Source organism: Teichococcus aerofrigidensis, from assembly GCF_054073225.1.
Map to the genome: position 1 here is coordinate 55,192 of NZ_JBSXMU010000003.1, position 50,508 is coordinate 105,699.

Genomic DNA, 50,508 nt, shown 5'->3' on the forward strand with positions numbered 1-50,508 from the left:
GCGGCGCAGGCCGCGATGGACCGCCGGCTGATCGCGCTGGTCGGCGCGCTGACCGAGGCGGATCTGGCGCGGATCATCACCGTGCACCGCGGCGCGCGGGACCAGCGGGACCGGATGGACCGGCTGCTGCTGCACCTGTTCCAGCATCAGATCCATCATCGCGGGCAGGCGCATGCCATGCTGAGCGGGACGGCGGTGGCGCCGCCCCAGCTCGACGAGTTCTTCGCGGCCGAGGAGGCACCCCTGCGCGCCGCAGACCTCGCCGCGCTGGGCCTCACCGAGGCGGAGGTCTGGCCAAAGGAGGGGCCAGAGGAGGAGGAGCCGCCGCCCCGGCCCTGAGTGCGCGATCCCCGCCGGGGCCTCAGCCGATCGGCAGCCGCACCACGAAGCGCGCGCCGGCCACCTTGCCGGATTCGTCGCGCCGGTTCTCGGCGCTGATCCGCCCGCCCAGGCCCTCGACGATCTGCCGGCTGATCGACAGGCCGAGGCCGGAATGCTGGCCGAACTGCTCGCCATGCGGCCGCTCGCTGTAGAAGCGGTCGAAGATGCCCTCGAGCTTGGCCTCGGGGATGCCCGGCCCCTCGTCCTCGACCATGAACTCCATCATCGCGCCGGTCGGCCGCGCCTTCATCCAGACCTTGCCGCGCGGCGGCGAGAAGGAGATGGCGTTGCCCAGCAGGTTGCGGAACACCTGCACCAGCCGCCCCTCGACGCCGCGCACCACCAGCGGCGGCTTCGCCAGCTCCAGCTCGACCACCGGCCCGTCCTCCTTGCGGGTGCTGTTGTGCAGCTCGGCCAGGGCGGAGAGGAAGGGGGCGACGTCCACCGGCTCGGAGGCGGTGCGGGAGAGCTCGGCATCGACGCGGGAACTGTCGGAGATGTCGGCGATCAGCCGGTCCATCCGCACCGCGTCATCGGCGATGATGTCGAGCAGCCGCTTCTGGTGCTCCGGATTCTCGATCCGCCGCAAGGTCTCCAGCGCCGAGCGCACGCTGGTCAGCGGGTTGCGCAGCTCGTGCGCCACATCGGCGGCGAAGCGCTCGTTCTGGTCGATCCGCGCCCAGAGCGAGGTGGCGGAGGATTGCAGGTCGCGCGCCAGCACGCCGATCTCGTCGGTGCGGGCCAGCAGCGGCGTCGGCACCGAGCCGGCGCGGCCCTTGCCCTGCCGCATGGCGGCGGCGGCGCCGGCCAGCGAGAGGATCGGCGCGGCGATGGTGCGCGAGAGGTAGAGCGAGGCCACCACGGTGAGCAGCAGGGCCAGGACGAAGAGGCCGAGGACGGAGGTGCGGATCTCCAGCAGCCGCTCGTCCACCTGCCGCGCCTCGCGCGTCAGCAGCACGATGCCGACGCTCTGGTTGCCGCGCCGGGCGGGCTCGGCCACGGACACCAGCAGCCGTCCCTCGTTGGTGCGGCGGATATAGGGCCGCACCCCGCCTTCCAGCGCCAGCCGGAGCTCCTCGCGCCGGTCGGGGCCGATGGCGGGCTGCCAGTCGAAGGACGGGGCGCCCGGGGTGACATCGACGAAAACCGCGTCATCGGCGCTGCGCGGGCCGAGGATCGAGCGCGGCAGCAGCGCCAGGATGCGGTCGTAGAGCCCGCCGATGGTGCCGGCCAGCCAGCTGCGGTGCTCGGGCGGCGTCAGCGGCTCGGTGACGATGGCACCGCCCTGGCCCTCGCGCACGCGGCTGTCGGCCACCAGCAGGCCGGTGTTGTCGAACAGCTTGGCCTGGGTGTTGGGGCTGGGCTCGACCAGGCGGCGCAGCAGGGGGCGCGCGGTATCGGGCACCAGCACGGCGCGGTCGTCCTGCACCCGCACGGCGGCCTCGGCGATGCCGGCGGCGTAGATGCGGGCCTGGGTGCGCAGCGCCTCGACCTCGGCCGAGAGCAGGCCGGTCTGGTACTGGTCAAGATAGAGCAGGGAGGCGGCCAGCAGCGCCGGCGCCACCGCGTTGACGAAGAGGATGCGCCGGAGCAGCGGCGACATGCGCCGCCGCCGCTCGCGCGGCAGGCTCACGGCCGGCGGCGGGGCCGGCGCCGGGCGGCCGCTGGCGTCGGGCATCAGGCCTCCTTGTAGCGGTAGCCGCTGCCATACAACGTCTCGATCATCGAGAAGTCGTCATCCACCGCCCGGAACTTCTTGCGCACGCGCTTGACGTGGCTGTCGATGGTGCGGTCGTCCACATAGATCGCCTCGCCATAGGCGGCATCGATCAGCTGGTCGCGGTTCTTCACCATGCCCGGGCGCTGGGCCAGCGTCTTGACCAGCAGGAACTCGGTCACGGTGAGCTGCACCGGCTGGCCCTTCCAGCTGCAGGTGTGCTTGGTCTCGTCCAGCACCAGGTCGCCGCGGGTGATGACGCCGGTGGGCGGCGCGCCGCTGCCCTCGGCGCGGCTGGCCTCGTTGCGGCGCAGCAGGGCGCGGATGCGCTCCAGCAGCAGGCGCTGGCTGAAGGGCTTGGTGATGTAGTCGTCGGCGCCGAGCCGCAGCCCCATGAGCTGGTCCAGCTCCTCATCCTTCGAGGTCAGGAAGATCACCGGCAGGGAGGAGCGCTGGCGCAGCCGTTGCAGCAGTTCCATCCCGTCCATGCGCGGCATCTTGATGTCCAGCACGGCGAGGTCCACGGGCCGGGAGAGCAGGCCCTGCAGCGCGCTCTCGCCGTCGGTGTAGGTCCGCACCTGGAAGCCCTCCTGCTCCAGCGTCATGGAGACGGAGGTCAGGATGTTGCGGTCGTCATCGACCAGGGCGATCGTCGCGGGCATGCGGGGCGGCTCCTCGGGGCTCTTGGTTGAGGCGCGGAACAGATAGGCGGCCCGGAAAGGCTTGTCTCGCGGGCGCGTCTCTCCGGAAAGCCTTTTCTCTCGCCAATGGCGCCGGATTGTGGCGAAGCCGGGCCAGGATGGCGGCGCGCGTCGCGACAGAGGAGCGGTATCACCGATGGACAAGGCCGAAGCGATACGCCAGGCCCGCGCCCTGTTGCGCGGCGCGCGGCAGGGGAGCCTGGCCACCCAGCACCAGGGGCAGCCCTTCGTCAGCCTGGTGACGCCGGCCATGGCGCCGGACCTCGCGCCCCTGCTCTGGCTGTCACGCCTGGCGATTCACACGCGGCAATTGCAGAGCGACGGCCAATGCGCCCTGATGGTGCAGGAGGAGGGTGAGTTCATCAATCCGCAGCGTCGTCCTCGCGCGACTGTGACCGGATTCGCGGCCCCGGTTCCACCGGATGAGACGGTGGTGCTGAAAGCGCGCTGGCTGGCGCTGCACCCTTATGCGGCTCCCTATGCCGGCTTTGCCGATTTCAGCCTGTGGCGCCTTCGCCCCGAGGCGGTGATGCTGGTCGGCGGCTTCGCGGCCGCCGCCCGGCTGCGCGCCTCCGAGGTCGCGCCGCCGCCCGCCACGGCGGCTGCCCTGGCCGCGGCCGAGGCAGGGATTGTCGCGGAGTTTCAAGCGGATGAGCGTCTGTCCAGCGGGCTGGCGCGGTGCTGTCCGGCGCTTCCCGCCGGTCCCTGGCGGCTGGTCGCGCTCGATGTGGATGGCGCGGATTTCACCGCCGGCGAGCGGCGGTGGCGATGGGCCTTTCCGCAGCCGGTGGACGGGCCGGAGATGGCGCGGCGGCAGTTGGCCGAGCTGATCTGTTCCGCAGGGTAACACGATGGGCCGCTGATCGACGCGCAAGCGGCGGATGACCGCGTATTCGTCGTATAATAAGACAACAACACGAACATTGACCGCGACGGGGGAGGCCGCCTAGGATTTCTGCAACCGCGCCCGCAATGCATGTGATACTTTCGTCGTCCGCCGTCCTGCGGCGCGACATCCGTATGGGATGCCTTCTGAGCGCGGGGAATTTCAATGGCTACTGCCCCGGCGGAGTCTGTCCGCCGGAGGAACAGCGCCTTGATTGGAGACTAGAGCCAGATGACAGCGCCGAACGCCGCTTCCGCCGCGGCCCTCGCCGGAACCGGTGTGACCACCGCTTCCGCCGTCCATGCCAACCTGACCGCATCTGGCCTCTACGCCCATGCGCTGCGCCGTGGTGAGGGCCGCCTCTCCGCCGATGGCGCCTTCATGGCGGTGACCGGCGTGCACACCGGCCGCTCCGTCGCCGACAAGTTCGTGGCCGACGACCCCGAGGTCTCGCAGGAGATCTGGTGGGGCAAGGTCAACCAGAAGCTGGACCCGGCCAAGTTCGAGACCTTCGCCGCCGATGTCCGCCAGTGGCTGGGCGGGCGCGAGGAGCTGTTCACCGAGGACCTCTACGCCGGCGCCGACCCGGCCTACCGCATCAAGGTCCGGCTGGTGACGACCAATGCGTGGCACGCGCTGTTCGCCCGCAACATGTTCATCCGCCCGCCCGTCGAGGAGCTGGAAGGCTTCACGCCGGACTTCACCATCCTGCACGCCCCCGAGATGGAGGCGAAGCCGGAGCATGGCGGCCGCGCGAATTCCACCACGCTGATCGCGCTGTCCTTCGCCAGGAAGATCATCGCCATCGCCGGTACCAGCTATGCGGGCGAGATCAAGAAGTCGATCTTCACCGTGATGAACTGGCTGCTGCCGGCCCAGGGCGTGCTGCCGATGCACTGCTCGGCCAATGTCGGCAAGGACGGCGACACCGCGCTGTTCTTCGGCCTGTCCGGCACCGGCAAGACCACCCTCTCCTCCGACCCCGAGCGGGCGCTGATCGGCGATGACGAGCATGGCTGGTCGCCGAAGGGCGTCTTCAACTTCGAGGGCGGCTGCTACGCCAAGGTCATCAAGCTCAGCCGCGAGGCCGAGCCGCAGATCTGGAACGCCTCGCACCGCTTCGGCGCCGTGCTGGAGAACGTCATCGGCGATGAGCGCGGCAATCTCGACCTCGACGACGGCTCGCTGACCGAGAACACCCGCTCCTGCTATCCGATCGAGTTCATCCCCGGCACCGCGCCGGGCGGCATGGCGGGCCTGCCGAAGAACGTGGTGATGCTGACGGCCGACGCCTTCGGCGTGCTGCCGCCGATCGCCAGGCTGACGCCGGCCCAGGCGATGTACCACTTCATGTCCGGCTACACCGCCAAGGTCGCCGGCACCGAGAAGGGTCTGGGCCGCGAGCCGCAGGCCACCTTCTCCACCTGCTTCGGCGCCCCCTTCCTGCCGCGCCACCCCGAGGTCTACGGCAAGATGCTGGCCGAGCTGATCGCCAGGCACGGCGCCCAGGTCTGGCTGGTGAACACCGGCTGGACCGGCGGCGCCTATGGCACCGGCCACCGCATGTCCATCAAGCACACCCGCGCCCTGCTGCGCGCCGCGCTGGATGGCAGCCTGGCCCAGGCCGAGTTCGCGACCGACCCGTTCTTCGGCCTCGCCGTGCCGCAGAACGTGCCGGGCGTGCCCTCCGAGGTGCTGAACCCGCGCGACTCCTGGGCCGACAAGGCGGCCTATGACCGGCAGGCGGCGCATCTGGTCTCGCTGTTCGAGAAGAACTTCGAGAGCTTCGCCGGCACGGTGAGCGACGAGGTGAAGGCCGCGGCGCTGAAGAGCGCGGCCTGAGCCTTCCGGGCTTTTCGGGATGACGGGGGCGGGGCCGCGAGGCTCCGCCCTTTTTTCGGGGAGCGGGGCGGGCCGGACCGGCCCCCGCCCTGGCGGCGGGATATTTTCCCGTGGCATCCCGCGCCCATTCGGTTCATAAGGCGCGCCGGGCCGCCCGGAGGCGGGCGCCCGGACCCGCGGGCATGCGGGCATGACTGAGGCTGCGCCGAGCGCGATCCTGCCGGATGAACGGCCAGGCCGCGTGGCGGCGTTTCCGGCCACATGGTGCGTTCCGCGGGAACCCTCGCGGCCATCCATGCCGCCCGAGACGCCGGAAGCCACCGGGACGCTGTCCCGGGGGCGAGATCGGTCCGGCACTGGCCATCCCGCATCGCCCTTTCGGCATTGCCGCGCCGGCCACCGCGCCGCGCGGCGCGACGCAGGGCCCGCCATCGTGAAGGCGGGCCGCGATGCAAGGACGATCCATGTTCGAAAACTACTTCCGCAAGGACATCGCCTGGGGCGGCAAGACCCTGACGCTGGAGACCGGCAAGGTCGCGCGGCAGGCGGATGGCGCCGTGATGGCGCGCCTCGGCGACACCATCGTGCTGTGCACGGTGGTCGGTGCCCGCAGCGTGAAGCCGGGGCAGGACTTCTTCCCGCTTACCGTGAACTATCAGGAGAAGGCCTTCGCCGCCGGCAAGATCCCCGGCGGCTTCTTCAAGCGCGAGGGGCGCCCGTCGGAGAGCGAGACGCTGATCTCGCGCCTGATCGACCGGCCGATCCGCCCGCTCTTCCCCGAGGGCTTCCGCAACGAGGTGCAGGTCATCGCGACGGTGCTGTCGCATGACATGGAGAACAACCCCGACATCGTCGCCATGGTCGGCTGCTCCGCCGCGCTGACGCTGTCGGGCATCCCGTTCTTCGGCCCCGTCGGCGCCGCCCGCGTCGGGCTGATCGAGGGCGCCTATGTCCTCAACCCGACGCTCGAGCAGATGAAGACCTCCAAGCTCGACCTGGTGCTGGCCGGCACCGCCGAGGGCGTGCTGATGGTCGAGTCCGAGGCGCAGGAGCTGTCCGAGGACGACATGCTGGGCGCCGTGAACTTCGGCCACCAGGGCTTCCAGCCGGTGATCGAGGGCATCATCGAGCTGGCCGAGCGCGCCGCCAAGGAGCCGTGGGACCTGCCGGAGGAGTCCGCCGAGACCGTCGCGCTCAAGGCGAAGCTGGCCGAGCTGGGCCGCGCCTCGATCGCCGAGGCCTACAAGGAGACCCAGAAGCTCGTCCGCTACGGCAAGGTGGGCGAGGCCAAGAAGGCGATCCTGGCGCAGCTCAGCGAGGACGAGGCCGCGCAGGCCAAGGGCCTCCTGAAGGAGCTGGAGGCGGACGTGGTCCGCAACGCCATCCTCGACACCGGCATCCGCATCGACGGCCGCGACACCAGGACCGTGCGCCCGATCGTGGCCGAGGTCGGCGTGCTGCCCCGCGCGCATGGCTCGGCGCTGTTCACCCGTGGCGAGACCCAGGCGCTCTGCGTCGCGACCCTGGGCACCGGGCAGGATGAGCAGATCATCGACCAGCTCGCGGGCGAGTACCGCGAGAACTTCATGCTGCACTACAACTTCCCGCCCTACTCGGTGAACGAGACGGGCCGGATGGGCAGCCCCGGCCGCCGCGAGATCGGCCATGGCAAGCTCGCCTGGCGCGCCATCCGCCCGCTGCTGCCGGAGAAGTCGACCTTCCCCTACACGATGCGCGTCGTGTCGGAGATCACGGAGTCGAACGGCTCCTCCTCGATGGCCACCGTCTGCGGCACCTCGCTGTCGCTGATGGATGCCGGCGTGCCGCTGAAGCGCCCCTGCGCCGGCATCGCCATGGGCCTGATCAAGGAGGAGAAGGGCTTCGCCGTCCTCTCCGACATCCTGGGCGACGAGGACCACCTCGGCGACATGGACTTCAAGGTGGCCGGCACGGAGGAGGGCATCACCTCCCTCCAGATGGACATCAAGATCACCTCGATCACGCCCGAGATCATGCGGATCGCGCTGGAGCAGGCCAAGGGCGGCCGGCTGCACATCCTGGGCGAGATGGCCAAGGGCCTGACCGGCGCCCGCACCGATGTCGCCTCCAACGCGCCCAAGATCACCATCATCAACGTGCCGAAGGACAAGATCCGCGAGGTCATCGGCACCGGCGGCAAGGTGATCCGCGACATCGTCGAGACCACCGGCACCAAGATCGACATCGAGGATGACGGCACGATCAAGATCGCGTCGACCAGCCCCGAGGCGACCCAGGCGGCGATCGACCGCATCCGCGGCATCACCGCCGAGCCCGAGGTGGGCCAGATCTACAACGGCACCGTGGTGAAGACCGCCGATTTCGGCGCCTTCGTGAACTTCCTCGGCGCCAAGGACGGGCTGGTGCACATCTCCGAGCTGGCCAACGAGCGCGTCAGCAAGACCACCGACATCGTCAAGCAGGGCGACAAGGTGAAGGTGAAGGTGCTGGGCTTCGACGACCGCGGCAAGGTGAAGCTGTCCATGCGGGTTGTCGATCAGGCCAGCGGTGCCGATATCACCGAGCAGGTCGGCGCCCGCCGTCCCCGCGAGGGTGGCGAGGGCGGCGACGCCGGCGAGCGCGGCGAGCGCGAGCCCCGTGGCGAGCGGCGCGAGCGGCGCCCCCGCCGCGATCACGCGGCCGACTGAGGCTTCGGTCCGGCTGGACGTGGCGGCGGCCTTCCCTCGGGAAGGGCCGCCACGCTCACATCACATTTCCAAAAATTACCGGGCCGGCCCTCGGAATACGTGCGGCCGGCCTTAAATGACGCTATCGTGAAATTCGTTTCTGGGACGGTAGAACTGCGGTGAAGGCAATCAACGCGATCCGTATGGGCGGTGTGGACGTGCTTCCGCTGGTGGAGGGGGGCAAGGGCGTGGCCGTGTCCACCGGGGCCTCCTGCGGGGAATGGGCGGGCGCCGGCGGCGTCGGCACCTTCTCGGGCGTCAACGCCGACAGCTATGACGCGGACGGCCATGTCATCCGGCAGGTCTATCACGGCCGCACCCGGCGGGACCGTCACGAGGAGCTGGTCGCCTACGGCATCGCCGGCGGCATCGCCCAGGCGCGCGAGGCCCATGAGCGGGCCGGCGGCCAGGGCCGGGTCCATATCAACGTGCTCTGGGAGATGGGCGGCGCCGAGCGGGTGCTGCGCGGTGTCCTGGAAGGCGCGCGCGGCCTGATCAACGGCATCACCTGCGGCGCCGGCATGCCCTATCGCCTGGCCGAGATCGCCCGCGAGTTCAACACCTTCTACTACCCCATCGTCTCCTCCGGCCGGGCCTTCACGGCGCTGTGGAAGCGCAGCTACAGCAAGGTCTCCGAGCTGCTGGGCGGCGTGGTCTACGAGGACCCCTGGCTGGCGGGCGGGCACAACGGCCTGTCCAATTCCGAGGACCCGAACCGCCCCGAGGCGCCCTATGAGCGCGTCCGCAAGCTGCGCGAGCAGATGCGCCAGTTCGGCCTGGGCGATGTGCCGATCATCATGGCCGGCGGCGTCTGGTGGCTGGAGGAGTGGGAGGACTGGATCGACAATCCCGAGCTCGGGCCGGTCGCCTTCCAGTTCGGCACCCGGCCGCTGCTCACCCGCGAATCCCCGATCAGCGAGGCCTGGAAGCAGCGGCTGCTGACCCTGAAGCCCGGCGACGTGCTGCTGCAGCCCTTCTCGCCGACCGGCTTCTATTCCTCGGCGGTGCGCAACGACTTCCTGCGGGATCTCGAGGCCCGCAACGAGCGGCAGGTGGCGATCAGCCCCGAGCCGGTGGGCGAGCACACCGCCGAATACGGCGTCGGGCCGCGCAAGCGGCTGGTCTGGCTGGCGCCGGGCGATCTGGAGCGCGTGCATCACTGGGAGGCCCAGGGCTATACCGAGGCGCTGCGCACGCCCGACAACACGCTGGTCTTCGTCACGCCCGAGAACTCGCGCGAGATCCTGAAGGACCAGACGGACTGCATGGGCTGCCTGTCCCATTGCCGCTTCTCCAACTGGACGCAGCATGGCCCGGACTACAACAACGGCAAGCGCGCCGACCCGCGCAGCTTCTGCATCCAGAAGACGCTGCAGGACATCGCGCATGATGGCGCGGTGGAGCACAACCTGATGTTCGCCGGCCACAATGCCTACCGCTTCGGCCAGGACCCGTTCTACTCCAACGGCTTCATCCCGACGGTGCGGCAGCTGGTCGAGCGGATCATGTCGGGGCGCTGAGGCGGCCCCGGCCGGAGAGCAGAAAGGGGGGAAGGTCCGCCGGGCCTTCCCCCTTTTTCATGCCGGCTCCTTGATGCCGGCTCAGGGGCGCGCCGCGTAATCCGTCAGCCACATGGTGTGGTTGGCCGAGCTGGCCCAGGAATCGAAGTTCCTCACCAGGCGCAGCCGCGGATGGTCGGCCCAGCTGCCGTCCGCCATCTCCTCCAGGAGCGGCATGGCGAGGCCCAGCGGATCCGCGCGCAGCCCCAGGCGCCGCGTCCAGCCGGTGTGGTGCCGGGCGAAGTCCAGCATGCCCTCCTCCAGCTCCCGCGCCATCGCCTGGATGCCGTCGGTGGGCGCGCGGCCGGGATCCTCCACCGCCACCACGCCCCCGGCATCATCCCTGTAGCCGATCACCGGGTCATGCGGCGCCGAGAAGAAGAACTCCGCCGCGACGCGGTTGGCGTGGATGGCCGCCAGCATCCCGGGCGGCACGCTGTCCGGGCCGACCAGGGACTCCATCGGCATGAGGGCACGGCGCCGGCGGGCATCCTCGCTGTCCGCCAGGCAGAAGTAGTAGCCGGTCACATCCAGCGGCATGAGGCCGCGCAGCGCCGCGACGAAGGCCTCCTGCGTGGTGCCGTTCCAGCCGACATCGACCAGCGCGACACGCTGCCCCGGCCGCAGGCCCAGCTCCAGGAGGTGGCGCAGCAGGCCGCGCCGGTTGCGGCGGGCGATCTTCAGGATCTCCCAGCGCCAGGCCTTGAGCAGGCCGCGCATCGGCTCCGGCTGGTCGTGCCGGAACCGCGTCTCCGGCCCCAGGCCGAGATCGCGCAGGACGCTGGCGCCCGGCGCCGGCACGTCGATCCGCGCCAGCAGCTCGGCCGGCGAGAGGCCGTCGGCGCCGGAGAGGAGGAAGGGCAGGTGGCTCTCGAAATTGGCCGGGGTCATGGCCGCCAGGGTGAAGGCGACCCGCGAGCCCAGCAGATAGGAGGACGGCGGCAGCTCCTCTGGCCGCACCTGCTCCGCCATCCGCCGCAGGATGTGACCGTCGCGGGAGACGAAAAGGATGTGCTCGATGCCGTCGCGTCGCGCCGCGCCGGCGATCCAGTCGAGGAAACCGAGCGCGGCGGGCCCGCCCTTCTGGAAGCCCAGCTCCCGGAGGCTGCCGGGAGGCACCTCCTGCTGGTGGTTGCGGATCAGCGCGCGGGCCAGGGAGGCGGCGGGCGAGATGCCCTTGCACCGCGGCGGCAGCCGGGGCTCGCGGTAGTGGAAGGCGACCAGTCCCCGCTCCCGCGCCTTGCCGATATCCGAGGCGGCATTGTCGCCGATGTGCAGGATCCGCTCCTTCGGCACGCCGGTCTCGGCGGAGAGCAGGTCGAACAGGGCGCCGAAGTCGCGCTTGGTGCAGTCGCGGTCGGCGGAGATGAAAAGCGGCACCTCGGGCAGCCCGTGCCGCCGCATCAGGGCGGTGAACCAGGGCGCGCGCAGGTACATGTCGGAGGTGACGACGACCGGCTTGCCCTGCGCCAGCGCCGCGCGGAACACCGCGATCATCTCCGGATTGGGCAGGGTGATCTCCTGCTCCAGCACATATTCCGCGTCGCGGATGGCGGCGGCGTCGGGCAGGCCGTCGAAGCAGCGGTAGATGCCGTCGAGGTCGATCTCGCCGCGCTTCTCCTGCTGCATGACCCGGAAGGCGCCCGCCTGCGCCGCCCGCCGGCGGGCGCGGAACTCGGCGATGCCCCGGCTCTCGCCCAGGATGTCGAAGGCGTCCTCGGCATCGGCCAGGGGCCGGATGAAGAGGGTGTCGAAGAAGTCGAAGGAGACCAGCCCAGCGGCCTCGATCAGCGCCGGCAGATCTCGCAGATGCTCCGGCCAGGCGGCGGGGAGGGGGTCCTGCTGCGCGGGCGGGCGCGCCGCGAGAGGCGCCTCGCTCATGCCGGCACCGCGAAATGCACGTTCTCGGGATGCAGGTTCGGATTGTGGAAGGGGTCGTGCATCAGCATGTCCGGATGGGCGGCATAGAGGCGGTAGCGGTCGGCATCGAGGCGGGCGCGGCGCTCGGGCACCTCGTGGTCCTGCCCGCGGCTCAGCGATTCATGGTGCAGCAGGTGCACCGACGGGCAGACCACGTGATAAAGCCCCTGCTTCAGCAGGCGGAAGCAGAGATCGACATCGTTGTAGGAGACGGGAAACGTCTCGTCGAAGCCGCCGGCCGCCTCGAACTTGCCGCGCTCGATCATCATGCAGGCCCCCGTCACGGCGACCCAGTTGTACTCGAGCAGGTTGCGCATGAAGTTGCCGAAGGCATCGGCGGTCTCGCCATGCAGGGCATGGCAGGGGCCGCAGGCGAGGTTGATCAGGCCGGAATGCTGGACCCGCCGGGTCTCCGGGTAGAGGAGCTTGGCGCCGACCGCGGCGATGTGGCTTTGCTGCGCGTATCCCGCCATCCGCTCCAGACCGTCCGGCGTCAGCAGCTCGGTGTCGTCGTTCAGGAACAGCAGGATCTCGCCCCGCGCCGCGCGCGCGCCGATGTTGTTGAGCTCGGAGTAATTGAAGGGCGCGTCGTGCCGGATCACCCGCGTCCCGTCCCGCTGCTCCAGCGCCTTCAGGATGCCCAGGGTCTCCGCCTGGTCGGAGCCGTTGTCGAGAATGATGAACTCGAAGTTCCGCCAGCTGCTGGTGGCGTCGATGGAATCGACGCAGCGGCGCAGCACCGCGCCATTGTTGCGGCTCGGGATGATGATCGAGATCAGCGGATTGCCGCGGACGTCGTAGCGGGCGCGGAAATAGCCGAACATCTGCTCGACGGGCTCCATCCGGCCCGGCGTGCCGCGGCGCTGCATGGCGGCCTCGCGGCAGCGCTGGCCCGCCAGGACGGCATAGGGCTTGGCGGAGATGTCCGCCGCGACCGAGCTCGGGATGATGCGCCAGTGATAGAGGACCTTGGGGATGTGGGCGATGCGCCGCGCGCGCTCCGTGACCCGCAGGATCAGGTCCCAGTCCTGGCTGCCGTCGAACTCGGAGTTGAGCGGCCCCACCTCGCGCAGCAGGCTGCGGCGCACGCAGCTCACATGGCAGGTGAACATGGTGCTCATCATCGTGTCGGGCGACCAGTCCGGCTTGAAGAAGGGCTGGCAGAAGCGGCCCTGCTCGTCGATCTTGTCCTCGTCGCTGTAGAGGAAATCGGGATCGTCCTGCGCGATGCGGAGCGCCAGCTCCCAGAGGCAGTCCTCGGTCAGCTCGTCGTCATGGTCGAGGAAGACGACATAATCGCCCTTGGCCTGCTCGATCGCCGCGTTGGTGGCGCCGGAGATCCCGCTGTTCTTCTCCAGCAGCATGACGTGATAGCGCGGATCGTCGAGGCCGCGCAGGAAGTCGCGCGTCTCCGCCTTCGGGCTGGCGTCATCGGCCAGGATGAGGGTCCAGTCCGGATACCATTGCGCCTTCACCGAGGCGAGCAGGCGCGAGAGCAGGTCGGTCGTGGTGTTGTAGGTCGGCACCACGATCGAGAAGTGCGGCCGGCGCGGCAGCGCGGCGAGGCGCCGGTCGAGATCCGGCGGCGGGGCCGGCGGCACGTAGATATAGCCGCCATCCTGCGCCTCCAGGGCATAGCGCCCGTTGCGGTCGGCCATGCGGTCGGGGCCGCTGCCCGGCGGCGCGGGATGGAAGGCCAGGTGGGCGGGCGCGGCGGCGGCCGGGGCCAGCGCCATGAGCGGCGCGGGCGCGGCCTCCTGCGTGGTTTCCGGGGGGATCTCCAGCGCCGCCGCCGGCGCCACGGGCGTGGACAGCAGGTTCGCCGCCAGGAGCTCGCGGCGCGCCTTCAGGAAGGCCAGGCGCTGCGGCATGCGGTGCGGCGTCGCCGCCCACCAGGTCGCCTTGGCGAAGCGCCGCAGCGTCAGACGCAGGGGTTGCGGCATCCGCGTCAGCCCCTCCCGCAGCGGGCCGGTCAGGCGCCACAGGGTGCTCTGCCGCAGCTCCGCGAGGCTCTGCTCGGATTGCGAGACCTGCGCCATCACGGCGGCGAAGGCCGATTGCAGGTCGGCTTGCATGGCCTCCCGCTCGGCCAGGGCCTGGCGCAGCTCCTGCAGGGTCCGGTGCTGCTCCTCGGCCTGTTCGCGTAGCTCGGCGGCCTGGCGCTCCAGCCGGGACGCCTCGTCCCGCGCCAGGGCCAGCGCGGCTCCGCTGTCCTGGTTCGCCGCGCGCAGGGCCTCGATCTCGGCCTGGCTGGCGGCCTGCTGCGCCGAGAGATCAGCGGTCCAGCGCTCGGCCTGGGCCTGCGCCGTGGCCGTCCAGTGCTCGGCCTGCGCCCGCAGCGCGGCCTGCTCGGCGGCCAGGCTGTCCCGCAGCCGCTCCGCCTCGCCGCGAAGCTGCTCCGCCTCGGCCTGCTGCGCCGCGAGGCTGCGCCGCAGCTGGTCGGCCTCGGCCTGGGCGGCCAGGCGGTGGGCCTGGTGCGCGGCGGCCTGGGTCGCTTCCGCCGCCTGGGCCTGGCCGAGCTGCCGGCGCGTGACTTCCAGCTGGAACTGATGGGTGGCGCCATGACCCAGATGGGCATAGGCGGCGCGGATGGCGCTCACCTCCTCCGGCGAGGCGCCCAGCAGGGCGCGCAGGCCGTCCGGAACCTCGGGGCCGACCGCCAGCACGCCGAGGCCGTGCCCGTGCAGGAACTCGAAGTTCGGATGCTGCTGCGACAGGTCCTCCCAGAAGCGCCAGACACCGAAGTTGCGCTCGCGCACATTGGTGTCGTGGAACAGCACCACTGCCCGGCGCGACAGTTTCGGCCGCCAGGACTCGAAGTCCTCCCTCACATCCTCGAAGGTGTGGCGGCCGTCGATATGCAGCAGATCGATGCTGCCATCGGCGAAATAGGGCAGCGCCTGATCGAAGCGGCAGCGCAGCAGGCGGGTGAAGCCGGCATAGTGGCGCTCCACCGTGGCGGAAAGCTCGGCATGGACCTCGCCGCCATAGAAGCCGGCATGCTCGTCACCCTCCCAGGTGTCCACCGCGTAGCAGGCGGTGGGCAGGCCGAGCCGTTGCACCGCCTGGCAGAAGGTCAGGAAGGAGTAGCCGTTGTGCGTGCCGAGCTCCACCAGGCTGCGCGGTTGCAGCGCCTCAACGAGCCAGAAGGCGAAAGGGGCATGCTCGAGCCAGGCGGATTCCACCACATGCAGGGGCGACCAGAAGGAGGCGGGGCTGAAGCAGTGCGGCAGGGATGTCGGGGCCGGACCGGCCGGAAAGGCGCCGGGCGCCGGGACGCGTGGCAGAGCAGTGCTCGACATTCCTATCCTCTCACCGGGACGAAACAGGCTCGACGCCCATCATCCGATTGCGGGCATCGCGATGACGACTGACCTGCGGCCGGCCGGACAGGCCCCTGGCCAGCGCGCCGCGCCAGCTCCGCAACAGGGCAGGACGTCCTCTCCAGCCCGTCTGTCATTGGCAGATCGCATAAGGGAAAGCTACCGTCGCGGAGCCTTCCCGCCGCTCACGGCACCGTCAACAGCCCCACCACCGCCCCCGTCATGCAGCAGGCGAGGTTGGCCGCCACCAGCGAGGGCCAGGCCAGCGCCAGGATGTCGCCCCGCCGCTCGGGGCACATCCCGGTCATGCCGGCCAGCATGATGCCGAGGGAGGCGAAGTTGCTGAAGCCGCAGAGCGCGTAGGTCAGGATCAGCCGGCTGCGATCGTCCAGCCCCAGCCCGCCTGAGGTGGCGAGCTGCAGATAGGCGACGAACTCGTTCAGCACGACCTTGAGCCCGAGCGATCCGGCGACGGTCGCCAGATGCTCGCCGGGAATGCCCATCAGCCAGGCCAGCGGCCGGAACAGCAGGCCGAACAGCGCCTGCAGCGACCAGCCGGTCAGCGGCTGCAGGATCATGTCGGCCAGCGTCACCAGCGCGACGAAGACGATTAGGCTGGCCATCACGCCGAGCAGCAGGGAGAGCCCGTCCGCCGTGCCGCGCACCAGGGCCTCCATGGAACTGTCATAGAGGCGGGGCGCATGGGCCTCCTCCGCGACGGGCGGCGGGCCGGAGCCGGAATCGGGGCTGGCCCGGGGCGGGCGCATCAGCGCGCCGGCCAGGACGCTGGCGGGGGCGCTGATCAGGCTCGCCACCAGGAGCTGACCCGCCGCGTCCGGCACCACCGGCGCGAGCAGCGTCGCGTAGACCACCATCATGTTGCCGGCGATGGTCGCGAGCCCCGCGGTCATGACGATCATCATCTCGGCGGTGGAGAGCCGCGCCAGCCAGGGGCGGATCAGCAGCGGTGCCTCGACCATGCCGACGAAGACATTGGCGGCGACCGAGAAGCCGCAGGCGCCGGACAGACCGAAGGCGCGGCGCAGCGCCGCCGAGATGCCCCGCACCAGCAGGGGCAGGATGCGCCAGTGGTAGAGCAGGGCGGAGAGCGCGCCTACCACCAGGATCAGCGGCAGGGCCTGGAAGAACAGGATGAAGCTGGCCCCCGGCCGGATCTCGGCATAGGGCAGGGGGGCGCCGCCCAGATAGCCGAAGACCAGCGCGGTGCCGGCCTGGGTCGCCCGGTTCAGCGCCGTCACCGCCTCGCCCAGCGCGGCGAAGGCGGCGCGCAGCGGCGGCAGGTGCAGAAGCATCGCCGCCAGCGCCACCTGCAGCGCCAGCCCGGCCAGCAGGATGCGCCAGGGGACCGGGCGGCGGAAGCCGCCCAGGGCCCAGGCCAGGGCCGCGAGGCCGAGCAGCCCGAGGCCCGACTGCAGTTGCAGCCCGCTCACGCGCCGAGCGCCGCTTGCGGCAGCGTCTCCCCCCGGGGGGTCTCCTCCTCCACCTCGACGGCCTCGATCCGCGCCCCGGCGCGCAGGATCTTGTCGGTGGTGATGTCGATCTGGCGGATGTCGTCCTGCGCCTGGTTGAAATGCGCCTTCAGACGGCCGACGCGCTCGTTCAGCCGGGTGAGGTCAACCATCAGCTTCGCCACCTCCTCCTGGATGCGCCCCGCCTGGGCCCGCATCCGGACATCCTGCATCAGCGCCCGCATGGCGGAGAGCATGGCCCAGAGCGTGGTGGGCGAGGCGACATAGACCCGGCGCCGCTGCGCCTCGTCCACCAGCGCCGCGAAGCCGGTGTGCAGCTCGGCGAAGACCGCCTCTGAGGGGACGAAGAGGATCGCCGCCTCCGCCGTCTCGCCGGGGATCAGGTACTTGCGGGCGATGTCGTCCACATGGCGGCGCATGTCGGCGTTGAACTGCCGGGCGGCGACGGCGCGGCCCGGGGCGTCCTCCGCCTCGCGCAGCGCGGTCCAGGCCTCCAGCGGAAACTTGCTGTCCACCGCGACCGGGCCGGGCGGGTAGGGCAGGCGGATCAGGCAGTCGCATCGCGCGCCGGTCGAGAGGGTGTGCTGCCAGGAGAAGCCATCCGGCGGCAGGCGGTCCTCGATCAGCTGCCGCAGCTGCATCTCGCCGAAGGCCCCGCGCGACTGCTTGTTGCCCAGGATGGCGGTCAGGCTGTTCACCTGCCCGCCCAGCGCCTCCATGTTCTGCCGCGCCGCGTCGATGACGGCGAGCCGCTCCTGGATCTGCCCGGCCGTCTCCTGCGCCTGACGGGCCTGCTCCGAGAGGTTGCGCGCCAGCTTCTCGTTCTGCGCCGCCAGCGCCGCGTCCATCCGCTCGTTCTGCGCCGCCAGGGCGCGGTGGACGGCCAGGTTGGCGGCGGCGAGCTTCTCGTTCTGCGCCGTCAGCGCCTGGGCCAGGCGGTGCGTGGTCTCCTCCAGCCGCTCGCCCAGCATCCGGTCCTGCTGCGCCAGGCGCTCGGCGGTCATGCCGGCCAGCCGTTCCTGCGTGCCGGCCAGGGCCTCCAGCTTGCCGGCCAGCAGCATGAAGCCCTCCGCGGCCGGGGCCGCCGCGGGGCGCCGCAGCGCCACCGCCAGGAGACCCAGGGTGATCAGCACGGCGAGACAGGCCAGGGGCAGCAACCAATCGGGCATGAGCGACTCCGTGACGCGCCTATCCTAGAGCGCTTTGCCGCGCCGGGGACGGGGGAAACGGGCTATAGCCTTGTTTCGCCCAAGGATTCCTACCCGCGGCCGGACGGGTGGTCCGGCTTGACGATATCTCTCTAATGAGAGATTTTCTCATCCATGAGAGATGTCGAGGCGCCCGATCCTATTGAGGCCCGCATCGCCACCCGGCTGGGGCAGTTGCGCGCGGCACGCGGCCTGTCGCTGGACCAGCTGGCGGAGCGGAGCGGCATCAGCCGCGCCACCCTGTCACGACTGGAGCGGGGCGAGGCCAGCCCGACCGCCGCCATGCTGGGCCGGCTCTGCGCCGCCCATGGCCTGACCCTGTCGCGGCTGATGGCCGAGGTGGAGGAGGCCGCACCTGACCTCCTCCCCGCCGCCGCGCAGCCGCGCTGGACCGATCCCGAGACCGGCTTCCGCCGCCGCGCCGTCTCGCCACCCGGGCCGGGCCTGCGCGGCGAGTTGCTGGAAGGCCTGCTGCCGCCGGGTGCCGCCATCGCCTATGCCGCCCCGCCCCTGGCGGGGCTGGAGCATCACCTCTGGCTGCTGGAGGGTGCGCTGGAGCTGACGATCGGGCCGGTGACGCACCGCCTCTCCCCCGGCGATTGCCTGCGCTACCGCCTGCACGGCCCGAACCGCTTCCACTGCCCGGCCGGAGGCGCCGCCGCGCGCTACGTCCTGGCCATCTGCCAGCCCTGAAGGAGCCGCCGCCATGATCGAGGAACTGACCGCCGGGACCCTGCCCGCGGCCCTGCCCGGCCTCGCCGGGCTGCTGGTCGCCTGCGTCGAGGCCGGGGCCAGCATCGGCTTCCTCCCGCCGATGCGGCCGGCCGAGGCGGCGGCCTACTGGGAGGGGCTCGCCGGCGCCCTCGCCACGGGCGAGCGGCGGATGCTCCTGGCACGGGATGGGCGGGGCGCCGTGACCGGCACCGCCTCGCTGGTCCTGGCCGGCCTGCCGAACGGCCGGCACCGCGCCGAGGTGGCGAAGGTGATGGTGCATCCCGCGGCCCGGCGGCAGGGCGTCGGCCGGGCGCTGATGCTGCGGCTGGAGGCGCTGGCCCGCGAGGAGGGGCGCGACCTGCTGGTGCTGGACACCAAGAGCGGCGAGGCGGCGGAACGGCTCTATCGCGCGCTGGGCTGGATCGCCGTCGGCGAGGTGCCCGGCTATGCGCTGGAGCCCGGGGGGCGGTGCGCCACCACCTTCATGTACCGCGCCCTCGGCGGAGCGCCGCCGGACGTGGGGCTGGTTGGCAAGGGTTAAAAATATGCAACCCGGCCACCGGGGCGACGTTGACCGCCCATAAGAACCTGAAAGGAAACATGGGCTTATGCGCCAGATCATTCTCGCCGCCAGCTTCGCCATGGCCCTGCCCGGGCTGGCCTTCGCGCAGAGCGGCGGCATGCGGATCGAAGAAGGCCAGATCCGCGCCAAGCAGCTGATGGACCGCGACGTCTACAGCACCGACAACAAGGAGATCGGCGAGGTCGAGGACCTGGTGATCGACACCGCGAGCGGGCGCATCGTCACCACCGTGGTGGAGGTCGAGGGCCGGCTCGGCATGACGGACAAGTATGTCTCGGTGCCGCTGAACAGGCTCAGCCTCAAGCCCGGCGAGCGGCGCGTGACGATCGACATGACCGAGGAGCAGGTGAAGAGCCTACCGGGCATCGACTACCGCGACTGAGGGCGCAGCCGGGAGGGGGGGGGACTCCTCTCCCGGCCGACTCGTCCGGTTCCGCCGCTCAGTGGCGGAAGTGGCGCATGCCGGTCAGCACCATGGCGAGGCCGGCCTCGTCCGCCGCCGCGATCACCTCGTTGTCGCGGATCGAGCCGCCCGGCTGGATCACCGCCGTGGCGCCGGCCGCCGCCGCCGCCTGCAGCCCGTCCGCGAAGGGGAAGAAGGCGTCGGAGGCGACCACCGAGCCATGCGCCAGCGGCGCCTCCAGCCCGGCCGCCTTGGCCGCCTCGGCCGATTTCCAGGCGGCGATGCGCGCCGAATCCACCCGGCTCATCTGCCCGGCGCCGACGCCCACCGTGGCGCCGCCGCGGGCATAGACGATGGCGTTCGACTTCACGTGCTTGCAGACGCGGAACGCGAAGATCAGATCGGCCATCTCGTGCTCCGTCGGCGCCCGCTTCGTCACCACCTTCAGCCCTTCGGGCGCCACGCGGCCGGCATCGCGCGACTGCGCCAGGAAGCCGCCCGAGACGGAGCGCAGCAGGCGGCCCGGCGCCGCCGGGTCGGGCAGGCCGCCGGTCAGCAGCAGGCGCAGGTTCTTCTTGCGGGCGAAGATGGCCCGCGCCGCCTCATCCGCGTCCGGCGCCACCACCACCTCGGTGAAGATGGCCGAGATGCGCTCCGCCGCCGCGGCGTCGAGCCTGCGGTTGGCGGCGACGATGCCGCCGAAGGCCGAGACCGGGTCGCAGCGCAGCGCCAGCTCCCAGGCGCCGGCGAGATCGGCGCCCTCGGCCACGCCGCAGGGATTGGCGTGCTTGACGATGACGATGGCCGGCCGCTCGAACTCGGCGACGCATTCGAAGGCGGCGTCCGTGTCGTTCAGGTTGTTGTAGGACAGCTCCTTGCCCTGCACCTGCTCGGCGGTGGCGATGCCGGGGCGGTTCGAGCCGTCGGTGTAGAAGGCGGCACGCTGGTGCGGGTTCTCGCCGTAGCGCAGCGTCTGCCGCAGCACCCCGGCGGCGGCCAGGCGCGGCGGGAACTCCTGGCCGAGCCCCTCGGCGAACCAGGCGGAGATGGCGGCGTCATAGGCCGCCGTGCGGGCGAAGGCGGCGGCGGCGAGGCGGCGGCGGGTGGCCAGGCCGGGGCCGCCCTGCCGCTCGATCTCGGCCTGCACCTCGGCCATCTGCTCCGGCGCCGTGATGACGGTGACATCGGCATGGTTCTTGGCCGCCGCGCGGGTCAGGGCCGGGCCGCCGATGTCGATCTCCTCGACCGTCTCGCCATGGGAGGCGCCCTTCGCGACGGTGGCCTCGAAGGGGTAGAGGTTGGAGACCAGCAGGTCGATCGGCGCGATGCCGTGCTGCGCCATCTGCGCCACATGACCCGCATCGTCGCGGCGGCCGAGCAGGCCGCCATGGATCTGCGGCACCAGGGTCTTGACCCGGCCGTCCAGGATCTCGGGGAAGCCGGTGTGGTCGGAGACGTCCTTCACCGGCAGTCCGGCCTCGCGCAGCAGGCGCGCGGTGCCGCCGGTCGAGAGGATCTCCACGCCCTTGCCGGCGAGGAAGCGGGCGAAATCCAGCAGCCCGGTCTTGTCATGCACCGAGATCAGGGCGCGGCGGATGGTCACGATATCGGCCATGGGGGGCGAACCTTTCCGGCAGTCACAGCATCGGGCGCGGGATAGACCCTTGGCGCGCAAGGCTCAACCGGGAGCGGCGCGGGGCTGGGGTGCGTCAGCGGGGCCGGTGAGGGCGTCGCCCTGCGCCCTTCCTCAATGCGCCACGCCCCAGTTCGGCCCGAACCCGATCTCGGCCTTCAACGGCACGCGCAGCTGGGCGACGCCTTCCATCACCTGCCGCACCACCGCGGAGGTCGCCTCCACCTCCGCCTCCGGCACCTCGAAGAGCAGCTCGTCATGCACCTGCAGCAGCATCCGCGCGGCGAGGCCCGCCTCGCGCAGCGCCAGCGGCATGCGCACCATGGCGCGCTTGATGATCTCGGCCGCGCCCCCCTGGAAGGGAGCGTTGATGGCGGCGCGCTCGGCATTGCCGCGCCGCGCCTGCTCGCGCGCCTGGATGCCGTCGATCCAGAGCCGGCGGCCGAAGGGCGTCTCGACATAGCCGCGCTCGCGCGCCTCGGATTTCAGCCGCTCCATCTCCTCCAGGATGCCGGGGTAGCGGGTGAAATAGGCCTCGATGATGCCGCGCGCCTCGCCCGGCCCGATGCCGAGCCGCGCCGCCAGGCCGAAGGCCGACATGCCGTAGATGATGCCGAAGTTGATCGTCTTGGCCCGGCGCCGCGCCTCCCGGTCCACCTTCGCGGGGTCGAGGTTGAAGATGTCGGCGGCGGTGCGGCTGTGGATGTCCTCGCCGCGCTCGAAGGCCTCGCGCAGCGAGGGCACGTCGGCCAGATGGGCCAGCAGCCGCAGCTCGATCTGCGAATAGTCGGCGGCCAGCAGCACATGCCCCGGCTCGGCGACGAAGGCGCGGCGGATGCGCGCCCCCTCCTCGGTGCGGATCGGGATGTTCTGCAGGTTGGGCTCGGTCGAGGAGAGCCGGCCGGTGGAGGTGACGGCCATGGAGAAATCGGTGTGGACGCGGCCGTCGCGCTTGTCGATCTGCGCCGCCAGCCCCTCGACATAGGTGGATTTCAGCTTGGCGAGCTGGCGCCAGTGCAGCACCCGGCGCGGCAGTTCATGGCCGCGCGCGGCGAGATCCTCCAGCACGGCGGCATCCGTCCCCCAGGCGCCGGCCTTGCCGCGCTTGCCGCCGGGCAGGCCCATCTCGTCGAACAGGATCTCGCCCAGCTGCTTCGGGGAGCCGACATTGAAGGGCTTGCCGGCGAGGCCATGGATCTCCTGCTCCAGCGTCACCATGCGCTGGCCGAAATCCTCGCCGATGCGGGCCAGCTCGGCGCCGTCCACCCGGATGCCGGCGACCTCCATCTCGCGCAGCACGCCGACCATGCGGCGCTCCACCTGCTCATAGAGCGCCAGCGCCCGGTTCGGCAGCAGGCGCGGCCGCAGCGCGTGCCAGAGCCTGAGCGTGACATCGGCATCCTCGGCGGCATAGGCCGTCGCCTTGTCGAGCGCCACCTGGCTGAAGGGAATCCGGGCGCGGCCCGTGCCGGTCACCTCGTCGAAGGACACCGGGCGGTGGCCGAGATGGCGCAGCGACAGCTCGTCCATGCCGTGCCCGTGCCGGCCGGCATCCATGCTGTAGGAGATCAGCATGGTGTCATCGACCGGATCGAGGGTGAGGGCGCCGTGCTCGGGCCGGCCCAGCACCTCCAGATCGTACTTGGCGTTGTGCAGGATCTTGAGGATGGCGGGATCGGCCAGCAGCGGCCGCAGCGCCTCGACCACCGCCTCCTGCGTCATCTGCGCCGGCGCCTCGGGCGCGGCCTGGAGCATGTCCCCGGTGCCCGGCGGCGGGCCGTGGCGCAACGGGATGTAGCAGGCGCGGCCCGGCGCCACAGCCAGCGAGAGGCCCACCAGATTGGCCCGCAGCGCGCCCAGCGCATCGGTCTCGGTGTCGATCGCCAGCAGGCCGCCGGCCCGCGCCGCCTCCAGGTAGGGGGCGAGGCCCGCCGCGTCGGTCACCGTCTCGTAGGGGCCGAAGGGCGCGGCATCGGCGGCGGGGGTGATCTCGGTGGTGGCGCCCGGCGCCGGCTCCGGCAGTTGCGGCACGAAGCGCGGCCGGCTGACCGGCGCGCTCTCCGGCGCCGCGTCGCCGTCCAGCCCCATGCGGTGCAGCAGCGAGCGGAAGCCCTGCTCGCGCAGGAAGCCGGCCAGCCGGCCCGGCTCCGGCGGGCGGGCCAGCAGGTCGTCGATCGGGCGCGGCAGCGGCGCCGCGGCATCGAGCTGCACCAGCCGGCGGCTGATCCGCGCCAGCTCGGCATGCGCGATCAGCGCCTCGCGCCGCTTCGGCTGCCTGATCTGCGGCGCCGCGGCCAGCAGCCCCTCTAGGTCGCCATACTCGGTGATCAGCGCCGCGGCGGTCTTGATGCCGATGCCGGGCACGCCGGGCACGTTGTCGGTGCTGTCGCCGGCCAGCGCCTGCACGTCCACCACCTTCTCCGGCGGGACACCGAACTTCTCCAGCACGTCCGGCTCGCGGATCGGCTTCTGCTTGATCGGGTCCAGCAGCTGCACGCCGGGACGGACGAGCTGCATCAGGTCCTTGTCGGAGGAGACGATCGTCACCTGCCCGCCCAGCGCCTCGAAGCCGCGGGCATAGGCGGCGATGAGGTCATCCGCCTCGTAGTTCTCCAGCTCGATGCAGGCGACGCCATAGGCCGCCGTGGCCTCGCGGATCAGGGCGAACTGCGGCACCAGCTCCGGCGGCGCCTCGGGCCGGTGCGCCTTGTACTGGTCGTAGATCTGGTTGCGGAAGGTGACGCGGGAGGCGTCGAAGACCACCGCGATATGCGTGCTGGCATGGCGGGTCAGGAACTGGCCCAGCATGTTGGTGAAGCCGAAGACGGCGTTCACCGGCACCCCGTCCGGCCGCGTCATCGGCGGCAGGGCGTGGAAGGCGCGGAAGATGTAGCCCGAGCCGTCGACCAGGATCAGGTGCGGCTCGGCCTCCTTCGGGGCCTCGGCCAGGATCCCGGACGGGACGGTTCCTTCCGCGCCGGCCATCAGTGGTGCCCGTCGTCGCCCGCGCCCTCGGCCAGGACATAGGTCCGGGAGCAGTAGGGGCAGGTGACCTGCCGGTCCTCGATGCGGAGATAGACGGTCGGGTGGCCAAGCGCCCCGCCGCCATTGTTGCAGGCGACGACGCGGGACTGCACCTCGGTCAGGTCCTCGGGGGTCACGCCGGGCAGCAGCATCGGGGCATAGCCGGTCAGGTTCGCGTCACGCATGGCAAGGGGGTTCCATCCGGAAGGCTGGCAAGGTGGGCGGACCATAGGGCCTCGGGCGGCGGCATGCCAGCGGGGGCGGGACCGTCCCCTGAAGACCGCTTCCGAGGCCGGCCGGCGGCGGGGGGGGGGCGCATCGCACCCTCGCGGTTGGCGGCGGGACTCGATACGAATAGTCCGGGCCGGACGCGGCGGCATCCCGGCAAGGCGGAGAGGGGCGGAGGGGAAAGATGCAGCAGGATCGCGACGCGGCCTTCATGGGCCTCGCCCTGGCGCAGTCGGAACGGGCCGCCGCGCGCGGCCAGACGCCCTTCGGCGCGGTAGTGGTGGACCCGGAGGGCGCGCCGGGCGGCCTGGTGGTGGGCGAGGGCCACAACCAGGTGCGCGCCGACCGCGATCCCTCGGCGCATAGCGAGGTGATGGCCCTCCGCGCCGCCTGGAGGCGGCTCGGCAGCGCGGCGGCCCTGCGGCGCTGCACGCTCTACACCAATTGCGAGCCCTGCCTGATGTGCAGCACCGTGATCGCCCAGTTCGGCATTCCGCGCGTGGTGGTGGCGGCGCGCGCCAGCGACGTGCCGGGCTCCCGCCCGGTGCTGGGCCTCGGCCTGCCGGGGGTGGCGGCGTGGCAGAACCGGCAGCCGGACTGGCCGGCGGTCGAGGTGGTGCAGGACCTGCGGCGCGAGGAGGCGGTCCGCATCATCCGGGCCTTTCCCTGGGAGGCGCCCTGGGACGCGGCCTGACGCCGGCGGCGCCGGCGCGGCGTGCCGGCCGGTATCGCCCTGCGGGCGGGCGGAGGGCATGGGGGGTCTCCTGGACCGGCGCTTCCGCCCGGTTTCAGGCCGTGCCCGCATCCCGCGGCCCGGGAAAGCGGTGAAACGCGGCGCCCCCGATTGACCCTGCCCCGCGGCTGGGAAAGGCTTCCCTTTCCGCCCAGATGGAGAATGCCCGATGGCCCGCACGCTGATCCGCGCCTCGCACATCATCGCCTACCAGGACGGCGGGCACCGCCATCTGAAGGACGGGGTGGTGGTGGTCGAGGACGACAAGATCCTGCATGTCGGCCGCGACTTCGACGGGACCGTGGACCAGACCATCGACGCCGCCGGCAAGGTGGTGACGCCCGGCTTCATCAACACCCATGCGCATCTGTCGGAGAGCCCGCTCGACAAGAGCTTCGTCGAGGATCGCGGCCCGCGGCAGTTCTACCTCTCTGGCCTGTTCGAGTTCCTCTCGGCGCGCGATGGCGCCATCACCGAGGAGGCGCGCCGCGCCTGCATCGCCTATTCCATGCCCGAGCTGCTGCGCACCGGCACGACGACCATCATGGAGATCGGCCGGCATGGCGACGTGGTGGCCGAGCACGCGGCGCGCTGCGGCATCCGCGCCTATATCGGCCAGGGCTACCGCTCCGGCCGGTGGTACACCAACAACGGCCGCACCGTGGATTACGAGTGGACCGAGGATGACGGCGTCGGCGCCATGGATGCCGCGATCGACTTCATCGAGCGCGTGGACGGGCGCGAGGGCGGCCGCATCAAGGGCTTCCTGACGCCGATGCAGATCGACACCTGCTCCGAGGCGCTGCTGCGCCGCTCGGCCGAGGCGTCGAAGGCCATGGGCGTGCCGCTGGCGCTGCATGTCAGCCAGTCGGTGCCCGAGTTCCACGAGATGACGCGCCGCCATGGCTGCACGCCGATCGAGTGGCTGCAGAGGATCGACTTCCTGTCCGAGCGCTGCATCCTCGGCCATTGCATCATTCCGGGCGAGAGCAGCTGGGCCAACTACCAGGCCGACGATATCGGCATCCTGGCCGACACGGGCGCCAATGTCGCGCATGCGGTGTGGGTGTTCGCGCGGCGCGGCATCGCCATGGAGAGCTTCGCCCGCTACCAGGCGCGCGGCGTCAACATGACCATCGCGACCGACACCTGCCCGCAGAGCATGATCGAGGCGATGCGCTGGACCTCGGTGGTCAGCAAGATCGTCGACCGGCGCACCCAGGTCGCCACGGCAGCGGACGTGTTCAACGCCGCGACCCTGAACGGCGCCAGGGCGCTCGGCCGCGACGACCTCGGCCGCATCGCGCCCGGCGCCAAGGCCGACCTGCTGATCTGGGGCGGCGAGTCGCTGTTCATGACGCCGCTGCGCGACCCGATCCGCAACATCGTCTTCTCGGCCACCGCCGAGGATCTGGAGACCTCCATCATCGACGGCCGCGTGGTGATGCAGGACCAGGTGGTGCCGGGCTACGATCCGGTGGAACTCGGGCGCGCGGTGCAGAAGGGCGCCGAGGCGATGTGGGCGGGCATGAAGTCGCGCGACTGGGCCGGGCGCGACATCGAGCAGCTCTCGCCCTCCTCCTTCCCCGCCTTTAAGGGCTGAGGCGGGGCCGGGGGGGGGGGGGGGGCGGGCGCGGCCCCCGCCCGGGAAGCCTGGCTGTCAGAAGCCCTGGCCGTCAAAGGGTGACCTCGCCCTCCTCCGTGCCGTCCCAGTAGGTGATGCGGGTGGCATGGACCTTGACGATCAGGAGGCCCGGCGTCTCGATACCCTGCTCGAACCAGCGGTCCAGCTCCTTGGTCCAATGGGCCTCGAAGGCGCCCTTGTCCCGGATCAGCTCGGCCTTCCCCTCGACCGCGATGAAGAGCGGCCGCTGCCCGAGCATGCCCTTGCTGCCGGTGAAGGAGAGGGCGACCTTCGGGTCACGCTCGATATCCTCGACCGTGTGCGTCGTCTCCAGGGTGAAGAAGTACGAATCGCCCTCGTATTCGACATCGCCGTTGTTGCTCATCGGCCGGCTGGCGATGTCGCCGCTCGCGGCGTGGGTCGAAAGCATGCAGAAGTCGATGCTGCGCATCGACTTCGACAGCTCGGACAGGGTCATCTGGCGCATCGGCATTCTCCCAGGGGGTATCCGGATGCCGAACGCATGGCCGCCGCTTCCGGTTGACCCGGGATGGCCATCGATGCCGGCCCGCGCCAGCCCTCACTCCGGTGCCACGCGCACCAGCAGCTTGCCGAAGTTCTTCCCCTCCAGCAGGCCGATGAAGGCCTCCGGCGCCGCCTCCAGCCCCTCCACCACATCCTCGCGGTAGCGCACCTTCCCCTCGCGGATCCAGCCGGCCATCTGCTGGCGGAATTCCGGCATCTGCTTCGCGAATTCCCTCTGGATGAAGCCGCGGATGGTGAGGCTGCGGGACAGCACCTGGCGCATCAGCACCGGCAGCCGGTCCGGGCCGGGGAACTCGCCCGTGCTGTTGTACTGCGCGATCAGGCCGCAGACCGGAATGCGGGCGAACTCGTTGAACAGCGGGAAGACCGCGTCCCACACGGCGCCGCCGACATTCTCGAAATAGACATCCACGCCCTCCGGGCAGGCGGCGGCGAGCTGCGCCGGGAAATCGGGCGCGCGATGGTCGATCGCGGCGTCGAAGCCCAGTTCCTCCCGGATGAAGGCGCATTTCGCCGCGCCCCCGGCGATGCCGACGGCGCGCGCGCCCTGGAGGCGGGCGATCTGCCCCACCGCCGAGCCCACCGGCCCGCTGGCCGCCGCCACCACCACCGTCTCCCCGGCCCTGGGCCGGCCGATGTTCAGCAGCCCGGCCCAGGCGGTGAAGCCCGGCATGCCCAGCACGCCGAGCGCGGTGGAGACGGGGGCCTCGGCCGGGTCCAGCCTGCGCAGCCCGCGCCCGTCCGAGAGCGCGTGGCTCTGCCAGCCGGAATGCGACAGCACGACCTCCCCCTCGGTGAAGTCCGGGTTGCGCGAGCGCAGCACGCGGGAGACGGTGCCGCCTTCCATCACGGCGCCGATCTCGACCGGGGCGGCATAGGATTTCGCGGCGCTCATCCGGCCGCGCATATAGGGATCGAGCGAGAGGTAGAGGGTTTCCAGCAGGACCTCGCCCTGGGCGGGCTCCGGGATGGGCTGGGTGTCGAGGCGGAGGTCGGAGGCCTTCGGCCGCCCCTCGGGCCGGCTGGCGAGCAGGTAGCGGCGGTTCATCGGCGCGGTCATGGCGTGTCATCCCTGGCGGTTGCCGGGGAAAGGTAGGGACGCCGCGCCGGCGGCGCACCCCCCTCGGATGGCGGGCGGGAAGGCCGGAGCCCGGCGGCGGCGCCGGGCTCCGCCCGGCTCAACGCGGGGTCGCGTTGAACTTGTCGAAGAGCGTGTTGGCCGCGTTGACGCAGGCCTGCAGCGGCTCCTTGTCCGAGCAGTGGACGCGCACCGCCGTGTCGCCGCGGCGGAAGGAGAAGCTGGAGCCCGGCGGGGGCGGCGGCGGGCGATGCATGCCGTGCATCATGTGCGGGCCGCGCGGCGGGCGCGGGCCTTCCACCCGGTCGCCCGATCCGCCCATGGGGCCACCCATGGGTCCGCCCATCGGGCCGCGATCCGGGCGCTGCGGCGCCTCGGCGGCGGGGCCACCGGCCGGCGGGGCCGGCGGCGCGGGCTGGGCGGCAGCCAGGCCCGAAAGCCCCAGCCCGAGGACGCCCACACCCAGCATCAACAGTCGACGCATCGCCTCTTCCTTTCCTGGCTTCCCGGCAGGCCAAGGGCCTGCCTGCGGTCCGGAGGATAGGGGAGGCGCCATGACCCGTCTCATACGATGGGAAACCAAATGTCTCTCAAAGGCGGCGAAACCAGGGCGGCGGGGGCAGCAGGGCGCTTGCGGCGTCCCCGGCGCCGGCATTAGGTGGTCCGGTCCACCCACTCCACGGAGGCAATACGGATTGGCCCTGAACCTCAGCGCGCGGGCCGGCCTCGACGGGAACGGATGCCTGCCCGCCGGGGCGAAAGCCATGGCGGCGGAACCGGGGAAGGCCCTGTGAGCGGCCCGGGAAAACCCCTGTCCGGCGCCCTCGCGATCCTCGTCGCGGCGGTCCTGTGGGGAACGACGGGCACGGCGGCGACCTTCGCGCCGGGCGTCTCCGCCGCCGCGATCGGGGCGGCGGCCATGGGCATCGGCGGTCTTCTGCAGGCCGCGGTCGCGGGCGCGGGCATCGCCAGGGCGCGGACCCTCCTCGCGCGGCACTGGCGCGACCTCGCCCTGGGCGCCGCCTCCGTGGCGGTCTATCCGCTGGCCTTCTATGCCTCCATGCGCATGGCGGGTGTCACGATCGGTACCGTCATCTCCATCGGCTCGGCGCCGCTTCTCGCCGCCCTGATCGAATACCGGATGGAGGGCCTCAGGCTCACGAGGCGCTGGCTGACCGGCGCGGCCCTCGGGCTCGCGGGCATGCTGCTGATGAGCCTGGCGGAGGCGACCGGGCGCCCGATGCCGGGCGGCGCCTCCCCGGTCGCGGGCATCCTGCTGGGTCTTATCGCGGGGCTGACCTACGCGATGTACTCCTGGACGGCGCGCCGGCTGATGCGGAACGGCGTGCCCTCGATGGCGGCCATGGGCGCGACCTTCGGCGCCGGCAGCCTGCTTCTGCTGCCGGTGCTGCTCGCGACCGGCGCGCCCTTCCTCGCCTCCTGGAGCAACGCCGCGGTCGGCGCCTACATGGCGACGGTGCCGATGTTCCTCGGCTATCTCTGCTTCGGCTACGGGCTCGCGCGGATCGCCGCCAGCACGGCGACGACGATCACGCTGTTCGAGCCGGTGGTGGCCGCCGGGCTCGCCGTGCTCGTCGTCGGCGAACGGATGCCGCCCCTCGGCTGGCTGGGGGTGGGCCTCGTGGTCCTCTGCCTCGTCATCGTGAGCGCGCCGGCCGGGCGGCGGCCGGGCCCGGTGGCCGGCCCGGTGGCCAACCCGGTGGCCGCAGAGCCCCGGTTGCGGCGGGCGGGGCCCTGACGGCGCCGCCTGCCCGCCCTTACTTCTCCACGAAGGCCTTCTCGATCACGTAATGGCCGGGACGGCTGTTGGCGCCTTCCTCGAAGCCCATGCCCTCCAGCAGATCCTTGGTCTCGGCCAGCATCTCCGGGCTGCCGCAGAGCATGATGCGGTCGCTCTCCGGCGTGAAGCGCGGCAGGCCGAGGTCGCTGAACAGCTTGCCGGAGCGGATCAGGTCGGTGACGCGGCCCTGGTTGCGGAAGGGCTCCCGCGTCACGGTCGGGTAGTAGAGCAGCTTGTCCCCGACCAGCTCGCCCAGCATCTCGTCCCGCGGCAGGGCCTCGATCATCGCCGCATAGGCCAGTTCCTTCACCTGCCGCACCCCGTGCAGCAGCACCACCCGCTCGAACCGGTCATAGACCTCCGGCTCCCGGATCAGCGACAGGAAGGGCGCGAGGCCGGTGCCGGTGCCATAGAGCCACAGCGTCCGGCCCGGCAGCAGCGCGTCGGTGACCAGCGTGCCGACCGACTTCCGGCCGACCAGGATCTCGTCGCCCGGGCGGATGTGCTGCAGCCGGCTGGTCAGCGGGCCGTCCTGCACCTTGATCGACAGGAATTCGAGCCCCTCGTCATAGGGCGGCGAGGCCACGGAATAGGCGCGCACCAGCGGCTTGCCGTCGACCACCAGCCCGATCATGACGAACTGCCCGGCGGTGAAGCGCAGGGCCGGGTTGCGCGTGCAGCGGAAGCTGAACAGCCGGTCGGTCCAGTGGTGCACGCTTTCCACCGTCTCGGTGAAATAGGCGGCATGGGCGGATTTGAGGGCGGGTCGGGTTTCGGCGTTCATCGGCGGAGACATGGCCTTTTCGTTGCGCCGGGCAAGTCTCAGGGGAGCCTTGGGCCGGAAGGCGAGGGCAGGGCCAAAGCACGGCTTGCAAGCGGAAGCGGTTGCGGTGAGCCTTCGCCTATCATGAGCACGCCCCCGAACGCCACACCCCGCGACGCAACCCCCCCATCGCCTGCGGTCGGGCCGCCGCCGCTCGGGCCGGCGGTGGACCCCACGCCCCGGCCCCTGCCTGCCCGCGTGCCGCATCGCGGCGCCAGCGTCACGCTGGAGCCGCTCGGCCTGCGCCACGCGGAGGAGCTGTGGGAGGCGGTGCGGGGCGCCGACGACAGCTGGGCCTATCTGGGCTACGGCCCCTTCGCGGATTTCGGCCCCTTCCGGACGTTCCTGGGCGGCTTCTGCACCACGCACGACCCGATCGCCTGGGCGGTGCGGCCGCACCTCTCGGGCCGCGCCCAGGGCTGGCTGACGCTGATGGAGATCCAGCCCGCCCATGCCGCCATCGAGCTGGGCAACATCTGGTTCTCGCCGCGCATGCAGCGGACGCGGGCCGCCACCGAGGCGATGTTCCTGCTGATGCGCCACGCCATGGACGACCTCGGCTACCGCCGCCTGGTCTGGAAATGCAACGCGCTGAACGCTCCCTCGCGCCGCGCCGCCGCGCGCCTCGGCTTCGTGCCCGAGGGCGAGCACCGGGCGCATCTGGTGGTCAAGGGGCGGCGGCGCGACACCGCCTGGTTCTCCATCCTGGAGGAGGAGTGGCCGGCCCGGCGCGACGCCATCGCCGCCTGGCTGGAGGAGTCGAATTTCGACCAGCACGGGCGGGCCCGGCGCGGCCTGAGCGGGGTCGACCTGGGCGGGGCCAATCTGAGCGGGGCCAATCTGGGCGGGACGGCCGGCTGAGGCCCCGGGGTCGGGGCGCGCCGCCTTCGCTGCAACGCAACCTTGAACGGAACCCTGGCCCGCCTGCATCGTTGCTGAGGTGAACCCTCCGAGCGTTCCAACCGCCCCCAGGACCCACGCCGATGCTGAACTCGACCGATCCGGACCAGATGCGCGCCGCGCTGGAAGCGATCAAGGAAGGCCGCAGCGCCCGCGAGGCGCCGCGGCGGCTGGCCCCCGGCGGCGGCATGCGGGCCAACCGCCCGACCGAGATTCCGGCGCGCGGCTGGTGGAGCATCCTCAAGCGCACGATCCTGCAGGCGAACGAGGACCGGCTGATGACCGAGGCGGCGGGCATCACCTTCTACGCCCTGCTCTCGATCTTCCCGGCGCTGACCGCCCTGGTCTCGATCTACGGCCTCTTCGCCGACCCGCTGACCGTCTCGCAGCACCTCAGCATGCTGAGCGGGCTGATCCCCGAGGGCGGCATGCGGATCCTGGACGAGCAGCTGAGCCGCCTGACCTCCGGGGGCGCCACCTCGCTGGGCTTCAGCGCCATCCTCGGCCTGCTGATCGCGCTCTGGAGCTCGAACCAGGGCACCAAGGCGATGTTCGACGCGCTGAACGTGGTCTACGAGGAGAAGGAGAAGCGCAGCTTCGTCCGGCTGACGGTGATGACCCTCTGCTTCACCCTGGGCGCGCTGTTCTTCATCATGCTGGCCATGACCGCCGTGGTGGTGCTGCCCATCGTGCTGGCCTTCGTCGGGCTGGAAAGCACCACCGAGTGGATCCTGCGCCTGTCGCGCTGGCCGATCCTGCTGCTGGTCATCACCGGTCTGCTGGCCGTGCTCTACCGCTTCGGGCCGAGCCGGGAGCGCGCGCGGTGGCGCTGGGTGAGCTGGGGGGGTGCCTTCGCGGCCCTCGGCTGGGTGGCGATCTCCGCCGGCTTCTCGCTCTATGTCAGCCGCTTCGGCAACTACGACGCGACCTACGGCTCCCTCGGCGCCGTGATCGGCTTCATGACCTGGATCTGGCTCTCCGCCATCGTCGTGCTGGTGGGCGCCGAGCTGAACGCCGAGATGGAGCACCAGACGGCGCGCGACACCACGACCGGGCCGGACGAGCGCCTCGGCCGGCGCGGCGCGCGGATGGCCGATACCGTGGCGCGCGGCTGAGCCAGTTCGGGATAAGGGCCGGGCCCGCGCCGTCACTGGCTGGTCACGAAAGCGTCAAACGCCTGCAATCGCGCGCGCCTAACAGCGGCCTCCATCGACCCCGCTGGAGATTCGCCCCATGCGCGCGCTGCTGCTCGCCGCGACGGCCCTGATCGGCCTCGCCACCTCCGCCCAGGCCCAGGCCCCGGACCGCAAGGTCGAGGCCCGGCTCGCCGGCCATGCCATCCTGCCGGCCCTCACCCTGGAACTGCCGCCGGCCGACGCGCCGCGGGACGCGCTGATCTCCGGCAAGTTCACCGCCGCCGCGCGGCAGGACCGGCCGGGCAGCCTGCCCGGCACCACCGGCCCCGCGCCCACCGGCCGCCCCACCGGGATCAGCCTGCCCTTCATCGGCCAGCCGGTGCAGGGCTTCTCCGGCATCAAGCCGGTGGCCGGCGAGCCCGGCGCCTACTGGGTGCTGACCGACAACGGCTTCGGCAACAAGCGCAACAGCGGCGACGCGCTGCTGGCCTTCCGCAAGATCCGCCCGGACTTCGCCACCGGCCAGGTGGCGGTGGAGCGGACCGTCTTCCTCTCCGACCCCGACCGCCGCGTGCCCTTCCGCATCGCCCATGAGGGCACCGAGGCGCGCTACCTGACCGGCGCCGATTTCGACCCGGAGAGCATCCAGCCCATCCCGGACGGGAGCGGCTTCTGGATCGGCGAGGAGTTCGGCCCCTTCCTGCTGCAGGTCGATGCCGCCGGCCGCGTCCGCCGCGTGGTCGAGACGAGGCTGGACGGCGAGGTGCTGCGCAGCCCCGACCACCCGGCGCTGGCCACCGGCGCCACCCCGGTGGCCGGCACCGCCTTCCGCGTCCGCCGCTCCGGCGGCTATGAGGGCATGGCGATGACGCCGGATGGCGGCCGCCTCTGGGCGCTGCTGGAGCAGCCGCTCTTCGTCGCCGGCACCGACCGGGCCGAGGGCGCCTTCCTGCGCATGATGGAATTCGACACGGCGAAGGGCGACTGGACCGGCCGCAGCCTGAAGCTGCGCCTGACCGAGGGCGCCACGGCGATCGGCGATTTCAACTTCATCGACGAGCGCCGCGCCCTGGTCATCGAGCGCGACAATGGCGAGGGCGATGCCTCGCTGGCCTGTCCCCCGGCGGGAGGGCAGGCGGGAGGGCAGGCGGGCCATCCCGGCACCCCGCCGCGCTGCTTCCCCGATCCGGCGCGGGTCAAGCGCGTCACGCTGGTCGATCTCGGCGCGCCGGATGCCGAAGGTTTCGTGAAGAAGCTGGCCCATATCGACCTGCTCGACATCCGCGACCCCGAGGGGCTGGCCCGGCAGCGCGGCGACCGCGCCGCCGACGCGGCGGCGGAGCGCTTCGCCTTCCCCTTCTTCACCATCGAGAACGTGGCGATGGTGGATGCCGAGCACATCATCCTGGCCAATGACAACAATCTGCCGTTCAGCGCCGGCCGCCACCTGGCGCGGGCCGACGACAATGAGGTGGTGCTGCTGCATGTCCCGGCCCTGCTGAACGCGCGTTGAAGGGCGGCCCGCCTCCCCCGCCCTTGCGGGCGGGGCGGGGCCCGACTAACCCCTGAGGGGGAGAGGGCCGGCCCGCGGCCCCGCGATAGGAGAGCCGGGATGCCCTTGCGCGACGCCACCCCCGCCGATCTGCCGGCCATCACCGCCATCTACGCGCATCATGTGCTGACCGGCACCGGCACCTTCGAGGAGGTGCCGCCCACCCCGGAGGAGATGGCGGCGCGGCTGGCGCGGGTGCAGGAGAGCGGCTGCGCCTGGCTGGTGGCCGAGGAGCAGGGGGAGGTGCTGGGCTATTGCCACTTCACCCCGCTCGGCGAGGCGCCCACCTACCGCTACACGGCGCAGGATTCGATCCATGTGCGGCACGACGTGCACGGCCAGGGCCTCGGCAAGACGCTGGTCGCCGCCCTGCTGGAGCGGGCCGAGCGGGCCGGCTTCCGGCAGATGGTGGCGGTGATCGCCGATTCGGAGAATGTCGGCTCCATCGGCCTGCATCTCTCGCTCGGCTTCCGCCAAGTCGGCATGCTGCGGGGGGCGGGCTGGAAGTTCGGCCGCTGGCTCGACGTGCTGCATATGCAGCGCAGCTTGGGCCCCGGCGACAAGACGCTTCCCTGACAAAGACTGACCTTCCGGCCTTCACAGACCTGTCAGCCGGGGTGGAAACGCCTCGTGCTGCAGCGCATTCAAAGGGGAGACCGAGAAGGAGCGGCCGTTGATCGAGGATATCGACACCACCGCGCGCGAGGTCGTGGCCTCGCTGGGCTGGGCGCCCGACTGGCTGGTGAGCCTGGGCGTCCTGGCCGTCACGGTGCTGCTGGCGCTGCTGGCGCACCGCGTGCTCTACCGCCTCATCACCCGGCTGGTGCGGGAGCGGGACCTGTTCTGGCGTTCCCTGGTGGCGCGCACCGAGGGGCCGACGCGCCTGGCGCTCATCATCCCCGCCCTGTCCATCGGCGCCAGCATCGCGCCGCTCGACGGGGCCCAGGCCAGCATCATGCGCCACGTCCTGGCGATCTGCTTCATCTGCCTGGTGGGCTGGGTGGCGCGGACGGCGCTGCACATCTGGACCACCGTCTATCTGCGCCGCTTCAAGCTCGATTCCGAGGACAACCTGCTGGCGCGCAAGCACACCACGCAGTCGCGCATCCTGCAGCGCATCGCCGCCATCCTGATCGTCACCGTCACCGCCGCGGCGGCGCTGATGACCTTCGACGGGGTGCGGCAGTATGGCGTCTCGCTGCTCGCCTCGGCCGGCGCCGCCGGCCTGGTGGTCGGCCTCGCGCTGCAGCCGCTGCTGAAGAACCTGATCGCCGGCATCCAGCTCGCCGTCACCCAGCCGATCCGGCTGGAGGACGCGGTGATCGTCGAGGGCGAGTGGGGCAATGTCGAGGAGATCACCAGCACCTATGTCGTGGTGCGGCTGTGGGACTGGCGGCGGATGGTGCTGCCGCTCAGCTACTTCATCGAGAAGCCGTTCCAGAACTGGACGCGCGAGAATTCCTCGCTGATCGGCACGGTCTTCCTCTACACCGACTACACGGCACCGCTGGAGGCCATGCGGCGGCGGCTGGAGGAGATCGTCCGCGCCTCGCGCAACTGGGACGGCCGGGTGGTCGTGCTGCAGGTGACGGACTTCAAGCCGGCCACCATGGAGGTGCGCATGCTGGCCAGCGCCAGCTCCGCCGGCCGCGCCTTCGATCTGCGCTGCGAGGTGCGGGAGCAGATGATCGGCTGGCTGCAGGCGCAGCATCCCGGCGCCCTGCCGCGCCAGCGGGCCGAGATCGACCGGCTGCCGGCGGATGCCTCCTGGATCGCGCCGCGGCAGGAGGCGGTGCCGGCGCAATAGGCCGGCGCGCCATCACTTTCCCGACGGGCGCCGCGCCGCCCGCCCGGGAGGGCAGGCAGGGCGCGGCGCCCGTGCCATTCTCCCGCCGCGCCGGGCCGGAAGAGCCCGGCCGCAGGGAGAACCGAAAGAATGTCGCATCTGTCCCGCGATCTGTCCCGCCGCCTGCTGCTCGGCACCGCCGCCGCCGCCCCCGCCGCCGCCCTGATCCATCCGGCCGTCGCGCAGCAGGCTTCGCCGCGCGACTACGGGCGGGGCGCGCCCCCCATGCGCTACCCCGACGCCGACATCGTGGCGCTGGACCCGAAGCGCTTCACCGCGCGGCTCGGCAACAGCGCCATCCGCCGTGTCTGGACCGGCATGGGCTGGGCCGAGGGTCCGGCCTGGCACGCCACCGGCCGCTTCCTGGTCTGGTCCGACATCCCGAACGACGAATGCCTGCGGCTGACCGAGGAGGATCTGCACGTCTCCCGCCGCTTCCGCAGCCCCTCCGGCTACTCCAACGGCAACACCTTCGACCGCGAGGGGCGGCAGATCGCCTGCCGGCATTTCCACCGCGACGTGGTGCGCTACGAGCCCGAGGGCGGGCTCACCGTGCTCGCCGCGCGCGGGCCGGACGGGCCGTTCAACGCGCCGAACGACGTGGTGGTGCATCCGGCCGATGGCGGCATCTGGTTCACCGATCCCGGCTATGGCGCGCTGATGGACTACGAGGGCAACCGCCTGCCCGAGGCGGCGACCTCGCCGCGCCCGCTGATCAAGGAGGCGGTCTACCGCATCGACCCCGCCAGCGGCGCGGTCGCCAAGGTCACGGACGCGCCCTACAAGCCGAACGGCCTCTGCTTCAGCCCGGACTACCGGACCCTCTACGTGGCCGATACCGGCCTGTCGCACTACCCGGAGGCGAAGAGCATCGTCTGGGCCTTCGGGGTGGACGGCACCGGCCTGCGCGACCCCCGCACCTTCTGCTCCATGGAGATGGACGGCCGCACCGGCATGGCGGACGGCATCCGCTGCGACGAGAGCGGCAACCTTTGGGTCGGCGCCGGCTGGGTGGGGGACGGCTATGACGGGGTGCATGTCTTCGCCCCCGACGGGCAGCGCATCGGGCTGATCAGGCTGCCCGAGATCTGCGCCAACCTCTGCTTCGGCGGCACCCGGCGCAACCGGCTGTTCATGACCGCCGGCCAGTCGCTCTACATGGTGCCGGTGGAGACGCGCGGCGCGCATTTCTGCTGAGGCGCCGGAGCCCGGCCGGGGAAGGCGCCAGGGGAGGCGGGGCGCGCCCTGGAGCGTTTGTTTTTGCGAGCATCTTCACCCGATCCGTTGGTTCCACCGGATCGGGATCTGCTCTAGCGCGGCGTCAGGCAGGGGTTGCGCCGCGCGAAGGGGCGCAGCTCCGGCAGCAGGCGGTTCACCACGTCGGGCGCCGCCAGCAGGGCGCGCCCCTCGGCGGACCAGCGGGCGGGGCGGATCTGCGGATCGTCGATGCTGCCGCTGACCCGCACCGGGATGTCGAGCGCCAGGCTGCCGGTGGTGTCGCGCTGGCTGCCGATGATCATGTCCATCTGCCGCCGCCGCAGGTCGATGCTGCCATTGCCGGCGATGGTGCCCTCGCGGGCGCGGAGCCGCAGCGGCGCCACCGTGGCCTCGCCGCCACGGAGGTCCACCACGGCGATCAGGCAGGCGATCGGGCTGCCGCCCTCGGCGGCGCGGAACAGGCTGCGCAGGTCGAGCGAGGCGATCTCCAGCAGCCGCCGCTGCACCTGCCCGCCCCGCATGGCGATCACCGCCGAGGCGTGGGCCGTGCTCGCCGCCGCCTTCAGCGTGCGGCCGCGTGCCTGCACGGCGAAGCGCCCGTCCACACGGCCCGAGAGCGGCAGGGCGCCGAGGCCGAGGGCGCGGCGCACCGCCTCGATCTGCAGGCCGCTGGCCTCGGTGCCGGCCTGGATATGGCCGGTCTCGACCACGCCCTCGGTGGTGATGCGGCCGCCGAGATAGGTGAGGGCGAGCTGCTCCACCGTGATCCGCCCCGGCGCCAGCGCGGCGGCGAGCCGCGCCTCGGTGGCGCGGAGGGCGCCGAAATCGAGCCGCTCGGCCGTCAGCTCGGCCCGCACCACGGTATCGGGTGCCTGGTCCACCGCCAGGGTCAGGTCCGCCGCCGTGCCGCCGCTGTGCCGGCGGTCGAGCAGGGCGTCGAGGTCGAGATGGCCGAAATCCAGCGCCGCCTCGATGGCGTCCGCCTGGCCGTCGGCCCCTTCCCGCAGGACCAGGCGGCGCCCCGCGATCGCCGCCTCGCCCAGCGCGCCAGTGATGCCGTCGAGCCGCCAGAGCGCGCCCTGGTGCAGGAGGTTGCCGGCCAGCCGCAGCGCCGGGGCGCCCTTCTCGGCCGCCTCCAGCCCGGCGATGCGGAGCAGCGTGTCCAGCGCCGGCGCCTCCAGGCTGAGCGCCCCCTCGGCGCCGTCCAGGTTCAGCGGGTCGGTCATGCCGCCCTGGAAGCGCAGCCAGGTCTCCTCCCCCGCCCGCAGCCGCAGCGCCGCGGGGAAGGGGGCCGCCGTGTCGCGCAGGGCGTCGAAGGAGGCGAGGTCGCCCTCCAGCGCCACCGGCACGTCGTTGTAGCGCCCCTCGGCGGTGAGGCGGACGGGCGCGGCGGCATCGGCGGCGGCGAGCGCCACGGCGTCCAGCTCGGTGCGCAGCAGGGCGCCGCCGCTGGTGCGGAAGGTGATGGCGATATCGCGCAGCCGGGCATCGAGCAGCGTCGGGAAGCCGGCGCGGCCCGTATCGGTGGCGTCGGCGGCGGTGGCGTTCTCCGCCTCGCCGAACTTCCAGTTCTTGCGGCCGCCGGCCTCGCGCTCGAGGATCAGCCGCAGCCCCTCGGCCTCCAGCCGCCGCAGCCGCGGCGCGCCGCCAAGGAGGGAGAGCGCCTCGACCTCGGCCGTCAGCCCGTCGAGCGCCAGCATCTCGGGGCGGCTGCCGCCGGGAAGATTGGCCAGCCGCAGCCCCTCCAGCCGCAGCGTCACCCAGTGGCCGGGGCTGACATGCAGCGCCGCCACGCTGACCGGGCGGCCGAGCCGGGCCGTGGCCCAGCGCGCGGCCAGCGGGGCGAGATCGACCCGCCCGAGCAGCAGGATGGCGGCGGCCAGCAGCAGGGCGAGGCCGCACAGGCTCCAGGCCAGCCAGCGGAGGGCGCGTGTCATGCCACGCAGCCTGACCCGATCAGGGCCCGGCCGCCAGCCGGAAGCGGGCGGTGGTCACGCTGTCCTGTTCCAGCGCGGCCAGGATGGCGGCACGCCCGGCGGCGCTGCGGGTCACGGCGACGACACCGTCGAACCAGGGAAGCTGGCCGCGCAGCCGCGCCTGGAAGAGACGGTCGAGCGCCAGGGCCACGGAGCTGCGCGGCTGGCAGCACAGGCAACCCGCAGGGTGGGCGGCGGCGGCCAGCACCGGCGCGGCGAAAGGCTCGACCCGCGCGGGGGCCGGCGGCAGGCCGGCGCCATCCTCGGCCAGCACCACGGCGCCCGGCGGCGCGTCGGGCACGTCCAGCAGGCGGACGGGGATGCGGGCATCGAGGGACCAGGCCATGGCGCGCAAGATGGGGATGCGGGGAACCGCACGGCAAGCCCGGGCGTGACCGTCCTCATCGGCCCCCCACGCCCGGCCGGCGCATGGCGTCCCGGGGGAGACAGGCCCGGGGCCCGGTGCCATGATGCCCTCCGCAACCGGCACCGCTCCCTTCCAGCCATGTCCTATTCCGGCCCGATCATCGACGCCCACCACCATCTCTGGGATCTGTCGCTCGGCCGGCATCCCTGGATCACCGGCGCGGGCGTCGCGGCGCTCGGCGACGTCGCCTACCTGCGGCGCGACTACGGCCTCGCCGAGCTGCGCGCCGACATGGAGGGGCAGGGCGTGGTCGGCTCCGTGCATGTCGAGGCGCTGTGGGACCGCGCGCGCGACCCGGTGGAGGAGACCCGCTGGCTCGAGGAGCTGGCGCGGCCCGTCGGCCTGCCGCCCGGCATCGCCGCGCGCTACGTCGCTTCTGTTCCGCTCGGCCGGCCCGGCGCCGCCGAGATCCTGTCGCGGCAGCTCGCCGCCTCCCCGCGCGTGGTGGGCCTGCGGGAGACGGTGCGCTGGCGGACCTCGCCAGCCAGCAGCGCATCGCCGGCGAATTGCAGCTCCACGCCTTCCAGGATGTGCCCTACATCCCGCTCGGCCAGTATTTCTACGCCACCGCGCACCGCAAGGAGCTGACGGGCATGCTGGACGGCTTCCCGGTCTTCTGGAACCTCGCGCGCGGGTGATGCGGCGCCTGGCGGGGGCGGGTCCAATCCCCGCCTTCCAGGCCTCGGGCCAGCGGGACGGCGCGCCATGAGGCTGGACATAAGGATATCTTTATGTCATCCGCAGCCCATGGAGCCCCTGCTGGCGCAACTGCGCGCCGCCGCCGAACCGACCCGCCTGCGCCTGCTGGCCCTCTGCGCCCGCGGCGCCTTCTGCGTGTCCGAGCTGTGCGCCATCCTCGGCCAGTCCCAGCCCCGCCTGTCCCGCCACCTGAAGCTGCTGGTCGAGGCCGGGCTGCTGGAGCGGCTGCCCGAGGGCGCCAATGTCTATGTCCAGCTGGCGCCCGAGGCCGACCTTGCCCGGCAGATCCTGGCCCGGCTGCCGGAGGATGACCCGACCATCGCCGCCGACCGCCGCGCCAGCGCCCGCATCGCCGCCGAGCGCGCCCGCGAGGCCTCGGAGGCCTTCCGCCGCGATGGCGCCGACTGGGACGAGATGCGCGCGCTCGGCCTGCCCGCCGCGGCGATCGAGGCGGCGCTGCTGCGGCTGCTGCCGGAGCGGCTCGACCGGCTGGCCGATATCGGCACCGGCACGGGACGCCTGCTGGAGGTGACGGCGCCGCGCGCCCGGGCGGTGCTCGGCCTCGATGCCAGCCGCGACATGCTGGCGCTGGCCCGCGCCCGCCTGGCCGAGCGCGGCATCGGCAATGCCTCCGTCCGGCTGGCCGACATGTACCGCCTGCCGCTGCCCGATGCCGGCTTCGACGCCGCCACGCTGCAGATGGTGCTGCATTATGCCGAGGACCCGGCGGCGGCGCTGGCCGAGGCGGCGCGGCTGCTGCGCCCCGGCGGCCTGCTGCTGGTCATCGACCTGGCGCCGCACGGCCGGGGCGAGCTGCTCGCCGGCATGGCGCATCTCTGGCCCGGCTTCGACGATGCCGGCATGGCGGGCTGGCTCGGCGCTGCCGGCTGCGCGCCCCTGCCGGCCACCACCCTGCCGGGGCCGGACGGCCTCCAGGTCCGCATCTGGCCGGCGCGCCGCCTCGCCGTTCCGCTCGCCGCCCTCTCCGAATCCACCCTGACACTCTGAAGGAAGGCCCTGCCCATGGCCCGTCCGCCCCTGCTCCAAGCCCTGCGCGACCGCGTCCTGCTGTGTGACGGCGGCATGGGCTCGCGCGTGCAGGCGCTGACCCTCGATGTCGAGAAGGACTACTGGGGCAAGGAGAACTGCACCGAGGTGCTGAACCTCTCGCGCCCCGACCTCGTGCGCGACATCCATCGCGGCTACTACGAGGCCGGCTCCGACATGGTGCTGACCAACTCCTTCGGCGGCTCGCCCATCACGCTGGAGGAGTTCGAGCTCGGCGCCCGCGCCTTCGAGATCAACAGGCTCTCGGTCGAGCTGGCGCGCGAGGCGGCGGAGAGCTTCGCCGATGGCCGCGACCGCTGGGTGATCGGCGACATCGGCCCGGGCACCAAGCTGCCCTCCCTCGGCCATATCGACTACGACACGCTGGAGGCGGCGCTCACCGAGCAGTGCCGCGGCCTGATCGCCGGCGGCGCCGACGCGCTGCTGACCGAGACCAACCAGGACACGCTGTTCATCAAGGCCGCCGTCAACGCCGCGAAGATCGCCAGGCGCGAGGCGGGCAGCGAGATCCCCGTCTTCGTGCAGGTGACGGTCGAGACCACCGGCACGCTGCTGGTGGGCAGCGACATCGCCGCCGCGACCACGGTGGTGCAGGCGCTCGACGTGCCGCTGATCGGGCTGAACTGCGCGACCGGGCCGCAGGAGATGGCCGAGCACGTCCGCTACCTGTCGCAGAACTGGCCCGGCCTGATCTCGGTGCAGCCCAATGCCGGCCTGCCCGAACTGGTCGATGGCCGGACGCACTACCCGCTCGCCGCCGAGGAGATGGCGGTGTGGATGGAGCGTTTCGTCAGCGAGGACGGCGTCAACCTGGTGGGCGGCTGCTGCGGCACCTCCATCCCGCATATCCAGGCGCTGGACGCCATGCTGCGGCGGGTCGATGGCGGCCGCTTCCGCCCCGCGCCGGTGCGGCGCAGCGTCCACTGGGTGCCCGCCGTCGCCAGCCTCTACGGCGCGACGACGCTGCGCCAGGAGAACGCCTATTTCTCCATCGGCGAGCGCTGCAACGCCAATGGCTCGAAGGCGTGGCGCGAGCGGCAGGCGGCGCATGACTGGGATGCCTGCGTCTCGATCGGCCGCGAGCAGGTGGCCGAGGGCTCCAACTCGCTCGACATCTGCACCGCCTTCGTCGGCCGCGACGAGCGCGCCGAGATGGACGAGGTGGTCCGCCGCTTCACCGGCAGCGTCAACGCGCCGCTGGTGATCGATTCCACTGAGACGCCGGTGATCGAGAGCGCGCTGAAGCTGCATGGCGGCAAGCCGATCATCAACTCGATCAACTTCGAGGATGGCGAGGGTCACGCCACCGACCGGCTGGTGCTGGCCAGGAAGTTCGGCGCCGCCGTCATCGCGCTCACCATCGACGAGGTGGGCATGGCGAAGACGCCGGAGGACAAGCTGCGCATCGCCGAGCGCCTGGTGGATTTCGCCTGTAACAGGCATGGCCTGCCGCAGAGCGACCTGCTGATCGATCCGCTGACCTTCACCATCGCGACCGGCAACGAGGACGACCGCAAGCTCGGGCAATGGACGCTGGAGGGCATCCGCCTGATCCGCGAGAAGTTCCCCGACATCCAGATCATCCTCGGCCTGTCGAACATCTCCTTCGGCCTGAACCCGGCGGCGCGGCATGTGCTGAACAGCGTCTTCCTCGACCACGCGGTGAAGGCGGGCATGACGGGCGCCATCGTGCATGTCAGCAAGATCAAGCCGCTGCACGGCATCCCGCCGGAGGAGGTGAAGGTCGCCGAGGACCTGATCTTCGACCGCCGCGCCGAGGGCTACGACCCGCTGCAGAAGCTGCTCGAGATCTTCGCCGGCCGCAAGGCGGCGGATGCCGCCAAGAAGGTGAAGGCCGAGACGGTCGAGGGCCGGCTGAAGGACCGCATCATCGACGGCGACCGCAAGGGGCTGGACGAGGAGCTGGCCGACGCCCTGGCCCGCGGCATCAAGCCGCTCGACATCATCAACACCATCCTGCTCGACGGCATGAAGGTGGTGGGCGAGCTGTTCGGCTCCGGCAAGATGCAGCTGCCCTTCGTGCTGCAGAGCGCGGAAACCATGAAGGCGGCTGTCGCCTACCTCGAGCCGCACATGGAGAAGATCGAGGGGCAGGAGAAGGGCACCATCGTCCTCGCCACGGTGAAGGGCGACGTGCACGACATCGGCAAGAACCTGGTCGACATCATTCTGACCAACAACGGCTACAAGGTGGTCAACCTCGGCATCAAGGTGCCGCTGAACGACATGGTCGCCGCGGTGCGCGCGCACCGGGCGCATGCCATCGGCATGTCCGGCCTGCTGGTGAAGTCCACCGTGGTGATGAAGGAGAACCTCGAGGAGATGGCGCGGCAGGGGCTCGACCTGCCCGTTCTGCTGGGCGGCGCCGCGCTGACCCGCAACTTCGTCGAGGACGACTGCGTGCGCGCCTATGCGGTGGGCGAGAGCCCCGGCGGCCGCGTCGCCTATGCGCGCGACGCCTTCGACGGGCTGCACCTGATGGACCGCGTGATGGGCAGCGACTTCGACGCCTATCTCGCCTCGCTGCAGCAGAAGCGGGCCGGCAAGTCGAGGAACACGGCGCGGGTGCTGGGGCAGGCCGACCCGCGCGGCTTCGCCCCCGTCGATCTCGCCTATGCCGAGGAGCGCCGCCGCCGCATGACCGCCGACGAGGCGGTGCCCCGGCCGCCCTTCTGGGGCAGCCGCGTCCTGCAGGCCGACCCCCGCGCCATCGTGCCCTTCATCAACGAGCGCAGCCTGTACCAGTTCCAGTGGGGCTTCCGGAAGCAGGGCCGCTCGCTCGACGACTTCATCGGCTGGGCGAAGCAGGAATTGCGGCCGGTGCTGAAGCGCATGCTGGCGCTGGCGGAGCAGGAGAGGATCCTCGCCCCCCAGGCCATCTACGGCTACTGGAAATGCGCTGGGCAGGGCAATGACGTCATCCTGTTCGAGGAGGACGGCGTCACCGAGGCCTGCCGCTTCACCCTGCCGCGCCAGCCGAAGCAGGATGGCGAGTGCATCGCCGACTTCATCCGCGACATCGGCGACGGGCCGGAGGCGCGCGACGTGATTGGCCTGCAGGTCGTCACCGTCGGCCAGAAGGCCAGCGACATCGCCCGCGACTGGTTCGAGGGCAATCGCTACCAGGACTATCTCTACCTGCACGGCCTGTCGGTGGAGATGGCGGAGGCCATGGCCGAATACGTCCACAAGCGCATCCGCGCCGAGCTCGGCTATGCCGGGGAGGACGACCGCGACATGGAGAAGATGCTGGCGCAGTCCTATCGCGGCGGGCGCTATTCCTTCGGCTACCCGGCCTGCCCGCGGCTCGAGGACCAGGCGCCGCTGCTGCGGCTGCTGGAGGCGGAGCGCATCGGCGTCTCGATCAGCGACGAGTGGCAGTTGCACCCGGAGCAGTCGACCAGCGCCATCGTGCTGCACCATCCGCGCGCGAAATACTTCTCGGTCTGATGCCCGGAGACCCGGCTTCCCCAGAATGAAGCCGGGGCTTGATCCTGTCGGCGCGGCTGCGGCCATCCCTCTGACGCGGCGCAGGAATCTCCGAATTTCCGGTTGCCTCTCCGGCGGCCCCGTGGCCTAGAGCGGGACGCCGGCCGGGGGGATCGCCCGGGCCGGGGACATTCGCGTCGGAAGGCGCCGGAGCGCGGCGGGAGAAGGATGGCATGGACCGGGCGGTGAGGCTCGCGGCGGGCAGCGTGATCGTGGGCCTTGGCGTCCTGGGCCTGAAGGGCCTCGCCTGGTGGCTGACGGGCAGCGTCGCCCTGCTGGCCGATGCGCTGGAATCCATCGTCAACGTGGCGGCGGCGGGCGCGGCGCTGGTCGCCGTCACCCTCTCCGCCCAGCCGCCCGATGCGAACCATCCCTACGGCCATGCCAAGGCGGAGTATTTCTCCGCCGTGCTGGAGGGGGTGCTGATCGTCGTCGCCGCCCTGCTGATCCTGAACGAGGCCTGGGGCGCCTGGTGGAACCCCCGCGCGCCGGAGCAGGTCGGGATCGGTCTGGCGATCTCCGCCCTGGCCACGGTGATCAACGCCGCCTGGTCGCGGGTGCTGTTCCGCGCCGGGCGCGAGATGCGCTCGCCCGCCCTGCTGGCCGATGCGCGGCACCTGCTGGCCGATGTGGTGACCTCGGGCGGGGTGATCCTCGGCGTCGGCGCGGTGGCCGCCACCGGCCTGCTCTGGCTGGACCCGCTGCTGGCGGCGCTGACGGCGCTGAACATCCTCGTCTCGGGCTTCCGCCTGCTGCGCGAGAGCGTCGGCGGGCTGATGGACGAGGCGGTGGAGCCGGGCCTGCTGAACCGGATCCGCGAGCTGGTCTCGCGCGAGGCGATGGGGGCGATCGAGGCGCATGACCTGCGCACCCGCCATTCCGGCCGCACCACCTTCGTCGAGTTCCATCTCGTCGTCCCCGGCGAGATGCGGGTGGCCGAGGCGCACGAGATCTGCGACCGGGTGGAGGCGGCGCTGAAATCCGAGCTTGGCGCCGCCATCATCACCATCCATGTGGAGCCGGAGATGAAGGCCAAGCACCAGGGGGTGCTGGTCCTCTGAACGCGCGGCGGCAAGGGAGGCGGGGATGGTGCGGCTGGATGTGATCACCACGCGCGGCGGCGATGGCGGCCAGACCTCGCTCGGCGACGGCAGCCGCGTGGCCAAGGATTCGGCGCGAATCGAGGCGATCGGCACGGTGGACGAGGCCAATGCGGCGATCGGCCTGCTCCGCCTGCACACGGAGGGCGGGCCGGACGCCATGCTGGCCCGCATCCAGAACGATCTCTTCGATCTCGGCGCCGATCTCTGCGTGCCCGGCGGCGGCGAGGCGGCGGAGCGGCCGCGGCTGCGGGTGACGGATGCCCAGTGTGCCCGGCTGGAGGCCGAGCTGGCGGCGATGAATGCCGGGCTGCCGCCGCTGCGCTCCTTCGTGCTGCCCGGCGGCACCCCGGCCGCGGCGCACGCGCATCTGGCGCGGACGCTGGCCCGCCGGGCCGAGCGCGCCGCCGTCGCCCTGGCCGCCGCCGAGGCGGTGAACCCCGTCGCCATCCGCTACCTCAACCGCCTGTCGGATCATCTCTTCGTGCTGTCGCGCACCCTGAACGCGGGGGGCGACGTGCTCTGGGTACCCGGCGGCGGGGCCACGCCGGGCGGAGAGGCCTGACCCGCGCGCTTCGCCCCTTGCGCGCGGCGCCGGTGCGGCGATCCTGGCCGCGGCGAGGCGATCGGGGGGATACGCGATGCAGGATGCCGGATTGCGCCGGCCGGGCCTGTCGGAGCTGTTCACGGGCTTCCTGCTGCTCGGGCTGACCGGCTTCGGCGGCGTCCTGCCCATGGCGCGGGCCATGATGGTGGAGCGGCGGCGCTGGCTCAGCGAGGCCGGGTTCACCGACCTGCTCGGCCTCTGCCAGTTCCTGCCCGGCGGCAACATCATCAACATGTCGGTCGCCGTGGGGCTCCGCTTCCAGGGCGCGCGGGGGGCGGTGGTGGCGCTGCTGGGGCTGATCCTGGCGCCCAGCGCCATCGTCATCGGCCTGGGCAGCCTCTATGCCCGCTTCCAGGACCACCCGACGCTGCGCCATCTCTTCGCCGGCCTCGCCGCCGCCGCCGCGGGGCTGCTGATCGCCACGGCGGTGAAGATCGCCCGACCGATCTGGGGCAGGGCGGTGCCCATGGTCATCGCGGGGCTGTTCTTCCTGGCCATCGCGGTGCTGCGCCTGCCGCTGCTGCCGACCATCCTGGTGCTGGCGCCGCTCGGCATCCTGGCCACCTGGTGGGCGGGGCGCGCGGCATGACCGGCACGCTCCTCGCCCTGGCCCTGATCTTCACCCAGCTCTCGCTGCTGGCCTTCGGCGGCGGCAACACCATTCTGCCCGAGATGCAGCGGCAGGTGGTGGAGGTGCACGGCTGGATGTCGGCGCGCGACTTCACCGCCCTCTTCGCCCTGGCCCAGGCGGCGCCGGGGCCGAACATGATGGTGGTGACGCTGGTCGGCTGGCAGGTGGCGGGCTGGCCCGGCCTGCTGGTCGCCACCCTGGCCAAGTTCGGCCCTTCCTCCCTGGTCACCGCCCTGGTGCTGGGGGTGTGGGACCGCTTCCGCGACCGCCCCTGGCGCAAGGTCGCGCAGGCCGGTCTGGCGCCGATGACGGCGGGGCTCGTGGCGGCCAGCGCCGTGCTGATCACCGAGGCCTCGGTGCGGGACTGGGCGCTGGGCGCCGTGACCGGTGCGGTGGCCCTGGCGGCGCTGACCACGCGGCTGCATCCGCTCTGGCTGCTGGCGGGCGGCGCGCTGTTCGGGCTGAGCGGCATCGGCCAGGGGTAGGGCCGGAGGTGAGGCCGGGGGTGGAACGGGAGGTGGCCTCAGCCGCCGAAGCGGGGCGTCCTGTAGACGATCGGCACCTGCAGGGAGAGGTGGTCCCCGCCCTCCAGCGCGAAGCCCGGCGGCGGCGGCAGCGGGCTGGTGTTCAGGACGGTGGTGAGGGCGGCGGCATCGAGCAGCGGGCTGCCGGACCCCTCCACCACCCTCGGCGTATAGAGGCGCCCGTCACGGTGGACGCTGAATTTCACCAGCACCCGCCCCTCCGGCACCAGCATCGGGTTCCGGTCCGGGTCCCGTGGGTAGTAGCGCTTCTCGTTCAGCTTGCGCACCACCGCACCATGCCAGGTGGCGAGTTCGGCGCGCTGTGCCGGGGTCAACGGCCCTGATGCCGCGCAGCCGGCCAGGATCAGCAGGGAGAGGGCGATCAATCCTCGGCGCATCATCAGCTTCCGGTTGAGAAGGCGATGATAGCCAGGCCCAGGCCTGCCGCAAAGCCATGCCCGGTGGCCCCGGACCGTTCCCGGGGCCGGTCTCTCGGAGCCTCAGAGCATCAGCCCCAGCGCGCGAACGCCGAACCAGGCGAGCGCGCCCAGCACGCAGAGGGCGAAGAGGCAGCCCGCCAGGGTCAGCCCCAGCCCCAGCCCGACCACCCGGTTGTCCTGCTCCACCACGCCCAGTGCCATGACGATGGTGCCGAAGGCGGGCGGCCCGTTGGTGCCGGGGCCGGGCAGGATCAGCATCAGGGCGGCGAGCGCGGTGGACCAGCCGACCAGCCGGTCTCCCGCCGGGCCGGTGAACCAGCCCGGCCGCGGCCGCACCACCTTCTCGACCAGCCGCAGCCCCTTGCCCGAGGCCGAGGCGAGGCGCAGCAGGTCGGTCCGCTTCACCGTGCGGTCGGCCAGGAAGCGGGGCAGCACCGGCACATGCCGCCCGAGCCCCATCTGCACGCCCAGGATCAGCATCGGCAGGCCGAAGACGCTGGCCATGCCGGGCAGCAGGCTGGGCAGGCAGAGCAGCAGGATCAGCAGGCCGAAGGCGCGGTCGCCGAAGGCCTCGGCCATCTCGCCCAGGCTGATGCGCTCGCCCGGGAAGGTCGCCGCCACCTCGGCGATGATGCGCGTGATCGGGGCGTGGACATCCCCCGGCAGGGGGGGCGTGTGGTCCGGGGCGGGATTCAGCCTGGCCTCGCCCGGTGCGACGTGTGGCGCGGAAGCACCGGCAGTTCCATCCATCATTCAGCCTCGCTGTCACGCACGTGCCGCCCGCCGCCCATTCCCCATGCGCCGCCCCCGCGCGCCGTCCGGGGCGGTACGGGGCAAGGGAGCAGCTTTCCGGCACCGAGGCAAAGGAAAGCCACGGGGCGCGGAAGGACCGGGCCCGGAAGCGGCACGGCACGGCCTTCGAGATGAGGACGCGGCGGGCGGGATCAATGGGCGGCGCCGGACCGGCCGCCGCTCAGCTGGCCGGAGGCCGCTTCACGCCGGGCAGGGGCTCCGCCTCCGGCAGGCGCTCGGCGGGCACGACGCTCAGCGTGCCCTCCGTCTCCAGCACCACGGCGGCGGCCTGCTCCGCCCGCGCCAGGCCCTGCCTGCGCAGGGCGGCCAGGACATCCTCCCGTGTCACCCGCTGGGCCCGCAGCGCCCTGTCGAGGAAGCGGCCCTGGTGCAGCAACAGGACCGGCTCGGACTTGACCAGCGCGTCGAATCGCGGCGAGCGCACCGAGAGCCAGGCCACCCCGAACTGCAGCCCCGCCAGGAGGATGAAGGCCAGGATGCCCTCCAGCAGCGCCACCGACTTGGTCAGCAGGACCGTGGCCAGGATGGAGCCCAGCGCCACGGTGACGACCAGGTCGAAGGCGTTGAGCTTCGCCAGGGTGCGCTTGCCGGAGGTGCGCAGCAACAGCACCAGGGCCGCGTAGGCCAGGGTGCCGACGACCAGCACGCGGGCCAGTCCGGTCCAGGAATCGAAGAACACCGGTCAACTCCCGCGGGTTGTGGACAGGACGGGGATGGCGTCCTTCCCGGCGGGGAAAGCGCGACGCCTCGCCGTTGCGGGCAGAACGGGCCTCGCCGCGGATGGTTCAGGTGCGGACCCGATTTTTGCCCGCCTTGCGCCCTGGCCGGTCTCCGGGCCTGATGGCGTCCCCGATGGGGGCGCCCCCGATGAGGAGGGAGGAGCTCATGCAGCCCGTGGACCTGGCCCTTGGCCTCGCCGTCGATGTCTCGGCCAGCGTCGATTTCGACGAGTTCGGCCTGATGATCGGCGGCCTGGCGGGCGCCTTTCGCGAGCCCGACATCGCCGCCGCCTGCGCCGCCGGGCCGCGCGGCGCGGTGGCGGTGGCGGTGCTGTTCTGGTCGGCCGCGCAGGACGTGGCCGTGCCCTGGCGGCGGATCGACGGCGGCGAGGCCGCGGC

General features: G+C 71.9%; 42 protein-coding genes and 1 pseudogene (1 of these 43 only partly in view). 25 read left to right on the forward strand and 18 right to left on the reverse strand.

Annotation, left to right across the window (positions count from 1 at the left end):
- Nucleotides 1-339, forward strand: partial view of a DinB family protein gene (locus tag ACVMLK_RS01890; protein ID WP_457485444.1) — the 3' portion only. Its footprint begins 255 nt before the window's first position; only the last 339 of its 594 coding nucleotides appear in the window; its start codon lies off the left edge, out of view; its stop codon occupies nucleotides 337-339.
- Nucleotides 340-361: 22 nt separating this feature from the next.
- Here ACVMLK_RS01890 and ACVMLK_RS01895 read toward each other — a convergent pair whose 3' ends face one another.
- Together ACVMLK_RS01895 and ACVMLK_RS01900 are read right to left on the reverse strand one after the other, a co-directional pair.
- Nucleotides 362-2,059, reverse strand: coding sequence for a stimulus-sensing domain-containing protein (locus ACVMLK_RS01895; protein ID WP_198365034.1), 1,698 nt, complete (start codon nucleotides 2,057-2,059; stop codon nucleotides 362-364).
- On the reverse strand, nucleotides 2,059-2,760 hold the full coding sequence (locus tag ACVMLK_RS01900) for a response regulator transcription factor (protein ID WP_457485445.1): 702 nt from the start codon (nucleotides 2,758-2,760) through the stop codon (nucleotides 2,059-2,061). The genes ACVMLK_RS01895 and ACVMLK_RS01900 overlap by 1 nt, the downstream gene beginning before the upstream one ends.
- 175 nt (nucleotides 2,761-2,935) lie before the next feature.
- On the opposite strand from ACVMLK_RS01900, the gene ACVMLK_RS01905 reads away from it, so the two are divergent.
- The 4 genes from ACVMLK_RS01905 (at nucleotide 2,936) to ACVMLK_RS01920 (ending at nucleotide 9,773) form a co-directional block, all read left to right on the forward strand.
- A complete protein-coding gene (locus ACVMLK_RS01905; protein WP_457485446.1) occupies nucleotides 2,936-3,646 on the forward strand; it encodes a HugZ family pyridoxamine 5'-phosphate oxidase in 711 nt (236 codons plus the stop codon).
- 270 nt (nucleotides 3,647-3,916) lie between these two features.
- Entirely contained in the window at nucleotides 3,917-5,527 is a 1,611-nt protein-coding gene (locus ACVMLK_RS01910; protein WP_457485447.1) for a phosphoenolpyruvate carboxykinase, read from the forward strand.
- A 464-nt stretch (nucleotides 5,528-5,991) separates the two neighbouring features.
- Complete coding sequence (gene pnp, locus ACVMLK_RS01915; RefSeq protein ID WP_457485448.1) at nucleotides 5,992-8,214, forward strand: polyribonucleotide nucleotidyltransferase; 2,223 nt, start codon at nucleotides 5,992-5,994, stop codon at nucleotides 8,212-8,214.
- A gap of 158 nt (nucleotides 8,215-8,372) precedes the next feature.
- Nucleotides 8,373-9,773, forward strand: coding sequence for an NAD(P)H-dependent flavin oxidoreductase (locus ACVMLK_RS01920; protein WP_198365039.1), 1,401 nt, complete (start codon nucleotides 8,373-8,375; stop codon nucleotides 9,771-9,773).
- A gap of 81 nt (nucleotides 9,774-9,854) precedes the next feature.
- Here the strand turns inward: ACVMLK_RS01920 and ACVMLK_RS01925 are convergent, their stop codons facing one another.
- The 4 genes from ACVMLK_RS01925 to ACVMLK_RS01940 form a co-directional block, all read right to left on the reverse strand.
- The gene (locus ACVMLK_RS01925) at nucleotides 9,855-11,693 is read right to left on the reverse strand and encodes a hydrolase (RefSeq protein ID WP_457485449.1); all 1,839 of its coding nucleotides are present in this window, start codon (nucleotides 11,691-11,693) and stop codon (nucleotides 9,855-9,857) included.
- On the reverse strand, nucleotides 11,690-15,034 hold the full coding sequence (locus ACVMLK_RS01930) for a glycosyltransferase (RefSeq protein WP_457485450.1): 3,345 nt from the start codon (nucleotides 15,032-15,034) through the stop codon (nucleotides 11,690-11,692). The genes ACVMLK_RS01925 and ACVMLK_RS01930 overlap by 4 nt, the downstream gene beginning before the upstream one ends.
- Before the next feature lie 206 nt (nucleotides 15,035-15,240).
- Complete coding sequence (locus ACVMLK_RS01935) at nucleotides 15,241-16,506, reverse strand: NupC/NupG family nucleoside CNT transporter (protein WP_457485451.1); 1,266 nt, start codon at nucleotides 16,504-16,506, stop codon at nucleotides 15,241-15,243.
- Entirely contained in the window at nucleotides 16,503-17,714 is a 1,212-nt protein-coding gene (locus ACVMLK_RS01940) for a DNA recombination protein RmuC (protein ID WP_457485452.1), read from the reverse strand. Before ACVMLK_RS01940 ends, ACVMLK_RS01935 begins: the two co-directional genes overlap by 4 nt.
- 153 nt (nucleotides 17,715-17,867) lie before the next feature.
- Here ACVMLK_RS01940 and ACVMLK_RS01945 point away from each other — a divergent pair, with 153 nt between their 5' ends.
- The 3 genes from ACVMLK_RS01945 to ACVMLK_RS01955 all read left to right on the forward strand — a co-directional run bounded on the left by ACVMLK_RS01945 (nucleotide 17,868) and on the right by ACVMLK_RS01955 (nucleotide 19,432).
- Nucleotides 17,868-18,446, forward strand: coding sequence for a helix-turn-helix domain-containing protein (locus tag ACVMLK_RS01945; RefSeq protein ID WP_457485453.1), 579 nt, complete (start codon nucleotides 17,868-17,870; stop codon nucleotides 18,444-18,446).
- A 13-nt stretch (nucleotides 18,447-18,459) separates the two neighbouring features.
- The gene (locus ACVMLK_RS01950) at nucleotides 18,460-19,008 is read left to right on the forward strand and encodes an N-acetyltransferase family protein (RefSeq protein WP_457485454.1); all 549 of its coding nucleotides are present in this window, start codon (nucleotides 18,460-18,462) and stop codon (nucleotides 19,006-19,008) included.
- A gap of 67 nt (nucleotides 19,009-19,075) precedes the next feature.
- Nucleotides 19,076-19,432, forward strand: coding sequence for a PRC-barrel domain-containing protein (locus ACVMLK_RS01955; RefSeq protein WP_198365046.1), 357 nt, complete (start codon nucleotides 19,076-19,078; stop codon nucleotides 19,430-19,432).
- Between the two features lie 58 nt (nucleotides 19,433-19,490).
- Here the strand turns inward: ACVMLK_RS01955 and purH are convergent, their stop codons facing one another.
- The 3 genes from purH to ACVMLK_RS01970 all read right to left on the reverse strand — a co-directional run bounded on the left by purH (nucleotide 19,491) and on the right by ACVMLK_RS01970 (nucleotide 24,295).
- Complete coding sequence (purH, locus tag ACVMLK_RS01960; RefSeq protein WP_457485455.1) at nucleotides 19,491-21,068, reverse strand: bifunctional phosphoribosylaminoimidazolecarboxamide formyltransferase/IMP cyclohydrolase; 1,578 nt, start codon at nucleotides 21,066-21,068, stop codon at nucleotides 19,491-19,493.
- A gap of 132 nt (nucleotides 21,069-21,200) precedes the next feature.
- Complete coding sequence (polA, locus tag ACVMLK_RS01965) at nucleotides 21,201-24,071, reverse strand: DNA polymerase I (RefSeq protein WP_457485456.1); 2,871 nt, start codon at nucleotides 24,069-24,071, stop codon at nucleotides 21,201-21,203.
- Entirely contained in the window at nucleotides 24,071-24,295 is a 225-nt protein-coding gene (locus tag ACVMLK_RS01970; RefSeq protein WP_198365049.1) for a zinc-finger domain-containing protein, read from the reverse strand. Before ACVMLK_RS01970 ends, polA begins: the two co-directional genes overlap by 1 nt.
- Nucleotides 24,296-24,522: 227 nt before the next feature.
- Here ACVMLK_RS01970 and ACVMLK_RS01975 point away from each other — a divergent pair, with 227 nt between their 5' ends.
- Entirely contained in the window at nucleotides 24,523-25,032 is a 510-nt protein-coding gene (locus ACVMLK_RS01975) for a nucleoside deaminase (RefSeq protein WP_304621595.1), read from the forward strand.
- A gap of 208 nt (nucleotides 25,033-25,240) precedes the next feature.
- Entirely contained in the window at nucleotides 25,241-26,674 is a 1,434-nt protein-coding gene (locus ACVMLK_RS01980) for a chlorohydrolase family protein (protein ID WP_457485457.1), read from the forward strand.
- Nucleotides 26,675-26,747: 73 nt separating this feature from the next.
- Here the strand turns inward: ACVMLK_RS01980 and ACVMLK_RS01985 are convergent, their stop codons facing one another.
- From ACVMLK_RS01985 to ACVMLK_RS01995, 3 genes are all read right to left on the reverse strand, one after another.
- A complete protein-coding gene (locus ACVMLK_RS01985) occupies nucleotides 26,748-27,182 on the reverse strand; it encodes a pyridoxamine 5'-phosphate oxidase family protein (protein WP_422922417.1) in 435 nt (144 codons plus the stop codon).
- A gap of 93 nt (nucleotides 27,183-27,275) precedes the next feature.
- Entirely contained in the window at nucleotides 27,276-28,301 is a 1,026-nt protein-coding gene (locus ACVMLK_RS01990; protein ID WP_457485458.1) for an NADP-dependent oxidoreductase, read from the reverse strand.
- Between the two features lie 118 nt (nucleotides 28,302-28,419).
- Nucleotides 28,420-28,803 carry a hypothetical protein gene (locus tag ACVMLK_RS01995; RefSeq protein WP_457485459.1) on the reverse strand — a complete coding sequence of 128 codons (384 nt, stop codon included), beginning with the start codon at nucleotides 28,801-28,803 and terminating at the stop codon, nucleotides 28,420-28,422.
- A 306-nt stretch (nucleotides 28,804-29,109) separates the two neighbouring features.
- Here ACVMLK_RS01995 and ACVMLK_RS02000 point away from each other — a divergent pair, with 306 nt between their 5' ends.
- Nucleotides 29,110-30,078 carry a DMT family transporter gene (locus tag ACVMLK_RS02000; RefSeq protein ID WP_457485460.1) on the forward strand — a complete coding sequence of 323 codons (969 nt, stop codon included), beginning with the start codon at nucleotides 29,110-29,112 and terminating at the stop codon, nucleotides 30,076-30,078.
- Between the two features lie 19 nt (nucleotides 30,079-30,097).
- Here the strand turns inward: ACVMLK_RS02000 and ACVMLK_RS02005 are convergent, their stop codons facing one another.
- A complete protein-coding gene (locus ACVMLK_RS02005; protein WP_457485461.1) occupies nucleotides 30,098-30,904 on the reverse strand; it encodes a ferredoxin--NADP reductase in 807 nt (268 codons plus the stop codon).
- 237 nt (nucleotides 30,905-31,141) lie between these two features.
- On the opposite strand from ACVMLK_RS02005, the gene ACVMLK_RS02010 reads away from it, so the two are divergent.
- The 6 genes from ACVMLK_RS02010 (at nucleotide 31,142) to ACVMLK_RS02035 (ending at nucleotide 37,574) form a co-directional block, all read left to right on the forward strand.
- Nucleotides 31,142-31,804, forward strand: a complete 663-nt coding sequence (locus tag ACVMLK_RS02010) for a GNAT family N-acetyltransferase (RefSeq protein WP_457485462.1) — start codon at nucleotides 31,142-31,144, stop codon at nucleotides 31,802-31,804.
- A 122-nt stretch (nucleotides 31,805-31,926) separates the two neighbouring features.
- On the forward strand, nucleotides 31,927-32,958 hold the full coding sequence (locus ACVMLK_RS02015) for a YihY/virulence factor BrkB family protein (RefSeq protein ID WP_457485463.1): 1,032 nt from the start codon (nucleotides 31,927-31,929) through the stop codon (nucleotides 32,956-32,958).
- 118 nt (nucleotides 32,959-33,076) lie between these two features.
- The gene (locus tag ACVMLK_RS02020) at nucleotides 33,077-34,492 is read left to right on the forward strand and encodes an esterase-like activity of phytase family protein (protein ID WP_457485464.1); all 1,416 of its coding nucleotides are present in this window, start codon (nucleotides 33,077-33,079) and stop codon (nucleotides 34,490-34,492) included.
- A gap of 99 nt (nucleotides 34,493-34,591) precedes the next feature.
- Nucleotides 34,592-35,107, forward strand: coding sequence for a GNAT family N-acetyltransferase (locus ACVMLK_RS02025; RefSeq protein ID WP_198365059.1), 516 nt, complete (start codon nucleotides 34,592-34,594; stop codon nucleotides 35,105-35,107).
- Between the two features lie 97 nt (nucleotides 35,108-35,204).
- Nucleotides 35,205-36,338: a mechanosensitive ion channel family protein gene (locus tag ACVMLK_RS02030; protein ID WP_198365060.1), complete on the forward strand. Its 1,134-nt coding sequence runs from the start codon at nucleotides 35,205-35,207 to the stop codon at nucleotides 36,336-36,338.
- Nucleotides 36,339-36,467: 129 nt separating this feature from the next.
- Nucleotides 36,468-37,574: an SMP-30/gluconolactonase/LRE family protein gene (locus ACVMLK_RS02035; protein ID WP_457485465.1), complete on the forward strand. Its 1,107-nt coding sequence runs from the start codon at nucleotides 36,468-36,470 to the stop codon at nucleotides 37,572-37,574.
- A gap of 113 nt (nucleotides 37,575-37,687) precedes the next feature.
- Here ACVMLK_RS02035 and ACVMLK_RS02040 read toward each other — a convergent pair whose 3' ends face one another.
- Nucleotides 37,688-39,532, reverse strand: a complete 1,845-nt coding sequence (locus ACVMLK_RS02040; RefSeq protein WP_457485466.1) for an AsmA family protein — start codon at nucleotides 39,530-39,532, stop codon at nucleotides 37,688-37,690.
- Between the two features lie 19 nt (nucleotides 39,533-39,551).
- Nucleotides 39,552-39,917 carry a hypothetical protein gene (locus ACVMLK_RS02045; RefSeq protein WP_198365063.1) on the reverse strand — a complete coding sequence of 122 codons (366 nt, stop codon included), beginning with the start codon at nucleotides 39,915-39,917 and terminating at the stop codon, nucleotides 39,552-39,554.
- Between the two features lie 554 nt (nucleotides 39,918-40,471).
- Here ACVMLK_RS02045 and ACVMLK_RS02050 point away from each other — a divergent pair.
- The 7 genes and pseudogenes from ACVMLK_RS02050 to ACVMLK_RS02080 all read left to right on the forward strand — a co-directional run.
- A pseudogene (locus ACVMLK_RS02050) lies at nucleotides 40,472-40,636 on the forward strand (ABC transporter substrate-binding protein); the annotation flags it as partial.
- Nucleotides 40,637-40,745: 109 nt separating this feature from the next.
- Nucleotides 40,746-41,705 carry an ArsR/SmtB family transcription factor gene (locus ACVMLK_RS02055; RefSeq protein ID WP_457485467.1) on the forward strand — a complete coding sequence of 320 codons (960 nt, stop codon included), beginning with the start codon at nucleotides 40,746-40,748 and terminating at the stop codon, nucleotides 41,703-41,705.
- A gap of 15 nt (nucleotides 41,706-41,720) precedes the next feature.
- A complete protein-coding gene (gene metH / locus ACVMLK_RS02060; protein ID WP_457485468.1) occupies nucleotides 41,721-45,236 on the forward strand; it encodes a methionine synthase in 3,516 nt (1,171 codons plus the stop codon).
- A gap of 212 nt (nucleotides 45,237-45,448) precedes the next feature.
- The gene (locus ACVMLK_RS02065) at nucleotides 45,449-46,336 is read left to right on the forward strand and encodes a cation diffusion facilitator family transporter (RefSeq protein WP_457485469.1); all 888 of its coding nucleotides are present in this window, start codon (nucleotides 45,449-45,451) and stop codon (nucleotides 46,334-46,336) included.
- 25 nt (nucleotides 46,337-46,361) lie between these two features.
- A complete protein-coding gene (locus ACVMLK_RS02070; protein WP_457485470.1) occupies nucleotides 46,362-46,940 on the forward strand; it encodes a cob(I)yrinic acid a,c-diamide adenosyltransferase in 579 nt (192 codons plus the stop codon).
- 76 nt (nucleotides 46,941-47,016) lie between these two features.
- Complete coding sequence (locus ACVMLK_RS02075; RefSeq protein WP_457485471.1) at nucleotides 47,017-47,571, forward strand: chromate transporter; 555 nt, start codon at nucleotides 47,017-47,019, stop codon at nucleotides 47,569-47,571.
- Nucleotides 47,568-48,098: a chromate transporter gene (locus ACVMLK_RS02080; protein ID WP_198365069.1), complete on the forward strand. Its 531-nt coding sequence runs from the start codon at nucleotides 47,568-47,570 to the stop codon at nucleotides 48,096-48,098. The genes ACVMLK_RS02075 and ACVMLK_RS02080 overlap by 4 nt, the downstream gene beginning before the upstream one ends.
- Before the next feature lie 38 nt (nucleotides 48,099-48,136).
- On the opposite strand, the gene ACVMLK_RS02085 is transcribed toward ACVMLK_RS02080, so the two are convergent.
- The 3 genes from ACVMLK_RS02085 to ACVMLK_RS02095 all read right to left on the reverse strand — a co-directional run bounded on the left by ACVMLK_RS02085 (nucleotide 48,137) and on the right by ACVMLK_RS02095 (nucleotide 50,069).
- The gene (locus tag ACVMLK_RS02085; protein WP_457485472.1) at nucleotides 48,137-48,535 is read right to left on the reverse strand and encodes an energy transducer TonB family protein; all 399 of its coding nucleotides are present in this window, start codon (nucleotides 48,533-48,535) and stop codon (nucleotides 48,137-48,139) included.
- Between the two features lie 102 nt (nucleotides 48,536-48,637).
- Complete coding sequence (locus ACVMLK_RS02090) at nucleotides 48,638-49,330, reverse strand: exopolysaccharide biosynthesis protein (RefSeq protein ID WP_457485473.1); 693 nt, start codon at nucleotides 49,328-49,330, stop codon at nucleotides 48,638-48,640.
- Nucleotides 49,331-49,550: 220 nt separating this feature from the next.
- Nucleotides 49,551-50,069 (reverse strand): DUF421 domain-containing protein, encoded by a 519-nt coding sequence (locus ACVMLK_RS02095; RefSeq protein ID WP_457485474.1) that lies wholly within the window; start codon nucleotides 50,067-50,069, stop codon nucleotides 49,551-49,553.
- A gap of 206 nt (nucleotides 50,070-50,275) precedes the next feature.
- Here ACVMLK_RS02095 and ACVMLK_RS02100 point away from each other — a divergent pair.
- The coding region (locus ACVMLK_RS02100; RefSeq protein ID WP_457485475.1) for a DUF1194 domain-containing protein at nucleotides 50,276-50,508 on the forward strand (233 nt) is incomplete at its 3' end.

What these genes read in the sequence shown, in the direction of transcription:
- ACVMLK_RS02070 (WP_457485470.1), top strand. Translation starts at nt 46,362, where the DNA reads ATGGTGCGGCTGGATGTGATCACCACGCGCGGCGGCGATGGCGGCCAG.
- ACVMLK_RS01970 (WP_198365049.1), bottom strand. Translation starts at nt 24,295, where the DNA reads ATGCGTGACGCGAACCTGACCGGCTATGCCCCGATGCTGCTGCCCGGC.
- ACVMLK_RS02085 (WP_457485472.1), bottom strand. Translation starts at nt 48,535, where the DNA reads ATGCGCCGAGGATTGATCGCCCTCTCCCTGCTGATCCTGGCCGGCTGC.
- ACVMLK_RS01925 (WP_457485449.1), bottom strand. Translation starts at nt 11,693, where the DNA reads ATGAGCGAGGCGCCTCTCGCGGCGCGCCCGCCCGCGCAGCAGGACCCC.
- ACVMLK_RS02075 (WP_457485471.1), top strand. Translation starts at nt 47,017, where the DNA reads ATGCAGGATGCCGGATTGCGCCGGCCGGGCCTGTCGGAGCTGTTCACG.
- ACVMLK_RS01975 (WP_304621595.1), top strand. Translation starts at nt 24,523, where the DNA reads ATGCAGCAGGATCGCGACGCGGCCTTCATGGGCCTCGCCCTGGCGCAG.
- ACVMLK_RS02025 (WP_198365059.1), top strand. Translation starts at nt 34,592, where the DNA reads ATGCCCTTGCGCGACGCCACCCCCGCCGATCTGCCGGCCATCACCGCC.
- ACVMLK_RS02090 (WP_457485473.1), bottom strand. Translation starts at nt 49,330, where the DNA reads ATGATGGATGGAACTGCCGGTGCTTCCGCGCCACACGTCGCACCGGGC.
- ACVMLK_RS02045 (WP_198365063.1), bottom strand. Translation starts at nt 39,917, where the DNA reads ATGGCCTGGTCCCTCGATGCCCGCATCCCCGTCCGCCTGCTGGACGTG.
- ACVMLK_RS02055 (WP_457485467.1), top strand. Translation starts at nt 40,746, where the DNA reads ATGGAGCCCCTGCTGGCGCAACTGCGCGCCGCCGCCGAACCGACCCGC.
- metH (WP_457485468.1), top strand. Translation starts at nt 41,721, where the DNA reads ATGGCCCGTCCGCCCCTGCTCCAAGCCCTGCGCGACCGCGTCCTGCTG.
- pnp (WP_457485448.1), top strand. Translation starts at nt 5,992, where the DNA reads ATGTTCGAAAACTACTTCCGCAAGGACATCGCCTGGGGCGGCAAGACC.
- ACVMLK_RS01955 (WP_198365046.1), top strand. Translation starts at nt 19,076, where the DNA reads ATGCGCCAGATCATTCTCGCCGCCAGCTTCGCCATGGCCCTGCCCGGG.
- ACVMLK_RS02005 (WP_457485461.1), bottom strand. Translation starts at nt 30,904, where the DNA reads ATGAACGCCGAAACCCGACCCGCCCTCAAATCCGCCCATGCCGCCTAT.
- ACVMLK_RS01910 (WP_457485447.1), top strand. Translation starts at nt 3,917, where the DNA reads ATGACAGCGCCGAACGCCGCTTCCGCCGCGGCCCTCGCCGGAACCGGT.
- ACVMLK_RS01895 (WP_198365034.1), bottom strand. Translation starts at nt 2,059, where the DNA reads ATGCCCGACGCCAGCGGCCGCCCGGCGCCGGCCCCGCCGCCGGCCGTG.
- ACVMLK_RS02065 (WP_457485469.1), top strand. Translation starts at nt 45,449, where the DNA reads ATGGACCGGGCGGTGAGGCTCGCGGCGGGCAGCGTGATCGTGGGCCTT.
- ACVMLK_RS02040 (WP_457485466.1), bottom strand. Translation starts at nt 39,532, where the DNA reads ATGACACGCGCCCTCCGCTGGCTGGCCTGGAGCCTGTGCGGCCTCGCC.
- ACVMLK_RS01995 (WP_457485459.1), bottom strand. Translation starts at nt 28,803, where the DNA reads ATGCGTCGACTGTTGATGCTGGGTGTGGGCGTCCTCGGGCTGGGGCTT.
- purH (WP_457485455.1), bottom strand. Translation starts at nt 21,068, where the DNA reads ATGGCCGATATCGTGACCATCCGCCGCGCCCTGATCTCGGTGCATGAC.
- ACVMLK_RS01945 (WP_457485453.1), top strand. Translation starts at nt 17,868, where the DNA reads ATGAGAGATGTCGAGGCGCCCGATCCTATTGAGGCCCGCATCGCCACC.
- ACVMLK_RS01950 (WP_457485454.1), top strand. Translation starts at nt 18,460, where the DNA reads ATGATCGAGGAACTGACCGCCGGGACCCTGCCCGCGGCCCTGCCCGGC.
- ACVMLK_RS02080 (WP_198365069.1), top strand. Translation starts at nt 47,568, where the DNA reads ATGACCGGCACGCTCCTCGCCCTGGCCCTGATCTTCACCCAGCTCTCG.
- ACVMLK_RS02020 (WP_457485464.1), top strand. Translation starts at nt 33,077, where the DNA reads ATGCGCGCGCTGCTGCTCGCCGCGACGGCCCTGATCGGCCTCGCCACC.
- ACVMLK_RS01900 (WP_457485445.1), bottom strand. Translation starts at nt 2,760, where the DNA reads ATGCCCGCGACGATCGCCCTGGTCGATGACGACCGCAACATCCTGACC.
- ACVMLK_RS02015 (WP_457485463.1), top strand. Translation starts at nt 31,927, where the DNA reads ATGCTGAACTCGACCGATCCGGACCAGATGCGCGCCGCGCTGGAAGCG.
- polA (WP_457485456.1), bottom strand. Translation starts at nt 24,071, where the DNA reads ATGGCCGGCGCGGAAGGAACCGTCCCGTCCGGGATCCTGGCCGAGGCC.
- ACVMLK_RS01990 (WP_457485458.1), bottom strand. Translation starts at nt 28,301, where the DNA reads ATGACCGCGCCGATGAACCGCCGCTACCTGCTCGCCAGCCGGCCCGAG.
- ACVMLK_RS01940 (WP_457485452.1), bottom strand. Translation starts at nt 17,714, where the DNA reads ATGCCCGATTGGTTGCTGCCCCTGGCCTGTCTCGCCGTGCTGATCACC.
- ACVMLK_RS01930 (WP_457485450.1), bottom strand. Translation starts at nt 15,034, where the DNA reads ATGTCGAGCACTGCTCTGCCACGCGTCCCGGCGCCCGGCGCCTTTCCG.
- ACVMLK_RS02035 (WP_457485465.1), top strand. Translation starts at nt 36,468, where the DNA reads ATGTCGCATCTGTCCCGCGATCTGTCCCGCCGCCTGCTGCTCGGCACC.
- ACVMLK_RS01985 (WP_422922417.1), bottom strand. Translation starts at nt 27,182, where the DNA reads ATGCGCCAGATGACCCTGTCCGAGCTGTCGAAGTCGATGCGCAGCATC.
- ACVMLK_RS01905 (WP_457485446.1), top strand. Translation starts at nt 2,936, where the DNA reads ATGGACAAGGCCGAAGCGATACGCCAGGCCCGCGCCCTGTTGCGCGGC.
- ACVMLK_RS01980 (WP_457485457.1), top strand. Translation starts at nt 25,241, where the DNA reads ATGGCCCGCACGCTGATCCGCGCCTCGCACATCATCGCCTACCAGGAC.